The 54,398-nt window shown below is 71.8% G+C and carries 61 protein-coding genes (1 of these 61 running past the window's edge); 28 read left to right on the top strand and 33 right to left on the bottom strand.

Features of this window, described 5'->3' with window-relative positions:
- The 5 genes from cbiE to LB823_RS11080 form a co-directional block, all read left to right on the top strand.
- A protein-coding gene (gene cbiE, locus LB823_RS11100; protein ID WP_224647151.1) for a precorrin-6y C5,15-methyltransferase (decarboxylating) subunit CbiE crosses the window boundary here: on the top strand, positions 1 to 1,051 show its 3' portion. 89 nt of this gene lie to the left of the window's left edge; the window shows 1,051 of its 1,140 coding nt (coding positions 90-1,140); its start codon lies beyond the left edge, outside the window; its stop codon occupies positions 1,049 to 1,051.
- Complete coding sequence (gene cobM, locus LB823_RS11095) at positions 1,048 to 1,806, top strand: precorrin-4 C(11)-methyltransferase (RefSeq protein ID WP_224647150.1); 759 nt, start codon at positions 1,048 to 1,050, stop codon at positions 1,804 to 1,806. Before cbiE ends, cobM begins: the two co-directional genes overlap by 4 nt.
- The gene (locus tag LB823_RS11090) at positions 1,806 to 2,549 is read left to right on the top strand and encodes a cobalt-precorrin-6A reductase (protein WP_224647149.1); all 744 of its coding nucleotides are present in this window, start codon (positions 1,806 to 1,808) and stop codon (positions 2,547 to 2,549) included. The genes cobM and LB823_RS11090 overlap by 1 nt, the downstream gene beginning before the upstream one ends.
- 126 nt (positions 2,550 to 2,675) lie before the next feature.
- The gene (locus tag LB823_RS11085; RefSeq protein ID WP_224647148.1) at positions 2,676 to 3,005 is read left to right on the top strand and encodes a nuclear transport factor 2 family protein; all 330 of its coding nucleotides are present in this window, start codon (positions 2,676 to 2,678) and stop codon (positions 3,003 to 3,005) included.
- A gap of 5 nt (positions 3,006 to 3,010) precedes the next feature.
- Positions 3,011 to 3,277 (top strand): hypothetical protein, encoded by a 267-nt coding sequence (locus LB823_RS11080; RefSeq protein ID WP_224647147.1) that lies wholly within the window; start codon positions 3,011 to 3,013, stop codon positions 3,275 to 3,277.
- Here LB823_RS11080 and LB823_RS11075 read toward each other — a convergent pair.
- On the bottom strand, positions 3,258 to 3,629 hold the full coding sequence (locus LB823_RS11075; protein ID WP_224647146.1) for a MerR family transcriptional regulator: 372 nt from the start codon (positions 3,627 to 3,629) through the stop codon (positions 3,258 to 3,260). The genes LB823_RS11080 and LB823_RS11075 overlap by 20 nt on opposite strands.
- 9 nt (positions 3,630 to 3,638) lie before the next feature.
- Here LB823_RS11075 and LB823_RS11070 point away from each other — a divergent pair, with 9 nt between their 5' ends.
- Together LB823_RS11070 and LB823_RS11065 are read left to right on the top strand one after the other, a co-directional pair.
- Complete coding sequence (locus LB823_RS11070) at positions 3,639 to 4,439, top strand: alpha/beta fold hydrolase (RefSeq protein WP_224647145.1); 801 nt, start codon at positions 3,639 to 3,641, stop codon at positions 4,437 to 4,439.
- An 18-nt stretch (positions 4,440 to 4,457) separates the two neighbouring features.
- Complete coding sequence (locus LB823_RS11065; RefSeq protein ID WP_224647143.1) at positions 4,458 to 5,045, top strand: cysteine hydrolase; 588 nt, start codon at positions 4,458 to 4,460, stop codon at positions 5,043 to 5,045.
- A 16-nt stretch (positions 5,046 to 5,061) separates the two neighbouring features.
- Here the strand turns inward: LB823_RS11065 and LB823_RS11060 are convergent, their stop codons facing one another.
- The 9 genes from LB823_RS11060 to LB823_RS11015 all read right to left on the bottom strand — a co-directional run bounded on the left by LB823_RS11060 (position 5,062) and on the right by LB823_RS11015 (position 13,225).
- Positions 5,062 to 5,493, bottom strand: a complete 432-nt coding sequence (locus LB823_RS11060; RefSeq protein WP_224647142.1) for a PPOX class F420-dependent oxidoreductase — start codon at positions 5,491 to 5,493, stop codon at positions 5,062 to 5,064.
- Between the two features lie 54 nt (positions 5,494 to 5,547).
- Positions 5,548 to 6,756, bottom strand: a complete 1,209-nt coding sequence (locus LB823_RS11055; protein ID WP_224647141.1) for an MFS transporter — start codon at positions 6,754 to 6,756, stop codon at positions 5,548 to 5,550.
- Positions 6,756 to 7,664, bottom strand: a complete 909-nt coding sequence (locus LB823_RS11050; protein WP_224647139.1) for an alpha/beta hydrolase — start codon at positions 7,662 to 7,664, stop codon at positions 6,756 to 6,758. Before LB823_RS11050 ends, LB823_RS11055 begins: the two co-directional genes overlap by 1 nt.
- 89 nt (positions 7,665 to 7,753) lie before the next feature.
- Positions 7,754 to 8,599: a helix-turn-helix domain-containing protein gene (locus LB823_RS11045; RefSeq protein ID WP_224647137.1), complete on the bottom strand. Its 846-nt coding sequence runs from the start codon at positions 8,597 to 8,599 to the stop codon at positions 7,754 to 7,756.
- A 79-nt stretch (positions 8,600 to 8,678) separates the two neighbouring features.
- Positions 8,679 to 8,969 (bottom strand): DUF1330 domain-containing protein, encoded by a 291-nt coding sequence (locus tag LB823_RS11040; RefSeq protein ID WP_224647135.1) that lies wholly within the window; start codon positions 8,967 to 8,969, stop codon positions 8,679 to 8,681.
- Between the two features lie 16 nt (positions 8,970 to 8,985).
- Positions 8,986 to 10,458 (bottom strand): precorrin-2 C(20)-methyltransferase, encoded by a 1,473-nt coding sequence (locus LB823_RS11035; RefSeq protein ID WP_224647133.1) that lies wholly within the window; start codon positions 10,456 to 10,458, stop codon positions 8,986 to 8,988.
- The gene (locus tag LB823_RS11030) at positions 10,455 to 11,090 is read right to left on the bottom strand and encodes a precorrin-8X methylmutase (RefSeq protein ID WP_224647131.1); all 636 of its coding nucleotides are present in this window, start codon (positions 11,088 to 11,090) and stop codon (positions 10,455 to 10,457) included. Before LB823_RS11030 ends, LB823_RS11035 begins: the two co-directional genes overlap by 4 nt.
- Positions 11,091 to 11,099: 9 nt before the next feature.
- Positions 11,100 to 12,161 carry a precorrin-3B synthase gene (locus LB823_RS11025; protein WP_374201311.1) on the bottom strand — a complete coding sequence of 354 codons (1,062 nt, stop codon included), beginning with the start codon at positions 12,159 to 12,161 and terminating at the stop codon, positions 11,100 to 11,102.
- Positions 12,161 to 13,225 (bottom strand): beta-ketoacyl-ACP synthase 3, encoded by a 1,065-nt coding sequence (locus tag LB823_RS11015; RefSeq protein WP_224647129.1) that lies wholly within the window; start codon positions 13,223 to 13,225, stop codon positions 12,161 to 12,163. Before LB823_RS11015 ends, LB823_RS11025 begins: the two co-directional genes overlap by 1 nt.
- Positions 13,226 to 13,393: 168 nt before the next feature.
- Here LB823_RS11015 and LB823_RS11010 point away from each other — a divergent pair, with 168 nt between their 5' ends.
- Positions 13,394 to 14,011 (top strand): TetR/AcrR family transcriptional regulator, encoded by a 618-nt coding sequence (locus tag LB823_RS11010; RefSeq protein ID WP_224647128.1) that lies wholly within the window; start codon positions 13,394 to 13,396, stop codon positions 14,009 to 14,011.
- Complete coding sequence (locus LB823_RS11005) at positions 14,008 to 14,490, top strand: MaoC family dehydratase N-terminal domain-containing protein (RefSeq protein ID WP_224647126.1); 483 nt, start codon at positions 14,008 to 14,010, stop codon at positions 14,488 to 14,490. Before LB823_RS11010 ends, LB823_RS11005 begins: the two co-directional genes overlap by 4 nt.
- Positions 14,491 to 14,496: 6 nt before the next feature.
- Here LB823_RS11005 and LB823_RS11000 read toward each other — a convergent pair whose 3' ends face one another.
- Genes LB823_RS11000 through LB823_RS10990 form a run of 3 tightly spaced genes read right to left on the bottom strand, consistent with a single transcriptional unit; the run spans position 14,497 to position 17,353 of the window.
- The gene (locus tag LB823_RS11000) at positions 14,497 to 15,135 is read right to left on the bottom strand and encodes an LUD domain-containing protein (protein ID WP_224647125.1); all 639 of its coding nucleotides are present in this window, start codon (positions 15,133 to 15,135) and stop codon (positions 14,497 to 14,499) included.
- Complete coding sequence (locus LB823_RS10995) at positions 15,132 to 16,568, bottom strand: LutB/LldF family L-lactate oxidation iron-sulfur protein (protein WP_224647191.1); 1,437 nt, start codon at positions 16,566 to 16,568, stop codon at positions 15,132 to 15,134. The genes LB823_RS11000 and LB823_RS10995 overlap by 4 nt, the downstream gene beginning before the upstream one ends.
- A gap of 44 nt (positions 16,569 to 16,612) precedes the next feature.
- Positions 16,613 to 17,353 (bottom strand): (Fe-S)-binding protein, encoded by a 741-nt coding sequence (locus LB823_RS10990; RefSeq protein ID WP_224647123.1) that lies wholly within the window; start codon positions 17,351 to 17,353, stop codon positions 16,613 to 16,615.
- 107 nt (positions 17,354 to 17,460) lie between these two features.
- Here LB823_RS10990 and LB823_RS10985 point away from each other — a divergent pair, with 107 nt between their 5' ends.
- From LB823_RS10985 to LB823_RS10960, 6 genes are all read left to right on the top strand, one after another.
- Complete coding sequence (locus LB823_RS10985; protein WP_224647121.1) at positions 17,461 to 18,207, top strand: FadR/GntR family transcriptional regulator; 747 nt, start codon at positions 17,461 to 17,463, stop codon at positions 18,205 to 18,207.
- Positions 18,208 to 18,232: 25 nt separating this feature from the next.
- Positions 18,233 to 21,805 carry a cobaltochelatase subunit CobN gene (gene cobN, locus LB823_RS10980; RefSeq protein ID WP_224647119.1) on the top strand — a complete coding sequence of 1,191 codons (3,573 nt, stop codon included), beginning with the start codon at positions 18,233 to 18,235 and terminating at the stop codon, positions 21,803 to 21,805.
- A 112-nt stretch (positions 21,806 to 21,917) separates the two neighbouring features.
- Positions 21,918 to 22,445, top strand: coding sequence for an FxsA family protein (locus LB823_RS10975; protein ID WP_224647118.1), 528 nt, complete (start codon positions 21,918 to 21,920; stop codon positions 22,443 to 22,445).
- A gap of 18 nt (positions 22,446 to 22,463) precedes the next feature.
- On the top strand, positions 22,464 to 24,026 hold the full coding sequence (locus tag LB823_RS10970) for an amidohydrolase (protein ID WP_224647116.1): 1,563 nt from the start codon (positions 22,464 to 22,466) through the stop codon (positions 24,024 to 24,026).
- Complete coding sequence (lnt, locus tag LB823_RS10965; protein WP_224647115.1) at positions 24,023 to 25,558, top strand: apolipoprotein N-acyltransferase; 1,536 nt, start codon at positions 24,023 to 24,025, stop codon at positions 25,556 to 25,558. The genes LB823_RS10970 and lnt overlap by 4 nt, the downstream gene beginning before the upstream one ends.
- Complete coding sequence (locus LB823_RS10960) at positions 25,555 to 26,313, top strand: polyprenol monophosphomannose synthase (protein ID WP_224647114.1); 759 nt, start codon at positions 25,555 to 25,557, stop codon at positions 26,311 to 26,313. Before lnt ends, LB823_RS10960 begins: the two co-directional genes overlap by 4 nt.
- A gap of 68 nt (positions 26,314 to 26,381) precedes the next feature.
- Here the strand turns inward: LB823_RS10960 and LB823_RS10955 are convergent, their stop codons facing one another.
- On the bottom strand, positions 26,382 to 26,717 hold the full coding sequence (locus LB823_RS10955) for an RNA polymerase-binding protein RbpA (RefSeq protein ID WP_068534369.1): 336 nt from the start codon (positions 26,715 to 26,717) through the stop codon (positions 26,382 to 26,384).
- Positions 26,718 to 26,782: 65 nt separating this feature from the next.
- Between LB823_RS10955 and LB823_RS10950 the strand changes: the two genes are divergently transcribed.
- From LB823_RS10950 to LB823_RS10935, 4 genes are read left to right on the top strand one after another with little or no spacing between them, the layout of a single operon-like run.
- Complete coding sequence (locus tag LB823_RS10950; protein ID WP_224647113.1) at positions 26,783 to 27,118, top strand: hypothetical protein; 336 nt, start codon at positions 26,783 to 26,785, stop codon at positions 27,116 to 27,118.
- Between the two features lie 29 nt (positions 27,119 to 27,147).
- Positions 27,148 to 27,960 carry a hypothetical protein gene (locus tag LB823_RS10945; protein ID WP_224647111.1) on the top strand — a complete coding sequence of 271 codons (813 nt, stop codon included), beginning with the start codon at positions 27,148 to 27,150 and terminating at the stop codon, positions 27,958 to 27,960.
- Complete coding sequence (locus LB823_RS24045) at positions 27,942 to 28,568, top strand: CPBP family intramembrane glutamic endopeptidase (RefSeq protein ID WP_224647110.1); 627 nt, start codon at positions 27,942 to 27,944, stop codon at positions 28,566 to 28,568. Before LB823_RS10945 ends, LB823_RS24045 begins: the two co-directional genes overlap by 19 nt.
- A 38-nt stretch (positions 28,569 to 28,606) precedes the next feature.
- Positions 28,607 to 29,278: a L,D-transpeptidase gene (locus LB823_RS10935; protein WP_224647108.1), complete on the top strand. Its 672-nt coding sequence runs from the start codon at positions 28,607 to 28,609 to the stop codon at positions 29,276 to 29,278.
- Positions 29,279 to 29,369: 91 nt separating this feature from the next.
- Here LB823_RS10935 and LB823_RS10930 read toward each other — a convergent pair whose 3' ends face one another.
- Positions 29,370 to 30,854: an NAD(P)/FAD-dependent oxidoreductase gene (locus LB823_RS10930; RefSeq protein WP_224647106.1), complete on the bottom strand. Its 1,485-nt coding sequence runs from the start codon at positions 30,852 to 30,854 to the stop codon at positions 29,370 to 29,372.
- Between the two features lie 121 nt (positions 30,855 to 30,975).
- Positions 30,976 to 31,455: a Rieske (2Fe-2S) protein gene (locus LB823_RS10925; protein WP_224647189.1), complete on the bottom strand. Its 480-nt coding sequence runs from the start codon at positions 31,453 to 31,455 to the stop codon at positions 30,976 to 30,978.
- A 29-nt stretch (positions 31,456 to 31,484) separates the two neighbouring features.
- Here LB823_RS10925 and LB823_RS10920 point away from each other — a divergent pair, with 29 nt between their 5' ends.
- Positions 31,485 to 31,970, top strand: coding sequence for a DUF2231 domain-containing protein (locus LB823_RS10920; protein ID WP_224647104.1), 486 nt, complete (start codon positions 31,485 to 31,487; stop codon positions 31,968 to 31,970).
- 30 nt (positions 31,971 to 32,000) lie between these two features.
- Here the strand turns inward: LB823_RS10920 and LB823_RS10915 are convergent, their stop codons facing one another.
- Both LB823_RS10915 and LB823_RS10910 read right to left on the bottom strand, forming a co-directional pair.
- Positions 32,001 to 32,519, bottom strand: a complete 519-nt coding sequence (locus LB823_RS10915; RefSeq protein WP_224647102.1) for a gamma carbonic anhydrase family protein — start codon at positions 32,517 to 32,519, stop codon at positions 32,001 to 32,003.
- A gap of 11 nt (positions 32,520 to 32,530) precedes the next feature.
- A complete protein-coding gene (locus tag LB823_RS10910; RefSeq protein WP_224647101.1) occupies positions 32,531 to 33,253 on the bottom strand; it encodes a VIT family protein in 723 nt (240 codons plus the stop codon).
- A gap of 27 nt (positions 33,254 to 33,280) precedes the next feature.
- Between LB823_RS10910 and LB823_RS10905 the strand changes: the two genes are divergently transcribed.
- The gene (locus LB823_RS10905) at positions 33,281 to 34,438 is read left to right on the top strand and encodes an iron-containing alcohol dehydrogenase (RefSeq protein WP_224647100.1); all 1,158 of its coding nucleotides are present in this window, start codon (positions 33,281 to 33,283) and stop codon (positions 34,436 to 34,438) included.
- On the opposite strand, the gene LB823_RS10900 is transcribed toward LB823_RS10905, so the two are convergent.
- From LB823_RS10900 to LB823_RS10885, 4 genes are all read right to left on the bottom strand, one after another.
- On the bottom strand, positions 34,435 to 35,823 hold the full coding sequence (locus tag LB823_RS10900) for a hypothetical protein (protein WP_224647099.1): 1,389 nt from the start codon (positions 35,821 to 35,823) through the stop codon (positions 34,435 to 34,437). The genes LB823_RS10905 and LB823_RS10900 overlap by 4 nt on opposite strands.
- 182 nt (positions 35,824 to 36,005) lie before the next feature.
- A complete protein-coding gene (locus LB823_RS10895; protein ID WP_224647097.1) occupies positions 36,006 to 36,641 on the bottom strand; it encodes a DUF305 domain-containing protein in 636 nt (211 codons plus the stop codon).
- A gap of 82 nt (positions 36,642 to 36,723) precedes the next feature.
- Positions 36,724 to 37,128 (bottom strand): DUF6153 family protein, encoded by a 405-nt coding sequence (locus tag LB823_RS10890; protein ID WP_224647188.1) that lies wholly within the window; start codon positions 37,126 to 37,128, stop codon positions 36,724 to 36,726.
- Between the two features lie 39 nt (positions 37,129 to 37,167).
- Positions 37,168 to 37,845, bottom strand: a complete 678-nt coding sequence (locus tag LB823_RS10885) for a FadR/GntR family transcriptional regulator (protein ID WP_224647096.1) — start codon at positions 37,843 to 37,845, stop codon at positions 37,168 to 37,170.
- Between the two features lie 84 nt (positions 37,846 to 37,929).
- Between LB823_RS10885 and LB823_RS10880 the strand changes: the two genes are divergently transcribed.
- On the top strand, positions 37,930 to 39,168 hold the full coding sequence (locus tag LB823_RS10880) for a CynX/NimT family MFS transporter (protein ID WP_224647094.1): 1,239 nt from the start codon (positions 37,930 to 37,932) through the stop codon (positions 39,166 to 39,168).
- 1 nt (position 39,169) lies between these two features.
- Here LB823_RS10880 and LB823_RS10875 read toward each other — a convergent pair whose 3' ends face one another.
- The 7 genes from LB823_RS10875 to LB823_RS10845 form a co-directional block, all read right to left on the bottom strand.
- Entirely contained in the window at positions 39,170 to 39,757 is a 588-nt protein-coding gene (locus LB823_RS10875) for a vitamin K epoxide reductase family protein (RefSeq protein ID WP_224647092.1), read from the bottom strand.
- Positions 39,758 to 39,817: 60 nt separating this feature from the next.
- Positions 39,818 to 42,184, bottom strand: coding sequence for an excinuclease ABC subunit UvrA (locus LB823_RS10870; RefSeq protein WP_224647091.1), 2,367 nt, complete (start codon positions 42,182 to 42,184; stop codon positions 39,818 to 39,820).
- A 126-nt stretch (positions 42,185 to 42,310) separates the two neighbouring features.
- Complete coding sequence (locus LB823_RS10865; RefSeq protein ID WP_224647089.1) at positions 42,311 to 42,799, bottom strand: hypothetical protein; 489 nt, start codon at positions 42,797 to 42,799, stop codon at positions 42,311 to 42,313.
- A gap of 1,396 nt (positions 42,800 to 44,195) precedes the next feature.
- Positions 44,196 to 44,645 (bottom strand): low molecular weight phosphatase family protein, encoded by a 450-nt coding sequence (locus LB823_RS10860; RefSeq protein WP_224647088.1) that lies wholly within the window; start codon positions 44,643 to 44,645, stop codon positions 44,196 to 44,198.
- Entirely contained in the window at positions 44,645 to 45,760 is a 1,116-nt protein-coding gene (gene arsB / locus LB823_RS10855; RefSeq protein WP_224647087.1) for an ACR3 family arsenite efflux transporter, read from the bottom strand. The genes LB823_RS10860 and arsB overlap by 1 nt, the downstream gene beginning before the upstream one ends.
- Positions 45,757 to 46,131 (bottom strand): metalloregulator ArsR/SmtB family transcription factor, encoded by a 375-nt coding sequence (locus LB823_RS10850; protein ID WP_224647086.1) that lies wholly within the window; start codon positions 46,129 to 46,131, stop codon positions 45,757 to 45,759. Before LB823_RS10850 ends, arsB begins: the two co-directional genes overlap by 4 nt.
- Positions 46,132 to 46,177: 46 nt before the next feature.
- Entirely contained in the window at positions 46,178 to 46,636 is a 459-nt protein-coding gene (locus LB823_RS10845; RefSeq protein WP_224647085.1) for an ArsI/CadI family heavy metal resistance metalloenzyme, read from the bottom strand.
- A gap of 95 nt (positions 46,637 to 46,731) precedes the next feature.
- Between LB823_RS10845 and LB823_RS10840 the strand changes: the two genes are divergently transcribed.
- Together LB823_RS10840 and LB823_RS10835 are read left to right on the top strand one after the other, a co-directional pair.
- The gene (locus tag LB823_RS10840; RefSeq protein WP_224647084.1) at positions 46,732 to 47,085 is read left to right on the top strand and encodes an Rv2640c family ArsR-like transcriptional regulator; all 354 of its coding nucleotides are present in this window, start codon (positions 46,732 to 46,734) and stop codon (positions 47,083 to 47,085) included.
- Positions 47,086 to 47,137: 52 nt separating this feature from the next.
- Positions 47,138 to 47,701, top strand: coding sequence for a dihydrofolate reductase family protein (locus LB823_RS10835; protein ID WP_224647083.1), 564 nt, complete (start codon positions 47,138 to 47,140; stop codon positions 47,699 to 47,701).
- Here LB823_RS10835 and LB823_RS10830 read toward each other — a convergent pair.
- Positions 47,680 to 48,273 carry a TetR/AcrR family transcriptional regulator gene (locus LB823_RS10830; protein WP_224647082.1) on the bottom strand — a complete coding sequence of 198 codons (594 nt, stop codon included), beginning with the start codon at positions 48,271 to 48,273 and terminating at the stop codon, positions 47,680 to 47,682. The genes LB823_RS10835 and LB823_RS10830 overlap by 22 nt on opposite strands.
- A 66-nt stretch (positions 48,274 to 48,339) precedes the next feature.
- On the opposite strand from LB823_RS10830, the gene LB823_RS10825 reads away from it, so the two are divergent.
- Both LB823_RS10825 and LB823_RS10820 read left to right on the top strand, forming a co-directional pair.
- A complete protein-coding gene (locus LB823_RS10825; protein ID WP_224647081.1) occupies positions 48,340 to 49,839 on the top strand; it encodes an NAD(P)/FAD-dependent oxidoreductase in 1,500 nt (499 codons plus the stop codon).
- Positions 49,840 to 49,865: 26 nt separating this feature from the next.
- Complete coding sequence (locus LB823_RS10820; RefSeq protein ID WP_224647080.1) at positions 49,866 to 50,735, top strand: short-chain dehydrogenase/reductase; 870 nt, start codon at positions 49,866 to 49,868, stop codon at positions 50,733 to 50,735.
- 22 nt (positions 50,736 to 50,757) lie between these two features.
- Here LB823_RS10820 and LB823_RS10815 read toward each other — a convergent pair whose 3' ends face one another.
- A complete protein-coding gene (locus LB823_RS10815) occupies positions 50,758 to 51,027 on the bottom strand; it encodes a Rho termination factor N-terminal domain-containing protein (protein WP_224647078.1) in 270 nt (89 codons plus the stop codon).
- Between the two features lie 71 nt (positions 51,028 to 51,098).
- Between LB823_RS10815 and LB823_RS10810 the strand changes: the two genes are divergently transcribed.
- On the top strand, positions 51,099 to 51,851 hold the full coding sequence (locus tag LB823_RS10810) for a DUF998 domain-containing protein (protein ID WP_224647077.1): 753 nt from the start codon (positions 51,099 to 51,101) through the stop codon (positions 51,849 to 51,851).
- A 49-nt stretch (positions 51,852 to 51,900) separates the two neighbouring features.
- Positions 51,901 to 52,557 (top strand): MBL fold metallo-hydrolase, encoded by a 657-nt coding sequence (locus LB823_RS10805; RefSeq protein WP_224647076.1) that lies wholly within the window; start codon positions 51,901 to 51,903, stop codon positions 52,555 to 52,557.
- 21 nt (positions 52,558 to 52,578) lie between these two features.
- Here LB823_RS10805 and LB823_RS10800 read toward each other — a convergent pair whose 3' ends face one another.
- A complete protein-coding gene (locus LB823_RS10800) occupies positions 52,579 to 53,280 on the bottom strand; it encodes an LGFP repeat-containing protein (RefSeq protein ID WP_224647075.1) in 702 nt (233 codons plus the stop codon).
- Positions 53,281 to 53,380: 100 nt separating this feature from the next.
- A partial coding sequence (locus LB823_RS10795) for a biotin-dependent carboxyltransferase family protein (RefSeq protein ID WP_308011439.1) occupies positions 53,381 to 54,398 on the bottom strand: 1,018 nt, incomplete at its 5' end.

Raw genomic sequence — 54,398 nt, 5'->3', positions numbered from 1 at the left:
CCACGGCGCGCCCCGGCAGCTCGAGTTCCTGCCGAAGGAGCTGGCCGAGAGGGCCGCGCGGCCGTGGCCCTCGCCGCTGCTGCCCGCGATCAACGACCTCGCCGACGGGGTGCACGTGCTGGCCAGCGGCGACCCGATGTTCTACGGGGTCGGCGCGACCATCGCGCGGCGCCGTCCCGAGCTCGACCTGCACGTGATCCCGCACCTGTCGTCGTTCGCGCTGGCCTGCGCCCGCCTGCGCTGGCCGGCAGAGGAGGTCACGGTCGTCTCCACGGTGGCGCGGGACCCGTCGCCGGTCGTCCGCGCCGTCCGCGACGGGCGGCGGACCCTCGTCCTCAGCGAGTCCGGCACCACGCCGGCGCTCCTCGCGGAACTGCTGCGCGACGCCGGCCTCGCCGCGACGACGACGGTCCTGGAGCAGCTCGGCGGCCCCCGTGAGAAGGTCCGCCCGTTCCGGAAGAACCTGCGCATCGACGACCTCAACGTGGTCGCGCTCGAACCGGCCGGTCCGGCGGGGGAGTTCGCCTTCGAGCACGACGGCCAGATCACCAAGGCCGATGTCCGCGCCATGACGGTGGCGGCCCTGCGCCCGACGCCCGGCTGGATCTGGGACTTCGGCGCGGGCTCGGGTTCCGTCGGGATCACCTGGGCGCTGCAGGGCGGCGGCTCCGTCGTCGCCGTCGAGCGGCGTGCGGACCGGGCCGAGCGGGTGGCGCGCAACGCGGCCCGGGCCGGCGTGACCGTCGAGGTGGTCGTCGGCGACACGGCGGACCTCACCGCGGACCTGCCGATGCCCGACGCGATCTTCGTCGGCGGCGGCCTCACCGAGACCCTCGCCGCGGCGTGCGTCGGGGTGCTGCCCGCGGGCGGGCGGCTCGTGGCGAACACCGTCACCGTCGAGGGCCAGGCCCTGGCCGCGGCGCTGCGGGCCCGGTACGGCGGCGAGCTGCGCAGCTGCACCGTCGCGGACCTCGCGCCCCTGGGTGGGGGCACCGCGTGGCAGCCTCGCCGGCCGATCGTGCAATGGGTGTTCGTGAAAGGTGATGCGTGACCGTCTACTTCATCGGAGCCGGTCCCGGCGCCCCGGACCTGCTGACGCTGCGCGGCGCGGAGCTGCTCGCGCGCTGCCCCGTCTGCCTGTACGCGGGATCGCTCGTGCCGCAGCAGATGCTGGACCGGTGCCCGCCCGATGCGAAGCTCGTGGACACGGCGCGGATGCCGCTGCCGGACATCGTCGACGAGCTGGTCGCGGCGCATGAGGCGGGTCTCGACGTGGCGCGCCTGCACTCGGGCGACATCTCGCTGTACTCCGCGTTCACGGAGCAGGCCCGCCGGCTCGACGCGGCCGGCGTGCCGTACGAGATCGTCCCCGGCGTGCCCGCCTTCGCCGCCGCCTCCGCCGCGCTCGGCCGGGAGCTGACGGTGCCCGGCGTCGGCCAGTCGCTGCTCATCACCCGTGTCTCGACGCTCTCGACGGACATGCCCGCGGGGGAGGACCTCGCCTCGCTGGCCCGCACCGGGGTGACGCTGGCCCTGCACCTCGCCGCGCACCGTGCGCAGGCGCTGACCGAGGACCTGCTGCCGCACTACGGCTCCGATTGCCCCGTGGCGGTCGTGGCCTTCGCCAGCCGCGAGGACGAGCGGATCGTCCGCTGCCGGCTCGCGGAGCTTCCGGAGCGCCTCGCGGCGGAGGGGATCACGAAGACCGCGGTGATCTTCGTCGGCAAGGTGTTGGACGCGGAGGCCTTCGAGGAGAGCTACCTGTACTCGGCGCGCCGCCTGCGCGCCCCGGGGGCGAGCCACTGATGCCGCGCGTGCTGGTCCTCGGCGGGACCGCCGAGGCCCGCGAACTGGCCCGCCTCCTGCACGAGGACCCGCGGTTCACGGTGCTCAGCTCGCTGGCCGGCCGAGTGGCGAATCCGCGCCTACCGGTGGGGGAGACGCGGATCGGCGGGTTCGGCGGACCGTCGGGCCTGGCGGCGTTCCTCGCGGAGGACGGCGTGGACGTGCTCGTGGACGCGACGCATCCGTTCGCGGCGACGATCTCCCGCAACGCCGCCCTCGCGGCGGAGGCGGCGGCGGTGCCGGTGCTCGCGCTGGTCCGCCCGGAGTGGACGCCGGTCGCGGGCGACCACTGGACCCGGGTGCCGACGGTGGCCGCCGCGGCGGAAGCCCTGTCGCGCCGAGGCGGCGGACGCGCCATGCTCACGACCGGCCGCCAGGACGTCGGCGAGTTCGCGGCGCTCGAGGACTGGTGGTTCCTGATCCGCGTGGTCGACGCGCCGTCGGGCGCCCTGCCGCCGCGGCACGAGCTGCTCCGCGACCGCGGCCCGTACACGGAGGACTCCGAGCGGGCGCTGCTGCGCGCGAACGGGATCGATGTGCTCGTGACCAAGAACAGCGGCGGGGACCTGGTTTCGGCCAAGCTGGCCGCGGCGCGGGAGCTCGGGATCGACGTGGTCGTGGTCGACCGGCCCGAGCGACCCGCGGGGGTGCCCGCGGTGCCGACGGCGGCCGCAGCCTACGCCCGCCTCGTCGGGGAGGCCTGACACCGCCCGACGTACAAGCAGGACTTGTGGATCGGACCGGTATTCGAGCGGCACAGCCGCACTCGCGCCCCTACGATGGCGACTGTGGGGCTGCAAGCCCACGGACGCTACGACGAGGAGACGCGCATGACGAACATCGAGATCCCCAGCCCGGTCAAGGAGTTCATCGATTCCGTGAACGCCGGTGACGAGGCGGCCTTCCTCGACGCCTTCACCGCCGACGGCTACATCGACGACTGGGGCCGCGTTTTCGGCGATCGCGCCGCGATGCAGGGGTGGAGCGCGAAGGAGTTCATCGGCGCGAAGGGCGTGCTGACGCCGGAGAAGGTCACCGTCGACGGCGACACCGTGACCGTGGTGGGCGACTGGCGCAGCACCCACGCCAACGGGCTCAGCGAGTTCACCTTCGCCGTCGCCGGGGAACGCCTGGCGTCCATGACGATCCGCGAGGGCTGACCACCGTGCGGACGATCGTCATCGTCACCCTCGGAATCGTGTTGGCGTTGATCTTCCTCGCCGTCGGCAGGAAGGTCGGCACCGTCGGCCCGCAGCGGGCGGCGATCGCCTTCGTCGTGCTCTGGACGCTGGCGATGATCGGCAACCTGGCCGTCGGCGTCTCCCACGGCTACACCGTGGCCGAGGAGTTCCCGATCCTGCTGGTCAATGTCCTCCCCGGCGCCGTCGTGGCCCTGGTGGGGGCGCGCCTGCTCACCCGAGAAGCGCGCTGACGGCGGAGCGTCTGCGCGCCAGCTCGCCGAGGTCCGCATCGATGCGGGACAGGGTGGCGCGCATCGCGGCCTCGATCGCGGGGCACAGGTCGACGGTCCGCTCGTTCCGGGCGCACGGGAGGATCACCCGGATGGCGTCGGTGTCGAAGCCGGCGTCGAGGAGGCCGCGGATCCGGCGCACCTGCGAGGCCGCGTTCCCGTCGTAGACGCGGTAGCCGGCGGGGGTGCGCTCCGCGGCCAGGAGGCCCTTCTCCTCGTAGTACCGCAGGGACCGCGCGCTCGCGCCTGTGACCTCGGACAACTCGCCGATCAGCATCTCGCCCTTGACCTTCACACCAGCGTCAACCCGCACACTGCACGCATGTATTCCGATCGTGCCGCCCAGATCCTGTCCGCTTCCTCATCCGCCGTCGTCGACCGCGGCGCCGGCCCCGTCGTCGCGCTCGCCCACGGCGCGGGCGGCGGGGTGCTCGAGAACTTCGCCGCGCTGGTCGACCGCGCGCCCGACCTGCGGTTCGTTGGACCGTCGTGGCCCGGATCGGGCGGTACCCCGCTCGGCGCAGCGCCGCTCGCCCTCGAGGACCTCGCCGATCGCGTCGTGGCGGCCGCCGTGAGCCGCGGCGCCGAGCGCTTCCCCGTCGTCGGGCTCTCCCTCGGGGCGGCCGTGGCGGTCACGGCCGCGCACCGCCACCCCGAGCACGTCTCGGCGCTGGTGCTGACGGTCGGCGTCGCCCGATCCGACTTCCGGGTACGGACGGTCACGGAAACGATCGGCGCGCTCGCTGCGGCCGGCGCCCACGACGCGCTCGCGGCGTACGTGCTGTCCGTCGCGTCCTCGGACGCGACGCTGCGTGCGCTTCCGCCGGCGACGCTCGAGGAGACACGGATCGCGGTCCGCGACACCATGCCGGAGGGGATGTCCGCGCAGATCGATCTCGCCGGGCGCGTGGACGTCACCGATCTCCTGCCCGGCCTCGCGGTCCCCACCCTGGTCGTCGTCGCGGGCGGCGACCGGCTGGTGCCCGCCGACATCGCCCGGGAGTTCAGCGCGATCCCCGGGGCGCGCGTCGTCGACTACGTCGGGGCCGGGCACATCTTCACGCCGTCCGAGGCCGAGGAGTGGGCCGTCGAGGTCACCGAGTTCCTGCGGGCGGTGGACTGAGCGCGGCATGATCGAGGTATGACAGCTGCTGTCCTGGCCCTGCATTGGCAGGTGAACGTGATCGAGCCGGAGGGCTTCTTCGGTCCGATGCTGGCGGAACCGGTCGAGGAGTCCGGCGTCGTGGACCGAGCCGCGGCCTTCCACGACGCGGCGCTCGCGGCGGGCGTGCCGGTGATCTTCACCCGGTTCACCGTGCCCGAGGGTGAGGGGGACCTCGTGCGGAACACCGCGTTCATGCAGGCGGTCGGCGACGCGCAGGAGTCGTTCCGCCCGGACGCCGACGGCGCGCGGATCATCGCCGCGATGGCCGACCAGCCGACCGCGATCTACGACAACCAACGACTCTCGGGGCTCGCGGGGCCGGCGACGGAATGGCTCGCGGAGCACGGGATCGACACGATTTACCTGACGGGCGTCGCGACCAACCTCACGGTCGAGCAGACCGCGCGGCACGGCACCGATCTCGGCCTCGTCGTGCACGTGGTCGAGGACTGCGTCGCCGCGGCGGATCCGGACGTGCACGCGGCATCGCTCGCGAACCTGGATCTCGCGACCGCGGGCCGCGTGACGGCCGTGGAGGCCATCGCCCGCTTCGGCGTCGCCTGAGGCCCGACGCGGACGCTCAGCGCAGCTTGGCGCCGTACGCGTGCGTGATCTGCAGGACCAGCAGCACCCGGCGGTCCGCGACCATCACCTCGCGGTACTCGCGCCAGTCGGGATGCTCGCCGGCGCCGGTGCGGTAGTAGTCGACGAGCGCGTCCACCTCGGCACCATCGGGATCCGTCGACGGGCCGATGAGCGTCGCGGTGCCCTCGGCGGTGGCCCAGGTGTAGCCATCGGCGCTCGTGAACTCGATCGCGGCCCGCGGATCGCGGCGCAGATTCGCCTCCTTCGCGCGGCCCGCGGTCATGGACACGAGGATCCGGTCGGCGTCCACGTCGTACACCGTGGTGACGGGGGAGAGCTGCGGCATGCCACTGGCCCGGAGCGTCGCGAGGACGCCGATCCGGCTGGCGGCGATCAGGGTGCGGGGGTCGAACTCGGTCGAGGCCATGCACCGTCCAACGCCTCGCCGGCCCCCGCTGTTCCGGGGACCGGCGAGCAGGGCTCAGACCGCCGCACTGTCGACCCGCACACCGGGACGAGGAGCGCGGCGCCGTCGCTCGGCGGCGATGCTCGCGGCGGCCAGCAGGGCGCCCGCACCGCTCAGGGCGACGCCGATCCACACCGGCGACGTGGGGCCGCCTCCGAGGCTGATCCCCGTGCCGCCGAGTTGTGCACCCACCGCGTTGCCCAGGTTGAACGCCGCGATGTTGGCCGACGAGGCGATGAGCGTCGCGGTGCCGGCGTTCCGCAGCACGCGCAGTTGCAGGGCGGGCACCGTCGCGAAGCCGACGAGGCCCATGACGGCGAGCGCGACCGCGACGAGCGGCTGCGAGCCCGCGAGCACCGCGACCGCCGCGATGGCGAGGGGCAGGAGCACGGCGAACGTGAGCAACGCGCGGTCCGCGTCCCGGTCGGCGGCACGACCGCCCACGAGGTTGCCGGCGAACAGGCCAAGACCGAACAGCACCAGGAGCCAGGGGATCGCGGCGGCGCCGAAGCCGGTCACGGACCGCAGCAGCGGCTCGATGTACGTGAAGGCGCCGAACAGCCCGCCGAAGACGAGAGCCGTGACAGCGCAGGCGATCCAGACGGACGGGCGCAACAGCACCGACAGTTGGGTCCGCACCGAGGTCGTCTCGGCGGGCACGCTCGGCACCAGGACGGCGATCGCCGCCATGGCCACGAGCCCGATCACGGCGACCGCGACGAACGTGGCCCGCCACCCGAATCGGTGACCGAGCGCGGTACCGGCGGGGACGCCGAGCACGTTGGCGACGGTGAGCCCGGCGAACATCAGCGCGATCGCCGACGCCTGGCGGTCGGGCGTGACCAGCCGCGCCGCGAGCACGGCGCCGATCCCGAAGAAGCCGCCGTGGCACAGCGCCGCGAGGATCCGACCCGCCATCACCAGCTCGTAGGTGGGGCCGGCCGCGGAGAGGGCATTCCCCGCGACGAAGAGGGCGAGCAGGATCAGGAGCGCGGTCTTCGGCGGCCGCGACACCAGGGCGAGCGTCACGGTGAAGGCGCCGAACACGACGCCGAGCGCGTAGCCGGTGACCAGTCCGCCGGCGACGGGGATGCTCACGCCCAGGTCGCTCGCGACGTCGGAGAGCAGGCCGGTGATGGAGAACTCCGTCAGCCCGATCCCGAAGCCGCCCATGGCGAGTGCGAGCAGTCCGGGGTGCAGGCGACGGTGCGAGGTGGCGGTCATCATCGGGCTCCGTTCAGGGTCGCGCGCAGCCAGACGGCCAGGTCGCGCTGGAGGTCGGTGGCGGCGTCGAGCACGGCGTCCATCCAGTAGAAGCCGTGCAGGGTGCCGGGATAATCGCGGTAGTCGACGGCACCGCCCGCTGCCCGGAGAGCCTCCGCGTACTGCCGGCCGTGGCCGCGCAGAACGTCGAACTCCGCCGTCGCGACGAAGGCCGGTGGGAGTCCGGTGAGATCGTGCGCGTTCAGGGGCGCCGCGCCGGTCGGCACGTCGCCGTCGGGAAGGTATTGGCTCCAGAACCATTCCATGTCGGCGGGCGACAGGCTCACCTCGTCCGCGGCGAGGTCGTCGTACCCACCGGGCCGCAGCGGCGGGTAGAGGACCGCGTGGGCGGCGATCGGCGGTCCGCCCCGATCCCGGACGCGCTGCACGAGCGCGGCGGTGATCGTCCCACCGGCGCTGTCGCCGATAACCGCGATCCGCTCCGGATCCACGTCGAGCGCGCCGGAGGCGATCCACTCGAGCACGGCCGCGGCGTCGTCGATCGCCGCAGGATAGGGGTTCTCGGGCGCCTTCCGGTAGTCGACGGTGACGACGGTGAAGCCCGTGGCGAGCGCCAGGAGCCGCGCGGGTTCGTCGCTGACCTCGATGTCGGCGATCACGAAGCCGCTTCCGTGCAGCATGAGGATCACAGGTCCGCCGGGCGGGCCGTCGCGGTACACGCGCACGGGCAGAGACGATCCCGGGCCGATCACGTAGGTGTGCCGGACGTGGTCGACGTCGGGTGCGCGGCGTTGCAGGTCGAGGTAGCCGCGTCCCGCTCGGCGGGCCTCGGCGACGGTGCCGGCGTGGACGGGCGCGGCGCCGGCGATGGCGGCGAGGTGGGCGGCGGCCTGGGGGTGCAGGGGCATGACGGGTCCGTTCTTCGGGCAGCGGGGATCGCCAGTGGTCGCCGCGGTTCGGCGACCCTGGTGGAGGAGGGTTGGGGCTGGGGTGCGGCTCAGTCGGCCACGCGGTGCCGCAGCAGCGTCAGGGCGTCGTCGTCCGGGCTGCCGGGCGCGGCGCTGAATGCGATCATGCGGGCACCGTCGGACTCGGGGAGGTGGAGCATCTGGTAACAGAGGTCGAGCCGGCCCACCCACGGATGGTGAAACCGCTTGACGCCGCTGGTGCACAGCTCGACGGCCTGCAGTGCCCACAGCCGGGCGAAGTCGCGGTCGAGCACCAGCTCGCCGAGCAGGCCGCGGAGGGCCGCGTCGTCGGGGAACTGGGCGGCGACCCAGCGGAGCGACGCGACGGCCAGCTCGGCCTCCAGTTCCCAATCGACGAAGAGCGACCGGACCTCCGGATCGAGGAAGGTCTGCCGCACCTTGTTCGGCGGCGGATCGGCGTGCAGGTCCTCGTACGGGACGTGCGGGGCCAGAACGGCGTTGCCGAGGCGGTTCCACGCCAGGATGTCCTGATTGAGCGAGAGCACCACGGCGGGCGTCTCCATCGCGTCGACGAGTTGGCGCACGCCGACGAATCCGGCGCCGTGCCGATCGATCGGCGCCGCGCCCTCGCCCGACGGACGAGCCAGCTCGAGGAGGTGCAGGCGCTCGACCTCGCTCAGCTGCAGGGCGCGGGCGAGTGCGCTCAGGACCTCGCCGGAGGGATTTCCCGCGGCGCCCTGCTCCAGGCGGGTCAGGTAGTTGACCGAGACCCCGGCGAGCTCGGCGAGCTCCTCGCGGCGCAGGCCCGGGACCCGCCGTCGGCCGTAGCTGGGGAGGCCGAGAGCGTCGGCGTCCACCGCGGCGCGCCGGGAGCGGAGGAAGGACGCCAGGGTCGGGGCGGTCTCATCGATCATGTCCCCGAGTCTGGTCCACTACGCGCGCGGTTGCCTGCCCCTGTGAGGGGCAGGCTCCGCGGCGGCGGGTCAGCGCAGGTCAGGAGCCTTCACAGATGCGGATCTCGCGGACGGCACCGTCACCGAGGGCGGCGAGGGCCTCCTGGTAGGCGGGGGAGTCGTGCGTGGCGACGGCCTGCTCGAGGCTGTCGAACTCGATGACCGTGGTGCGCTCGATCTTCCCCGCCTCGTAGGCGACGGCGGCCTGGCCGCGGACGATGAAGCGCCCGCCGCCGTCGGTGATCGCGGGCCCGCCGATGGCCGCGTACGCCGCCATCTTCTCGGGGTCCTTGATCTCCTGGTAGAACGCGATCCAATACGCCTTCGCCATCATCCGTCTCCTTCTGTCAGTACTTACGGGGAGTGTGCACGATCCGACCGCCGGAGCGTTCGGTGACCTCGGTGCGCGAGGACCCGACGATGAGGAGGCAGCGCATGTCCACCTGCTCGGGTTCGAACGCGCCGAGGGTGGTCACCGTCAGCGTCTCCTCGGGCGAGCCGACGGCGCGTCCGACGATGACGACGGTCTCGGGGGAGCGCACCTCGAGCAGCACGTCGCGCATCCGTACGAGCTGCTCGCGGCGCGTCCTCGACGCCGGGTTGTACACGGCCAGCGCGAGGTCCGCCGCGGCGACGGCGCGCAGCCGCTGCTCGATGACCTCCCAGGGCTTGAGGTAGTCCGAGAGCGAGAGCACCGCGTAGTCGTGGCCGAGGGGCGCGCCCACGCGGCTCGCGACGGCGTTCGCCGCCGTCATACCCGGCAGCACGCGGACGGGGACGTCGTGGAAGGCCGGATCGGCGGCCACCTCCGCGACGGCGGAGGCCATCGCGAACACGCCGGGATCGCCGGAGCTCACCACGGCGACGCGGGCACCGCCGGCCGCGAGCTCCAGGGCGTGCCGGGCACGGTCGGCCTCCACGCGGTTGTCGGAGGCGTGCACGCGCTGGCCCGGCCGCGGGCGCACCCGGGCGGTGTAGGTCTGATATCCGACGATGTCCGTCGCCTCGGACAGCTCGTGCCGGACCTCCGGCGTGGTCCACGCCTCGTCGCCGGGGCCGAGACCGACGACCACGACCTCGCCGCCCGACGGTGCCGTGGGCGCGTTGATCCGGCCGGGCACGAGCACCGTCGCGAAGTAGGGCACGTCCTCGGCGCTCACATCGTCGACCGCGAGCACCCGCTCGTCCGCGCGGCTGGCCCGCTCGACGTACCAGGCCGCGCCGTCCCTATCGGCGTCCTGCAAGGCGCCGCGAACGGTCGGGAAGGTCCTGCCCAGCTTCATGATCGCGGCGGCGTCCGTGTCGGCGAGGCGGCGGCGCAGCTCGGACTCGGGGAGCGTGCCGGGCAGCACGGTGAGCACCTCGTCGGCCTCGACCAGCGGCACACCGGTGGCGGCGGCCGCGGCGCTCACGGACGTGACGCCCGGGACCACGACGCACTCGAACCGATCACGCAGCCGCTTGTGCATGTGCATGTAGGAGCTGTAGAACATCGGGTCGCCCTCGGCGAGCAGCACGACGTTGCGCCCCGCGGTCAGGTGCTCGGCGAGCTCCTCCGCGGCGCCGGCGTAGAAGTCGTCGAGCGCGCCGCGGTAGCCGCCGGGGTGATCGGTCGTCTCGGTGGTCACCGGGTACATCAACCGGATCTCCGCCTGGCCCTCGCGCAGGTACGGCGCGGCGCACGCACGCGCGTTCGAGCGGCCGTGCCGCGCACTGTGATAGGCCACCACATCGGCCTCGGCGATGAGGCGCGCGGCCTTGACCGTGACCAGCTCCGGATCGCCAGGACCCACGCCGACGCCGTACAGGATCCCCGTCACAGCTCCTCCTCCCGCGCCAGCGCGTTGAGCGCCGCCGCCGTGATCGCGCTGCCGCCGCGGCGGCCCAGCACGGTGATGTACTCGACGCCCAGCCCCGCCGCCTCCGCGACGAGCGCGTCCTTCGACTCGGCGGCGCCGATGAAGCCGACCGGGATCCCCACGACGACCGCGGGTTTCGGCGCGCCCGCCGCGAGCAGGTCGAGCAGGTGGAACAGGGCCGTCGGCGCGTTGCCGATCGCGACGACAGCGCCCGCCATGCGTTCGCCCCACAGCTGCAGGGCCGCGGCGCTGCGCGTGTTCCCGATCTCGGCGGCCAGCGCGGGCACGCGCGGATCGCGCAGCTGGCACAGCACCTCGTTGTCCTCGGGCAGGCGGGCGCGGGTGACGCCGTGCACCACCATGTTCGCGTCCGCGAGGATGGGCGCCCCGGCGCGCAGCGCGGAGCGTCCGGCCGCGACGGCGCCGGCGGAGATGCGGATGTCGCGATCCAGATCGACCTGGCCGGCGGCGTGGATCATGCGGACCGCCACCGTCTCCGCGTCGGCGGCGAGGGCGGCGAGGTCCGCCTCGGCGCGGATCGTGGCGAACGATCGCCGGTAGATCTCGGCGCCGTCGGTGAGGTAGTCGTGCACCCGGGAAGTCTATTCGCCGGGCTCGCCGGTCACGACCACCCGTCGGTGTTCGCCCGACGGTGCGCCGCAGCCGCGCTCGCACGCGACCACGTGGACCCGCTCGTCGTCGGCGATGTCGTCGGCGATGTCCGCCGCGTGCGCGAGCGAATCGCCGTGCGCGCGGGCGCATCCGTGATCGCCGACGCACGCGCTCACCCGCAGGAGCGGCGCGTTCGCGTCGAAGATCAGGCCCATCGGCGCGAGGACCCGCACCACGGTCTCCGCAACGCCCTCGTCGAGGCCGTGCACGTGTACCGTCCGCCACGGCGTGATCGTGATCGGGTGGTCCACGGCGGCGACGAACTGCGCGGTGCGCGGGTCGAGCCGGCCCAGCGGAACGCCCATCCCGAGCGTCACCGAGCCGTCGGGCCGGTCGAACCAGCCGACGGGAGGCGGCGTGGGGGGCGCGGGCACGGAACGGGGCCCGGTGGTGCGCCCGCCGAGCGCGGCGGCGATGCGGTCGGCACCGTCGGGCAGGTCGTGCACGCGCCATTCGTCGCCGCGCAGGTCGAGGAACGCCTGCGCGGCGTCGAGCAGCGCGTCGACGGTGCCGGGCAGGTCGGTCGGCCGCCCGGCGAGGTGGAGCACGCCGCCGCGCGACTCGGCGTCCGCGGCGAGCGCCGCGACGTCGCCGGCGCCGTCGTCGAGGGCGAACAGGAACCGACCCGGGAGCTCGGCGAGGGCGGCGCGCGCCACGAGCGCCCGGTCGAGCGCCGCGGCGGTCTCCCGGAGCTCGCCGGCCTGCGGCGAGGCGACGATGTTGCGCACGCGCTCGTGTGTCGGCGAGGGCAACAGTCCCGCGTCGGCGAGAAGCCCGCCAGCGGCGTCGAGGTCGGCGACGCCGCGCAGCTGGACGTTGCCGCGCGAGGTCAGCTCGATCGGCTCGTCACCGGCGAGTTCCGCGAGGGCGACGAGCTGAGCGGGTTCGAGCGCTCCGCCGGGCAGCCGGACCCGGACCAGGGCACCGTCGGCCGCGGCGTGCGGTCGCAGGACCCCCGGGCAGGCGTCGGGTTGCTTCGGCTGCAGGACGATCAGTCCTCGAAGTGGACCGGCGGCAGGGTGATGACGTGGCCGGCGTAGGCCAGGCCGGAGCCGAAGGCCATGACGAGCGCGGTCTGGCCGGGCTTCGCCTTGCCGGTGCGCAGGAGCTCCTCGACGGCGAGCGGGATCGACGCCGCGGAGGTGTTGCCGGTGGTCACGATGTCCTCGGCGACCACGCAGTCGTCGCGCAACTCGAGCGCCTTGATGAGCACCTGGGTGATCCGCAGGTTGGCCTGGTGCGGCACGAAGACGTCGATGTCCTTCGAGGTGAGGCCGGCGAGCTTGAGCGCCTCCTGGCACGCGGGGAGCAGCGCGGTCGCGGCCCAGCGGAAGACCTTGCGGCCCTCCATGCGCAGGAACGGGCGGACGGGCGCCTCGGTCGTGGTGTCGTCCCGGAAGGCGTGGACCTCGTCGAAGTACGTGCCGAAGTCCTTGTCCTGGAAGATCGCGGTGGTGAAGTCGCCGTCGGCGCCCCACGACACCTGGGAGACGCCCACCTCCTCGGACGGTCCGAGCACGGCCGCGCCGGCACCGTCGGCGAAGATGAACGCGCAGGTGCGGTCCTCGGGCGAGATGAGATCGGAGAGGCGCTCGACGCCCACGACCACGACGTACTTCGCGGTGCCGGCCCGGATCAGGTCGGTGCCGACGGCGGCGGCGGTGGTGAAGCCGGAGCAGCCGGCGGTGATGTCGAACGCGGGGACGCCGACGCGGCCCAGCTCCTTGGCGATCTGCGGCGCGAGCGAGGGGCCCAGCTCCAGGCGGGTGTTCGTCGCGGAGATGACGCAGTCGACCAGCTGGGGATCGATGCCCGCGGCCGTGATCGCGCGCTCGGCGGCCTTCACCGACATCGACAGGATCGTCTCGTCGTCCTCGGCGAAGTGCCGCGACTCGATGCCCGAGCGGGTCTTGATCCACTCGTCGCTCGAGTCGATCTTGTCGACGATCTCGGAGTTGGGCACCACGCGCCGCGGTCGGTACGCGCCGATCCCGAGGTAGCTGACGTTCGACTGCTCAGCGGGGGCGGGAGGGGCGATCCGGGCGGGGGCGGTCATGCGTGAGGTACTCCGTTCGAGGGGTGGCGCGGATGAACCATTCGGTTCATCGACCCGTCATTGGTAACATGAACCGAGCGGTTCAAACAAGCGCCGCCACGCCGCGTGGCGGACTCCACTTCGGTGGACGTCCGCTGTTTCCGAAGAGTCGAGGAGGGTCCGGCCACGATGCCCACCGCCCCGAAGCCGCGCCCCCGCCCCCGCGTGCGACTGGTCAACACCGCGCTCAACCTGGTCGGACGCCACGGCTTCGCCGACGCCGGCCTCGCCGAACTCACCGCGCAGTCGCAGGCCTCCAAGAACTCGCTGTACCAGTACTTCCCCGGCGGCAAGGCCGAGCTCGTGGAGGCGTCCACGTCGCTCGCGGGCCGCCGCCTGCTCCGGTACATCGACGCCGCGACCAGCAAGGGCGAGCCCCACGAGTGGATCGGCCGGTTCATCGAGCTGTGGAAGCGGGTGCTGGTCCGCTCCGAGTTCCAGGTCGGGTGTCCGCTCCTGGCGGCCGCCCTGGCCGACGGCGCGCCCCGCGTGCAGGACGCCGCCACCGCCGCGTACACCGAGTGCGAGCGGCGGTTCGCCTCCGCGCTGGTCGATTACGGCGTCGAGGAGCGCGGCGCGCTCGTCTTCGCCTCCGTCTTCATGAGCTCGATCGAGGGCGCGGTCGCCCGGGCGCGCGCCGCCCGCGACATCTATCCGCTCACCGACGTCTACCACTCGATGATGGCCCTGCTCGACCTGACGATGGCGGCTCCCGACGTGGTGCGGGGCGCTACAGTCGCCGAATGACCGACGGCGACTACACCCACTGGCTGGACGACTGCTATTCCGTCGATTCCGAGGGACTGCGGTCGTACGGCCGGGCCACCCGCTCGCCGCACGTCCCGTACGCGAGCAGCCGGATCATCCCGCGGGACACGCCCGTCCCGCCGCTCATCGTGGCGGATCCGGTGTTCAAGGTGGCCGCGCGGCTGCTGGCGGAACAGATCGAGCAGTTCAACGTCGGCCGGCTGCTGCACGTCTCCCAGACGGTCCGCCAGGTGACGCCGATCCGGATCGGCGACGTCGCGTCGCTGGGAGCCCGGATCTCCGACCGCGTGACGCGAGCCGGGATCGACCTGTTCACCGTGGACTGCGTCGTGCGCGTCGGCGGCGAGACCCGGATCGAGACGTCGAGCGTCGTCGCCTATGCCGGCGGCGACGAGGCGAACACCGACCTCGTCGACGCGGCCGCTCCCGGCATCGTCATGCACGACGCCGTGCTCTGAACGCGCTCACTCGACGACGATCACCCGCAGGTTCCGGGGGCCGTGCACGCCCTCCACGCGGTCCAGCTCGATGTCGCTCGTCGCGCTGGGCCCGCTGATCCAGGTGAGCGGGCGGACGTCCGCGCCGGAGTCCCGCAGCCGCGCGACGACCGCGGGGACGTCGTCGACGATCCGGTCGGCGTGGACGATGCAGACGTGCACGTCTGGCACCAGGGTGACGGCCCGGCGCCCCTGGCCCGGGCCGTGGTCGAGCACGATCGTCCCGGTGTTGGCGATCCCGACGGTGGCGGTGGTCACCACGGCAGCGGCGGCGTCGAGCCGGTACGGCGAGAGGCGGTCGTCGTCGAGCCAGGGGAGCGGCCCGGGGACGAGGTCGCGGACGACCTCGTCGCCGAGCACCCCCGCCGCATCGTCGACGGGCCCGAGCAGCTCGCGCACCGTCGCGCCGAGATCGGGGGCGGCGCACCGTCGGACCTGGGCGCGGTAGTCGGCGACTCGTTCCGCGAACCGGTCGACCACGTCGAGATCGCCGGTCCCGACGGGCCGGCCGTACGTCCAGGGGACCGGGGTCTCGGCGGCGTCGCGGTCGCCGACGTCGGCGAGCGCGGCCCGGACCCGGCCGAGGATCTCCTCGCGTGCGGTCATCGCCCGTCGCCTCCCTCGTGTTCGCGTGCCCACCACTGCCGGAAGGTCTCCGTCGGCGGGACGGGGGTGTCGCGCTCGGCGCTCCAGCCGCGCATCGGACCCGGGAGGTTGCCGAACGTCGTGCGACGGCGGAAGATCCGGCCACCGAGGGTCGCCACTCGTTGCGCCGCGCCGAGCCTGCCGGCGCTGCCGAACATCCACGCCGCACCCTTCATCGCGGCGGCCTCGGGCTTGGGGACGCCGCCGCGCGCCTCGTCGACCACCCGGGTCCGCAGGTGGACCAGCAGGTCCGGGATGGGGATCTTCACGGGGCAGGCGTCGAAGCAGGCGCCGCAGAGCGTGGAGGCGTAGGGCAGCGAGGCGTCGACCGCGGACGACGTGCCGCGCAGCTGCGGCGTCAGGATCGCGCCGATGGGGCCGGGATAGACGGAGCCGTAGCTGTGGCCGCCGACCCGCTCGTACACGGGGCAGACGTTCAGGCACGCGGAGCAGCGGATGCAGCGCAGGGCGGAGCGGCCCACCTCGTCGGCGAGGACGTCGGTGCGATGGTTGTCGAGCAGCACGATGTGCACGACCTCCGGCCCGTCGCCGTCGCCGGAGGGCCCGGTCCAGATCGAGGTGTACGGGTTCTCGCGCTCGCCCGTGCTGGAGCGGGGGAGCACCTGCAGGAACACCTCGAGGTCGTCGAAGGTCGGCAGGATCTTCTCGATGCCCACCACCGAGATGAGGGTCTTCGGCAGCGTGAGGCACATGCGGCCGTTGCCCTCGGACTCCACCACTACGAGGCCGCCGGTCTCGGCGATCGCGAAGTTCGCTCCGCTCACGCCGACTTCGGCGCGGAGGAACTTCTCCCGCAGGTGCAGGCGCGCGGCCTCGGCGAGCCGGGCGGGCTCGTCGGTGAGGTCGTCCGGGGCGGGGCGGCCGACCTCCTTCATCCGGCGCCGGAAGATGTCGCGCACCTCGGTGCGGTTGCGGTGGATCGCGGGCACCAGGATGTGGCTCGGCCAGTCCTCGCCGAGCTGCACGATGAGCTCCGCGAGGTCGGTCTCCCAGGCGTCGATCCCGGCGGCCGCGAGGGCCTCGTTGAGCTCGATCTCCTGGGTGGCCATGGACTTCACCTTCACCACCTCCTTCGCGCCGGCGGCGCGCACCAGGTCGACGACGATCCGGTTCGCCTCCTCGGCGTCGCGGGCCCAGTGCACGACCGCGCCCGCGGCGGTGGCGTTGGCCTCGAACTGTTCGAGGAAGTGGTCGAGGTGGCGCAGGGTGCGGTTCTTGATCGCCTCGGCCGCGTCGCGCAGCTGCTCCCAGTCGTCGAGCTCGCCGACGACGGAGGCCCGCTTGCCCCGAATGACCTTCGTGGCGTGCGCCAGGTTGCGGCGCAGCGTGGTGTCGGCCAGCGCCTCCCGGGCGGCGTCCGGGAACGTCGGCATGCCGACGAACGTGCCGGTCACGCCGACGTGCGGATGTCCGGTGGTCACCGCGGGGCCCCTTCCGTGGACGCCAGGATCTCGGCGAGGTGGACGGTGCGCGTGCGGTCGCCGGTGCGGGACATGAGCCCGCCGATGTGCGCGAGGCAGGAGTTGTCGCCGGCGACGAGGTACTCGGCGCCGGTGTCCCGGACGCGTCCGGTCTTGTCCAGGCCCATCGCCACGGAGACGTCGGCGTTCTTCATGGCGAAGGTGCCGCCGAAGCCGCAGCACTGGTCGGCGTCGGGGAGCTCCACGAGGTCGATGCCGCGGACCGCGCGGAGCAGGCGCAGCGGGCGGTTGCCGACGCGGAGCATGCGCAGCGAGTGGCACGTGGGGTGGTACGTCACGCGGTGCGGAAAGTAGGCGCCCACGTCGGTCACGCCGAGGACGTCCACGAGGAACTCGCTGAGCTCGTGAACCCGGGGCGTCAGCTCGTCGACGGCGGTCCGGAGCCCGCGGTCGCCGGCGCGGTCCGCGAGGCCCGCGTGCTGGTGCCGCACGGACCCGACGCACGAGCCCGACGGGGCGACGACGGCGTCGTAACCGGCGAAGACGTCGACGAAGCGCCGGACGCCGGGGATCGCTTCGTCGGCGTACCCGGTGTTGGTGAACATCTGGCCGCAGCACGTCTGGGCCTGCGGGAACTCGACGTCGACGCCGAGGCGCTCCAGCAGCCGGACCACCGCCTTCGGCGTCTCGGGCCACATCGTGTCGTTGAAGCACGTGGCGAACAACGCGACTTTCACGAGGCCTCCGTCCGGTCGATGTCGTGTGGTCTGACCACAGGATCGAAGGTAGGGTGACGGAGACCACATGTCAACCGACGCGCGCTCCTCGTGGAAGGCTGAGGGACATGACGTTCGACCCACCGGACTGGCGGCCCGTCGCTCGCACCCGCACGTACCACCTGGTCATCAGCGCGATCGAGGAGCAGATCCTGGCGGGCTCGCTCCGCGTCGGTGACGCGCTGCCCGCCGAGCGCGACCTGGCGGCGCGGCTGGAGGTGAGCCGGCCGGCGGTCCGGGAGGCGTTGCGCGTGCTGGAGGCGCAGGGCGTCGTCACGTCCGGCACCGGCAGCGGGCCCCGCGCGGGCACCTTCGTCAGCGCCGTGCCCGCCGATTCCCTCTCCCACTTCCTGCGCCTGCACATGGCCCTCAGCAACTTCGAGTTCCCCGAGGTCGTCGAAGCGCGCGTCCTCCTCGAGCGGTCCTCGGTCTCGCTCGCGGCCCGCGACGCCGAGACCGCGGCGCTGGCGCCGGTCCGCGCCGCGCTCGCCGCGATGGATGCCGCCGGCGACGACCGCGCCGCCTTCAACGACGCCGACACCGATTTCCACACCGCGATCGCCGAGGCCTGCGGGAACCGCCTCGTCACGACGGTGACGGTCGCCATCCGCAGCGCCCTCCGCCCGGGGATCCTCGCCGCGTTCGAGGAGATCGACGACTGGCCGGCGCTCACCGCGGTCCTGCAGGAGGAGCACCGGGCGATCCTGGCCGCGATCGAGGCGGGGGACTCCGCCCGCGCCGCCGAGCTCACGGAGGCGCACATCCGCGGCGCGTACGGTCGCCTGCCCGGACTGCACTCGGGCACGATCGTCTGAATCGGCGCCCACTAGGGTTGGTGAGGTGATCCTTCTCCTCTCCACCTCGGACACCGACCTCCTCAGCGCGAAGGCCAGCGGCGCCGACTACCGCTGGGCCAACCCCGCGCGGATCAGCGTGGAGCTCGACCTCCCCGGCCTGCTCGACGGCGCCGACATCGTGCTGGTGCGCATCCTCGGCGGCCGCCGCTACTGGGAGAGCGGCCTCGACGCGCTGGCGGCCAGCGGGAAGCCGGTCGTCGTGGTCTCGGGGGAGCAGGCGCCCGACGCCGACCTCATGGAGGCCTCGACGGTGGCCGCCGGCGTCGCCACCCAGGCGCACGCCTATCTCGCCGAGGGTGGCCCCGACAATCTGGCGCAGCTGTACCACTTCCTCTCGGATACGGTGCTGCTCACCGGCGACGGCTTCGAGCCCCCCGTCGCGGCGCCGCAGTGGGGGATCGTGGACCGGCCTGCGGCGGCGCAGGACGGCCCGCGGATCGGCGTGCTGTACTACCGCGCCCAGCACCTCGCGGGCAACACCGCCTACATCGACGCGCTCGCCACGGCGATCGAAGCGCGCGGCGCCGTGGCGGTGCCGATCTTCTGCGCCTCGCTGCGCACCGCCGACGACGCCCTCTTCGCCGAGCTCGGCACGCTCGACTCCCTGGTCGTCACGGTGCTCGCCGCGGGCGGCGTCAACGCCGCCGGTGCCGCGGCCGGCGGCGACGACGAGTCCTGGGACGTGGGCCGCCTCGCCGCGCTCGACATCCCGATCCTGCAGGCCCTGGCGCTCACCACCTCCCGCGAGCAGTGGGAGGGCAGCGACGACGGCCTCAGCCCGCTCGACGTGGCGACACAGGTCGCGATCCCGGAGTTCGACGGCCGGATCATCACCGTGCCCTTCTCCTTCAAGGAGATCGGCGACGACGGGCTGCCCGCGTACGTCCCGGACGCCGAGCGCGCCGACCGGGTCGCGGGCCTCGCGCTGCGGCACGCGCGGCTGCGCTCCATACCGAACGCGGACAAGAAGATCGCGCTCATGCTCTCCGCGTACCCCACCAAGCACGCCCGCATCGGCAACGCCGTCGGCCTGGATACGCCGCAGTCGGCGCTGGAGCTGATCCGTCGCCTCGCGGACGCGGGCTACGACGTCGGCGCACCGTCGGACATCCCGGGGCTCGAGGCCGACGACTCCGACGCCTTCATCCACGCCGTCATCGCCCGCGGCGGCCAGGACCCGGACTGGCTCTCCGACGAGCGGCTCGACGGGAGCGAGGTCACCGTCGACCCCGCGACCTACCGCGCCTGGTTCGCGACGCTCCCGCAGGACCTGCGCGACGCGGTGACCGAGCACTGGGGCGAGGCGCCCGGATCCCTCTTCACCACCGGCTCGGGCGACATCGCGATCGCCGCGCTGCGGTTCGGGAACCTCACCGTCATGGTGCAGCCGCCGCGCGGCTTCGGTGAGAACCCCGTCGCGATCTACCACGACCCGGACCTGCCGCCCAGCCACCACTACCTGGCGAGCTACCGCTGGCTCGCCGACCGCGAGCACGGCTTCGGCGCCGACGCGGTCATCCACCTCGGCAAGCACGGCAACCTGGAGTGGCTGCCCGGCAAGACGCTCGGCATGTCCGCCTCGTGCGGCACGGACGCCGCGCTCGGCGACCTCCCGCTGATCTACCCGTTCCTGGTCAACGACCCGGGCGAGGGCACGCAGGCCAAGCGCCGCGCGCACGCCGTGCTCGTCGACCACCTCATCCCGCCGATGGCGCGCGCGGAGAGCTACGGCGACATCGCGCGGCTGGAGCAGCACCTCGACGAGTACGCCAACGTGCAGAGCCTGGACCCGGCGAAGCTGCCGATGATCCGGCAGCAGATCTGGACGCTGCTGCAGGCGGCGAAGCTCGATCACGACCTCGGCCTGGAGAACCAGCCCGACGAGGACGCCTTCGACGACATGATCCTGCACGTCGACGGCTGGCTGTGCGAGATCAAGGACGTCCAGATCCGCGACGGCCTGCACATCCTGGGGGCGGCACCGTCGGGCGACGCGGAGACCGACCTCGTGCTCGCCATGCTCCGGGCCAAGCAGATGTGGGCGGGCTCCGTGCACACGCCGGGCCTGCGCGAGGCCCTGGGCCTGGAGGAGGACGGCACCGCGTCGAAAGCGAAGACGGACGAGTTCGAGGCCCGCGCCCGCGAACTCGTCGTCGCCGCCGCGGCCGCCGACTGGGCACCGTCGGCGATGCCGGGCCTCACGGACGACCCGGCCGTGGCCAAGATCCTCGACTTCGCGGCGACCGAGGTCGTGCCCCGACTGCGCCGCACCGGCGACGAGCTCGACCACGTGCTGCGCGCGCTCGCCGGCGGCTTCGTGCCCGCGGGCCCGTCGGGCTCGCCGCTGCGCGGGCTGATCAACGTGCTGCCGACCGGCCGCAACTTCTACTCCGTGGACCCGAAGGCGGTGCCCTCGCGGCTCGCCTGGGCGACGGGGCAGGAGCTGGCCGCCTCGCTGGTCTCGCGATACCGAGACGAGCACGGCGAGTACCCGAAGTCGGTGGGGCTGTCGGTGTGGGGCACGTCGGCCATGCGTACCGCCGGCGACGACATCGCCGAGGTGCTGGCGCTGCTCGGCGTCACGCCCGTGTGGGACGAGCAGTCCCGGCGCGTGTCCGGCCTCGAGGTCATCGGACTGGAGGAGCTCGGCCGCCCGCGCATCGACGTCACCGTCCGCATCTCCGGCTTCTTCCGCGACGCCTTCCCGCACGTCGTGGCGATGCTCGACGACGCCGTGCAGCTGGTGGCGCAGCTCGACGAGCCGGACGACTCCAACTTCGTCGCCGCGCACACCCGCGCCGCGCTCGCGGACCACGGCGATCCCCGTCGGGCCACCACGCGGGTGTTCGGCTCCAAGCCCGGCACCTACGGCGCCGGCCTGTTGCAGCTCATCGACTCGAAGAACTGGCGCAGCGACGCCGACCTCGCGGAGGTCTACACGGCCTGGGGCGGCTACGCCTACGGCCGCGGGCTCGACGGTGCGCCGGCCGCCGACGACATGCGCGCCGCATACCGGCGGATCAATGTCGCCGCGAAGAACATCGACACCCGCGAGCACGACATCGCCGACTCGGACGACTACTTCCAGTACCACGGCGGCATGGTCGCGACGGTCCGTCACCTCACCGGTTCGGACCCCGAGGCCTACGTCGGCGACTCGACCCGGCCGGACGCGGTGCGGACGCGCACGCTGAGCGAGGAGACGAACCGCGTCTTCCGCGCCCGCGTCGTGAACCCGCGGTGGATGGCGGCGATGCGCCGGCACGGCTACAAGGGCGCCTTCGAGATGGCCGCGACGGTCGACTACCTCTTCGGCTTCGACGCCACCGCCGGCGTGATGGCCGACTGGATGTACGAGAAGCTCACCGAGAACTACGTCCTCGATCCCGAGAACCGGAAGTTCATGGAGGAGTCCAACCCGTGGGCGCTGCACGGCATCGCCGAGCGGCTCCTCGAGGCCTCGCAGCGCGAGCTGTGGAAGTCCCCGGACCCCGAGCTCCTCGCCGCCCTCCAGCAGGCCTACCTCGACACCGAAGGCGACCTCGAGGACCGCTGATCCCCGATTGAACGTCGTTTTGGAGAACGCCACCTGCGGGTTTCCTCTCCAGAACGTCGTTCAATTGCGAGGGGGCCGGGAACCATTCGCCCGGTTCGCCCGTTGTACCGGTATGAAGCTCTTCGCGTTCCTGACCTACATCGTCGTGGAGATCGCGGCGTTCGCCGGGCTGGTGTCCTGGCTCGGCTTCGGCTGGGCCGTGCTGGCCATGATCGGCGCCACCGTGCTCGGCGTGCTCATGCTGCGCCGCACCGCCGCGGGCGTGCTCCGCGACCTCGGGCAGGCCCTCGACGGGCAGCGGTCCGCGGGCCCCGCGCTGATGGACACCGCGATCCTCGCGGCCGCCGTCTTCCTGCTCGCGGTGCCGGGCGTGGTGAGCACCGCGCTCGGCCTGCTGCTGCTGGTCAAGCCGGTCCGCGCGGTGGTCCGGCCCGCGGTCGCGTACGTCGGCGCCAAGCGCGTCGCGTCCTTCGTCGAGGAGTCCGGCCTGGTCACGGTCCTCGCCGGCCAGCCGCGCGGCTACGGCACCGTCGTCGACGGTGACGTGGTCACCGACCAGCGCACGCCGGCCGAGCCCGTGGTCGACTTCGGCGGCCCGGGACCGCGCCCGGGGTACCGCGAGTTGCCGCCCGCCCCGTAGTTGGCAGACTGGTCCTTCGTGACCACCGAACTGCTCGTCGGCGGGCGGATCTACACGCCCACGTCCACCACCGCCACTGCGATCGCCGTCGAGAACGGGGTGATCGGCTGGATCGGGGAGGATCGCGCGGCGCGGGCCCTGCACCCGGACGCGCAGGTCACCGACCTCGCCGGCGCCTTCGTCGCGCCCGCCTTCGTCGACACCCACGTGCACGTGACCGCGACGGGCCTCGCGCTCACCGGCCCCGACCTCACCGGCGGGCTCGACGCCGTCCGCGCGGCGCTCTCCGGCGCCTCCGGCGACACCGTGATCGCCCGCGGATGGGACGACACCACCTGGGAACGCCCGCTGCAGCGCACCGACCTCGACGAGCACCGCGTGATCTACGCGGCCCGCATCGACGAGCACTCCGCGCAGGCCAGCACCGCGCTGCGCGCCCTCGTGCCCGGCCTGGACGGCCTCGCCGGCTTCTCGCCCGACGGTCCGCTCACCGCCGCCGCGCACCACGCCGTCCGCGCGGCCGCCACCGACGCTCTCACCGACGCGCAGATCACCGCCGCCCAGACCGCCGCCCTCGACGCCGCCGCGGCTGCCGGCATCGCCGCCGTCCACGAGTGCGGCGGGCCCGACATCGCGGGGGAGCGCGACTTCACTCTCCTCGGCGCCCTCGAGCACGGCGTCCACGTGCGCCGCTACTGGGGCGAGGCCGCCCGCGACGCCGACCACGCCCGCGCGATCATCTACCGCACCGGGGCGGACGGCCTGGCCGGCGACCTCTTCGTCGACGGATCGCTCGGCAGCCGCACCGCCCTGCTGCACGCGCCGTATGCGGACGTACCGTCGACCGGCGTCGCCTACCTCGACCAGGACGCCGTCACCGCGCACGTCCTGGCCTGCACCCGAGCCCGGATCCAGGCAGGCTTCCACGCCATCGGCGACGCGGCGGTCGCCCGGGTGGTCGCCGCGTTCGCGGCGGCCGTCGACGCCTTCGGCGGGCCGCGGGTCGCCTCCTGCGGGCACCGGATCGAGCACGCGGAGATGGTCACGCCGGACGAGGCCGCGAAGCTGGGCGACTGGGGCGTCAACGCCTCGATGCAGCCGCAGTTCGACGCCCTGTGGGGCGGCCCCGACGGGATGTACGCGCGCCGCCTCGGCGCGGAGCGCGCCGCGACCCTCAACGACTTCGCCCTGCTCGCGAAGAACGCCGTGCCGCTCGCCTTCTCCTCGGACTCGCCCGTCACCCCGCTCGATCCCTGGGCCACCCTGCGTGCCGCGACGCAGCACCACACGCCGGGCAGCGCTGTCTCGCCCCGCGCCGCGTTCGCCGCCGCCACCCGCGGCGCCTGGCGCGCCGGGGGAGTCCGCGACGGCGTCGCCGGGACCCTGGTCCCCGGCGCGCCCGCGACGTTCGCGGTATGGGACGCCGACGAGCTGGTGGTCCGCGCACCGTCGGACGCCGTGCAGCGCTGGTCGACCGACCCCCGCGCCGGCGTCGCGCCGCTGCCCGACCTCGCGCCCGGCGCCCGCCTGCCGCGCTGCCTGCGCACCGTGGTCGACGGCCGGACGGTGTTCGCGGCGTGACACTCCTGGTCCGCGGGGGAGCCGCGCTGCTCGCCGGCGTCGCGCTGTTCTTCGCCTTCCCGCCCGCGGGCCTGTGGTGGCTCGCCCCGGTCGGCGTCGCGGCGCTCGTCGCCGTGCTCGCCACCCGCGAGCGCCCGACACTCCGCGGCGGCTTCGGGTACGGCCTCCTCGCCGGTCTGGGCCTGTTCATCCCGCTGCTCAAGTGGATCGACTCCATGGTGGGCGCACTTCCGTGGATCGGCCTCGGGATCACCTGCGCCCTCTACTACGGCGCCTTCGGGCTGATCGCGACGCGCGTGGCCCGCGCCCCCGGCGGCCCCGTGTGGGTCGCGGCGGCGTTCGCCGTGACCGAGTGGGCCCGCGCCTCCTTCCCCTTCGGCGGCTTCCCGTGGGGCCGGCTCGCCTTCAGCCAGGCCGACGGTCCGCTGCTCGCCCTCGCTCGGTACATCGGCGCGCCGGGCCTGTCGTTCGTGGTGGCACTGCTCGGCGCGGCCCTCGCCGCCGCGGGCGTCGCGGCGTACCGTCGCGCGGACCGTCGGACGTTCCTGCTGCCCGCGGCCGCGGCCGCCCTCGTCGCGATCGGCGCGGCGGCGGCGTGGCCGGCCGTCGGCGCGCCGTCGGCGGGGCGCGAGGTGACCATCGCCGCGATCCAGGGGAACGTGCCGGAGCAGCGCTGGGACGTCGCGACCCAGCGGGAGGCCGTGCTCACCAACCACCTGACCGAGACGCACCGACTCGCGACCGAGGTCCGGGAGGGCCGGCAGAAACAGCCCGACGTGGTGATCTGGCCGGAGAACTCCTCGGACGTCTCCCCGGAACGCGACCCGGACGTCGCGGCCCGGATCCGCGCGGCGGCCGCCGACGTGGGCGCCCCCATCCTGGTCGGCACCGTGCACTACGACGGCACCGGCCGCTACTACAACAGCATGATCCTCATCGACGCGAGCGGCCCGCTGGAGCGGCACGACAAGGCGATCCTGCAGCCCTTCGGCGAAACCATGCCGATGAGGGACTTCTTCCGCCTGTTCAGCGACTACGTCGACCTCGCGAACGATTTCACCCCGGGCAGCGGGCCGGGCGTGGTGCGCCCGAACGGCGTCCCGCTCGGCGTCGCCACCTGCTACGAGGTGGCCTTCGACCGGGCGCTGCGCGGCTCCGTCGAGAACGGCGCGCAGGTGCTCACCGTGCCCACCAACAACGCCACCTTCGGCCGCACCGGGATGACCTACCAGCAGCTCGGCATGTCCCGCGTCCGGGCCGTCGAGCTGGACCGCGACGTGGTGGTCGCGGCCACCACCGGGGTGAGCGCCCTGGTGCGCCCCGACGGCGAGGTGACCCGGCAGACGAGCATCTGGACCAACGACCACCTCGTCGAGACGATCCGCCTGCGCGACGGCCTCACCCCTGCCGCGCGACTGGGGGATTGGGGCGAGGTGGCACTGCTCGTGGCCACCCTCTGCGGAATCGCGATGGCGATAAGGCACGATGGAGGTCTGTTTCAGCCCCGCCCACGGACCGAGGAACCTGCATGAGTGAGACGTCAGCGCCGTCGTCGAAGACGCTGGTGATCATCCCCACGTACAACGAGCTGGAGAACCTGCCGCTCATCGTGGGCCGGCTGCACCGCGCGCAGCCCGGTGTCGACGTGCTCGTGGTCGACGACAACAGCCCCGACGGGACCGGCGACCTCGCCGACTCGTTGGCGGCCGAGGATCCCCGGATCCACGTGCTGCACCGGGCCGAGAAGAACGGCCTCGGCGGCGCCTACATCGCGGGCTTCAAGTGGGCCCTGGAGCGCGACTACCGCGTCATCGTCGAGATGGACGCCGACGGCTCGCACGCCCCGGAGCAGCTCGAGCGGCACCTCGCCGCGGTCGACGCCGGCGCCGACCTGGTGATCGGCTCGCGGTACGTCTTCGGCGGCAAGACGGTGAACTGGCCGCTCTCGCGCCAGCTGATCTCCCGCGGCGGCAACGTGTACAGCCAGGTCATGCTGGGCACCCGTATCCGCGACATCACCGGCGGCTACAAGGCCTTCCGCCGCGAGACCCTGGAGGGCCTCGGCCTCGACGAGGTCGAGTCGCTGGGCTACAGCTTCCAGATCGACCTGACCTGGCGCGCCGTGCAGGCCGGCTTCACCGTGGTCGAGGTGCCCATCACCTTCACCGAGCGGGTGATCGGCGACTCGAAGATGAGCGGCTCGATCTTCAAGGAGGCGGCCACCCTGGTGCCGAAGTGGGGCTTCCGGGCCCGCAAGCGCAAGCTGCAGAAGCTGCGCGGCAAGTAGGACCGCAGGAACGCCGAAGGGCCCCGGATCACTCCGGGGCCCTTCGCGTTCGTCGGACGTACCTCGCGTTACTTACCGCGCCGCGCCTTGAGCAGGTCCAGCCGCTCCTTGAGGAGCTCCTCGAGCTCGCCCTCGGACCGCCGCTCGAGCAGCATGTCCCAGTGCGTGCGCGGCGGCTTCGCCTTCTTCTCCTCGGGTGCGACCCCGTCGATCAGGGTGCCCTCGAGCCCGTTCTTGCACAGCCAGGTGCCGGGGAGCTCGGCGTCGTCCGCGAACGGGACGTCGAACTCCTCACCGTTGTCCGTGCGGTACCGCGCCACCCGGCGCGGAGCGAGGTCGTGGTCCCGATCCGTCTCATAGCTCACCGCGCCAAGGCGGCTGCCCCGTAGAACTCGATCTGCCATGCTTCTCCCAACCTCATGCCTACGCCGAACATTCCCAGTCTACCCGGTTCACTAGACTGCGGCCCATGACCACCGCTCGCCGTCGCAGGTCCGCCGCATGTGCGTGGTGCGGGCGCGAGGTGGTCTCCGAGGGGCCGGGCCGCACCCGCAAGTACTGCCGCCGGTCCTGCCGGCAGCGCGCCTACGAGTCCCGCAACGCCCTCGCCGGTACCTCGTTGCCTCCGGATTCCGTGGTCCTCACCGCGGACGAGGCCGAGTCGGTCGGGGAGCGTATGTTCGAGGTGAGATGCGCCGCGGAGGACGTGCGGACCGCCATCGCCGAGGGCGCCGAGCCGGCCGAACTCGCCGAGCTCGCGGACCGGCTCGTCGAGACCGCGCGCGCCGCAGAACGCCTGCGCTGACCACGCGCCGAACCACGAGAGGGAAGTCGATGACCCACGCCCGGACGCGGTTCGCCGCAGTGCTCCTCGCGATGCTGCTCGCCGTCGCGTCGTGCGCGTCGGACAAGCCCACCCCGGTGATCTCGCAGGAGCCCGCGCCGCCCGCGCCCGCGGCGCTGCCCGCGGACTGGAACGAGTCGACGGTCCAGGTGCCCGTGAGCGCGGGCGCCGCCGTCTACGTCTCGCCGCGCAATCCGCAGCGACTGCGCGCCGCGCTGATCCTCGCCGGGTCCGACCGGGCCGGGCAGATCGCCGCGCGCGAGCTCTCGGTGATGCTCGCCCAGCACGGCGTGGCCTCGCTGCGGTTCGACGGCGCACCGTCGGACGCCCCGGACTACGCGGCCCAGCTGGACCGCGCGGGGAAGGGCCTCACGGCGCTCGCCGAGCGGTCCGGCCTGGGCGACGACCGGCTGCTGGCCGTCGGGCACGGTGCGTCGGCGGCCCTGACGCTCGCGCTGGGCACCGGCGCCACCGGACGCGCTGCCGTGCCGATGGCCCTCATCGAGCCCGTGCTGACCGGCCTGCCCGCGGGGACGCCCGACGTACTGCGCACCGCGATGACCCTGCCGCCGCAGAAGCACAACATCGTCACCTGCTCGGACGCGGACGTCGCGGTCGACTGCTCCGCCACGCAGGACCTCGCCGACGTGATGACCGGCACCCACGCGAACTACGTGCGGCTGCGCGGCGTGAGCCACGCCCTGCAGGAGGACGCCTCCCGCGATCCGGCGCGCTACGGAAGCGACCTGCCCTTCTCCGCCACGCTGTTCCGCTCGCTCGGCTCGTGGGTGACGATGCAGTGACCCGGGCTCGGCGGGGAGCACCCGCGCTGGCGGCGGGCGCCGCGGTGGCGTGGTCCAACGCGGCGCTGCCGCGCCTCGCGGACCGGTTCGGCTGGAACCGGGACGCCCGCTCGGCGGCGACGCTCGCCTTCTGCGCCGCGGACGCCGCCCTCGCCCGGTCGCACGTCCCGACGGCGGCCGGCGTCGTCGCCGGGGGAGCGCTCGCCGGGGCGGGTCTGGCCCTCGTCCGGCCCGTGCGGCGGGAGGCACCGTCGAACCGGGCGAAGTGGGTCCTCGTGGACATCCCGCTGGGCACCGCGCTGCCGGAGGAACTGCTCTTCCGCGGGTCGCTGACGCCGGCGCTGGAGGCCGCCTACGGCCGACGGGCGGGCGCCGTGGCGGGGCCGCTGACGTTCGGTTTGTGGCACGTCGGCGCAGCGCACAGCGCTCACGACCCCGTCCTTCCGACAATCGGCGTCACCGCGGGCTTCGGGGCCCTGATGGACGCCCTCGCGCGACGAACCGGCAGGTGGTGGCCCTGCTTCGTGGTCCATTGGATGCTGAACGCGAGCGGTGTGATCCTCAGCTCAGGTTCAGGGATTTCTTCACCTGAGGCCCTGGACCCGTAGAATCGTGCGCAAAGCTTGATACCGCAGGAGGAACAACGATGACTGACCGGAACCTCGGTCCCACCGGCGTCGACCGGCGCGGCTTCGCACGCCTGGGCGCGGGCGCCGCAGCGGCGATCGTCGCCGCGACGGCCTCCGCGGCCGTCGCGGGCGCAGCGCCCACCACCCCGTCGCGCCCGACCACCCCGCGCCCGGCCACGCCGCGGCCCACCGGCCCGTCCACGCCCTCGGGCGCCACCGAGACGAGCACGACCGTCGCGGCCTCGCCGGAGCCTCCCGTCGCGACCAAGACCGGCTGGGTCGCCCTCGCGGACGACAACACCAAGCAGATCACCGTGTGGCACGACGGCGAGGTCGTCAAGACCATGCCGACGTCCTTCGGCACCAACAAGCACCCCACGCCGAACGGCACGTACTACACCATGGAGAAGAAGCGCGACATGTACATGGACTCGTCCACGTACGGCGTGCCGGTCGACTCGCCGGAGGGCTACCGCACCTACGTCGAGTACGCCACGCGCATGTCCTGGAGCGGCATCTTCGTGCACGCCGCCCCGTGGTCGGTGAACCAGCAGGGCGTCTCCAACGTGAGCCACGGCTGCCTCAACGTGAGCACGGCCAACGGCAAGTACTTCTACGACAACTTCCCGATCGGCTCGCCGATCGTGGTGCGCAACACCGTCGGCGGCACCTACGTGCAGGGCTCGTAGGCCCCTTCCCGGAGGGCCTCCCGGCCCGCACACGACGAATGAACCCGCCCCCTCTGGAGGGGGCGGGTTCTCTCGGTTCCGGGTCAGGCGATCAGACGCCGGCCTTCGACGCCGCCGCGACGGTGCCGAACTTCAGCTCGGGGGCGTCGACGCGCGAGCGCTGGTAGTCCAGCGAGTCCAGCACGAAGTTGTGCCGGATCATCCACGGCTGCTCCGTGGCGGCCTTGGGCATCGCGTCGGGCGACCGCTGCACGTAGCCCGAGCTCAGGTCGAGCGCGGGGTGCTCGGTCAGCACCTTGCCGCCGACCTGCGGCTCGACGTGCGTGTAGCCCTTGACCACCATGTGGTTGAGCAGGCGCGCGATGCCGCGGGCCGAGATGTCGGCGCGCAGCGTCCACGAGTTGTTGGTGTAGCCGATGATGAACGCGAAGTTCGGCACGCCCTCGAGCATGTAGCCGTTGTACGCGAACTTGTCGTTGGGCTTGATCGGGGCGCCGTCGACGTTGACCTCGACGCCGCCGAAGGCCAGCAGCTGCAGGCCGGTCGCGGTGATCACGATGTCGGCCTCGAGCTCGCGGCCCGAGGTCAGGCGGATGCCCTTCTCGGTGAAGGTCTCGATGGTGTCGGTGACCACCTCGGCCTTGCCGTCCTTGATCGTCTTGAACAGGTCGCCGTTCGGGACGACGCAGAGGCGCTGGTCCCAGGGCTCGTACTTCGGCTTGAAGTGGACGTCCACGTCGTAGCCCTCGGGCAGCATGGCCTGGTTGAGCTTGCGCAGGAACTTGCGCGAGGTCTTCGGGAACGACCGTGCGAGGACGTACTGGCCGACGTTGATCACGGCGTTCACGTTGCGCGTGATGTTGTGCGAGACGGTCGCCGGGAGCACCTTCGCGCCGAACATCGTCAGCGGGTCGGCGTTGGGGACCGGCAGCACGTACGTGGGGGAGCGCTGCAGCATGGTGATGTGCTCGACGTCGTCGGCCATCGACGGGATCAGGGTGATGGCGGTGGCGCCGGACCCGATGACCACGACCTTCTTGTCCTTGTAGTCGAGGTCCTCGGGCCAGTGCTGCGGGTGCACGATCTGGCCCTGGAACCGGTCCACGCCGGGGAAGGGCGGCTCGTAGCCCGCCTCGTAGTTGTAGTAGCCGGTGCACGCCACGAGGAAGCGCGACTGGTACACGACCTGCTCGCCGTCGCGCTCCGCCGTGACGGACCACAGGTCGGTACGCGAGTCGAAGTCGACGGTGCCGACCTTGGTGTTGAAGCTGATGTTCTTGGTGATGCCGAACTTCGCGGCGGCCTCTTCGATGTAGGCCTTGATCTCCGGGCCGCTGGCGAGGCGGTTGGTGCCCTTCCACGGGAGGAAGGGGTAGCTGAGGCTGAAGATGTCGGAATCGGAGCGGATACCGGGGTACTTGAACAGGTCCCAGGTGCCGCCCATCTCGGCGCGCTGCTCGAGAACGGCGTAGCTGAAGTGCGGGACCTCGTTCGACACGCGGTAGGCGGTGTCGATGCCGGCGAGACCGGCGCCCACGATGAGCACGTCCTTGTAGATCGCCTCGGGATTGGCCACGGGAGTCTCCTCGTCGAAGTGGTGACGGTCCCGGCGGTGGCTGCCTACTGAGACCAATTCAATAACGTTCCCGCCATGCTACAACGCGGTAGCTTGCGGGTCTACGTCTATCACCCCGGCGTCACCCGACGACGAGGTTCTCCCCGTCGCGGCGCACGGGGACCGAGGCCAGCGCCGTTTTCGCGGGCCCGCCCTCGACCGCGCCCGTGCCGCCGTTGAACTTGCTCCCGTGCGCCGGGCACTGCAGGGACAGGCCGTCCTGCGCCGCCACGGTCACGCCCTGATGGGTGCACGCGGCGTCGAAGGCGACGAACGCTCCGTCGGTGGGCTGGGCGACCACGTAGGGCTTCGCGCCCGCGATCACCACGGCGCTCCCGACGGGCACCTGGGCAACGGGGATCCGGGCGCCGCCGCCCGGCGCCGTGCCGCCGCCGGAGGTGCCGTTCGACGAGGTGTCGTTCGCTGGAGTGGAGCCCGACGAGGAGTCGTCGGTCTTCGAGGTCGTTCCACAGGCCACCGCGACGGGCAGGATCGCGATACCGGGAAGGGCCGCGAGCACCGCGCGCCGCGTGGGGCAGAAGGTTGGCTGAGTTGTCTGCATCACAGGGTCCACTCTGCCAGCATTGATGCGTGCTCACCGAGATCGCGGGAATTCCGAGTCATCCGCTGTTGGTCCATGCCGCGGTGGTCCTGTTGCCACTCGCCGCGCTGGCCCTCGTCGTCGCCGCGTGGTGGCCCTCGGCCCGCGCCCGGTTGGGCGTCGGATTGCCCGTGTTGGCGCTGGTCGCGGCGCTGGCGTGCTACCTCGCGAAGGAGTCGGGGGAGAAGCTGGAGCAGCGCCCGTCGATGGAGGGGATGCGCGAGCAGATCGCGGGCCACGAGACCCAGGGGACGGCCACGTTCCTGTGGTCGCTGGCGTTGCTCGTCGTCGCGGTCCTGGTGTGGGCCGGGTCCAGCCCGGCGGTCGCCTCCCGCGCCTCCGGGGCGACGGTGCTGTCCGGTCGCGCGGGGTCCGTCGTGTTGGGCGTGCTGTCGACGGTCGCCGCCGCCGCGTGCATCTGGGGCGTGATCGCCGCCGGGCACTCCGGCGCGACGATGGTGTGGTCCGGACTCTGAGTCGCCCGGCCTCGGCCCGACGGGTCCGAGCTACGCCGGTCCGGTCTGCGTCGCGTGGGCCTGCGTGAGGAACTGGTAGCCGGCCGCGTTCGCGGTGATCCCGGCGCGCTCGTCCTCGGACAGCTCGCGCCGCACCTTGGCGGGCACCCCCGCGACCATCGAGCCGGGCGGCACCTCCATCCCCTGGGGGACCAGCGCGTTGGCGGCGATCAGGCTGCCGGCGCCGATCACCGCGCCGTTGAGCACGACCGCGCCCATCCCGATGAGCACGTCGTCGCCGACGGTGCAGCCGTGCACCACGGCGTTGTGTCCGATGGACACCCGCTCGCCGACGGTCAGCGGGAAGCCCGGGTCGGCGTGCATCGCCACGCCGTCCTGGACGTTGCTGTTCTCGCCGATGACGATGGGCGTCGTGTCGCCGCGGACCACGGCGCTGTAGAACACCCCGACGCCCGGCCCGAGCTCCACGTCGCCCACGACGGTGGCGGTCTCGGCCACCCACGCCGTCTCGGCGATGCGGGGCGTCTTGTCTGCGAACCGAGCGATCACTCGCGGCCTCCTCAGGCGATTCCAGTGGTGCCGAGGAGCTTACCCACGGCGTAGGTGACGGCCATCGCGATGAGGCCGCCGATCACGACGCGAGCCGTCGCGCGCCGGACGTCCGCGTCGCCCAGCCGCGCGGAGACGTAGCCGGTGAGCGCGAGCCCCACCAGCACGGCCAGCACGATGGCGAGGATCCGCTGCCCCTCGATGAGCGAGGCCAGGATCGGGATGCTCGCGCCCACGCTGAACGAGACGGCCGAGGACAACGCCGCCGCGACCGGACTTGTGAGGTTCTCCTCGTCGATGCCGAGCTCGGCGTCGAGGTGCGCCTGCAGCGGGTCGTTCGCCGTGAGCTCCTCGGCGACGAGGCGCGCCGTCGTGGGGGAGAGCCCCTTCTGCCGGTAGATCTGCTCCAGCTCGGCGAACTCGTCGTCGGGCATCTCCTTGAGCTCGGCCTTCTCCTTGGCGATGAGCGCGACCTCGGTGTCGCGCTGCGTGCTCACCGAGACGTACTCGCCGAGCGCCATCGACACCGCACCCGCGGTGAGGCCCGCGATGCCCGCGGTGAGGATCGCCGAGGACTCGCCGGTGGCCGCGGCCACGCCGATGACGATGCCCGCCGTCGAGATCAGCCCGTCGTTCGCGCCGAGCACGCCCGCCCGCAGCCAGTTGAGACGGTCCCCGATCGCGGCGTGGTGCGGCTCGAATTCGTGTGTGCCTTCACCGATCTGCTCAGCCATGGGAAGGAGTCTAGGTACGTTCGTGGCATGACTGCAGCGCAGATAGGACTTCCCCGTCGGCTCGCGGTCGGAGGGGGCGCACTCGCCGACTCCGGCCGCCTGGTCCGGGACCTCGGCTTCTCCCGACCGGTGGTCGTGACGGACGCCTTCCTCTCCGCGCAGGGCACCGTCGCGCGGCTGGTCGCGGCCCTGACCGACGCCGGCTGCGAGGTGTCGGTTTTCGACCGCACGGTGCCCGACCCGACCACCGATTCGCTCGCGCCCGGCCTCGCCGTTGTCCGCGAGCACGGCGCGGACTGCGTCATCGGACTCGGCGGCGGCAGCCCCCTGGACACGGCGAAGGCCCTCGCGGTGCTCGCCGCGGGCGGCGGCACGATGCGGGACTACAAGGCCCCGACGGTCACCGTCGGGCCCGCGCTCCCGGTGATCGCGATCCCGACGACGGCCGGCAGCGGCAGCGAGGCCACGCAGTTCAGCATCATCACCGACAGCGCCAGCGACGAGAAGATGCTCTGCCCGGGGCCGGCGTTCCTGCCGGTCGCGGCGATCGTCGACTACGAGCTCACCCTGTCGATGCCCGCGCGGCTCACGGCGGACACCGGCGTGGACGCCCTCACCCACGCGATCGAGGCGTACGTCAGCCGCAAGGCGAATCCGTTCGCCGACGGCTTCGCCCTCACCGCGATCTCGACGATCTCCGCCAACATCCGGGCCGTCTACGCCGACGGTGCCGACCGCCCGGCCCGCGAGGCGATGATGCTCGCCGCCACGCAGGCCGGTGTCGCCTTCTCGAACAGCTCGGTCGCGCTCGTGCACGGCATGAGCCGGCCGATCGGGGCGCATTTCCATGTGGCGCACGGACTGTCGAACGCGATGCTGCTGCCCGCGGTGATGCGCTTCTCCGTCGGCGCGGCGCCGGCCCGCTACGCGGACTGCGCCCGGGCGTACGGGCTGGCGGGCGACTCCGACCAGGCCCTCGCACAGGCGCTCGTCGGCGAGATCGAGCAGCTCTGCGCCAACCTGGCGGTGCCCACGCCGCGCGCGTACGGCATCGACAAGGCGCGGTGGGACGAGCTGGCCCCACTCATGGCGGAGCAGGCCCTGGCGTCGGGCTCGCCCGGCAACAACCCGCGCGTCCCCGACGCCGCCGAGATCGTCGCCCTGTACGACGAGGTCTACGGCTAGGCGGCGGTCTCCGCCGCGGCGCTCGTGGCCTGCTCGGTCGCGTCGGGCTCGGAGACCTCGGGCGCCGGGGTCTCCGACGGTGCGACCTCGGTGGACGGGGCCTCGGGCGCGGGGGTCTCGGCCGGCGGGTCCGAGGGGGTCGACGGGACCGAGCCACCGGTGACCGGCTCCGGCGTCGCGCCCGGCTCGGTCGGGGGAGTCGACGGTGCGGGCACCGCGGCCGTCGCCTGCTCCGTCGGCGCCACCGGCTCGACCGCGGGCGTCGTCATGAGCTCGCTGCTCGCGACCAGCTCGGCGACGGTGACCGCGTCGGGCCGTGCGGCGCCGTGCCGTGCGGGCGACGCGGCCCGGTCGTCCGGCGAGGAGACGGGCAGTCCGGGAATCAGGCCGGAGTCACCGGGCTCGGGCACCGGAATCAGTGCGTTCAGGAGCTGGTCGAACTCCTTCGGCACGTCGATGCCGTTGCGGCGCAGCATCCAACCCCACGGATTCTCGCCCGTGTCGATCGACACCCACGTCGTGTTGTCCTCGGTCCACGTCCGCTTGACGGTGCCGTTCGCGTAGGTCTCGACGGTGACGGTGTTGCCGTTGCGGGTCTCGGTGCGGGTGCCGACGGGCGTCTCGGGAGTTGATCCCGGCGTGAAGGCCTCGCCGGTGGTCGGGGAGTAGCGGCCGATGTTCTCCGCGGTGTAAACGGTGCCGTGCATCAGGAAGCCCGGCGGGAAGTAGAACGCGGCGATCAGGGGGTTGACGCCCATCCCGCAGCCGAAATCGCCCTTGACGCAGATGCTGACCACCGTCGCGCCGGACGCGCCGTCGTTGCGGACGGGGCCGTTGTGGAGACCCGGGATCCCCGCGGGAATCAGGTTCCACGCACCGGAGCGGATGAAGCTCGGGCTGCCCTGCTCGATGACGGTGATTCCCGCGGACCCGCCGGACGGCAGCGGGTGATCCTTTCCGTACCGCAGCACCGCGAGGCCCACGACGTCGGCGCCCTGGGAGATCGTGTAGATCACGACCTCCTCGTTCGGGTCCTGCTTCGCCGCGGTGATCGCGTCGACGGTGGCCGCCGCGCCGATGTCGTTCGACTGCGCGTAGGTGTGCTTGCCGTCGCTGCTGAGGGCGAAGCCGGGGAAGCCGATGCCGAAGACGGCGGGGTGCTGGACGAAGACCGGCGCGGGGCCGGTGTAGTCGCGCCCGATCCGGGCCCACTGGTCCTTGCCGGTCGGATCGCTGGCCCCGCCGACGACGATGATCGTCTTGGCCGCGACCTGCGCGAGGAAATCCGCACCGCCGCCGGTGAGGGCGAGCACGCCCGCGAGACCTGTTCCCGCCGCCGCGAGTGCGATCGGCCGGGGCTTGCGGAGGGCATGCCTCGCTGTCATCAGTTGCTCGCTTTCTCGAAGCAATGACGTGGGTCGTCGGTGCGCTGCTGATTGTGCCCGAAAATCGTTCCGGTGGAATGATTTCGTCGGATCTCACGGGAGGGCGACAGCGGCCCCGCCGTCCAGCGCGACGGCCGCCGCCCGCTGATCGCGGGCGACGGCCGTGACGACGCCGCTGTCGGCTATGCCAGGAGCTTCTCCATGCGGGCGATCTCCGCCTGCTGGCCGCTCTTGATCTGCTCGGCGAGCTTCCGGTTCTCCGGATTGACGCCCTTCGCGAGCTCGGTGTCGGCCATGGCGATGGCGCCCTTGTGGTGGGCGATCATCATCGTGAGCCACTCGCGGTCGAACTCGGCGCCGCGGAGGGTGCCGAGCCTCTCCATCTGCGCGGGCGTCATCATCCCGTCCATGGCGTGCTCCATGGTGGCGTTGGGGGCGGGCTTGCCCCACTGCGCGAGCAGGCGGGTGAAAGCGTCCATCTCGGGCTGCTGCGCGCCCTGGACCTCGGCGGCGAGCTCGACGACCTCCGGGCGTGCCCCCTTGCCCTCGACGAGCTTGGCCATCTCGACGGCCTGGGCGTGGTGCGGGTACATCATCGTGGCGAAGTCGACGTCGGCGTCGTTGAACTGCGCGGTGACCGCACTGCTCGACGGGGCCGACGAGCCCATGCTGTGGCCGGCGTGGTCGGCGGCGCCGGTGGCGGTGGTGCTCGACGCGGCGGTCTCGGTCGACGCGCCGGTGGTGCACGCGCCGATCAGGGACGCACCGACGGCGACGGCGGACAGCATGGTGGCGATACGGATACGTGAAACGGTCATGGTTGTTCCCTCTACGGGTCTCGGAGTCTTCTGATGGGTCGGCTCAGCGCGCCGCGGCCGGGCGGCCGCGCGCGGGCGTCGATCAGACTCGGAGAACGCAGAGTTGGGCGAGGTCGAAGACCGTCCAGGACGGCGGACCGCGCGCGACGGCGGCGTGATCCGCCGGAGTGGCGCGGGCGGCACCGTCGGCGAGGGGGAGGACCGCGACGAGCGGTGGCGCGCCGACGGTCTTGTGCACGACGACGGTGCCGACGCAGTCGTGCGACTCGTGGTCGTGGACCGCATCGACGGTCTGCTTCTGCACCGAGGTGCCGTGATCGGCCCGGTCCATCGTGGTGCGCTCAGTCGCGGAATCGCGGGGCGCGCCGTGGTGCGTCGTCGACGCGGACGCCGCGGGCATCGACATGGGAGGCATGCCGAGGTGCATCAGGAGGACGGCGAGCGCGAGGAGCACGGCCGTGGTGGCCGCCGTCCATCCGCTCCGCATCGTCCGCACGGCCCGAATAATACCCCAGTGGGGTATTGGTCAGCGTTCGCGGAGCCGCACCTCGGCGAGGAGCTCGCGGGCGGCGGCGCGGGCGGCCGACGCATCGCCGGCGGCCACGGCGTCGATGACCGCGATGTGCGCGCACTCGTACGACGTGGCGAATCCGACGGGGAACTCCTGGAGGTGCTCCTGCAGGACGGGCACCAGCGAGTCGTAGAACTCGAGGTAGATCGTGTTGTGACTGGCGGCGACCACGCCGCGGTGCATCGCGAGATCCGCCGCGATGGCCTCCCGCTCGGCGCCGGATGCGACCTGCTCGGGCGCCCAGAGCCGGTTCCGGGCCTCGAGGAGGCGGCGCAGCTCGGTGACGTCGTCGTCGTCGCGGCGCTCCGCGGCGAGCCCGGCCGCGGTCACCTCGAGCGCCTCGCGAAGCTCGAGCAGGTCGGTGTCGCGCGCGGCGGAGAAGTAGTCACCCAGCGTGGAGGTGGCGCAGGCGGAGAGTACGTACGTGCCCGACCCCTGGCGCCGCTCCAGCATGCCGGCGTGCACGAGCGCCTGCACCGCCTCGCGAACGGTGTTGCGCGCCGTGCCGGTGAGCTCGCGGAGCTCGGTCTCCGTGGGTATGCGCCCGCCCACGGGCCATCGTCCGCTGGCGATCTCGCCGCGGAGCTGTTCTGTGACCTGCGCTATCAAGGTCTGCCTGCGTACCGGTTGCATCACAGTCATCCTATCCGGACGGAAACCGTCTTGCCGTCATACATCCATTCATCCTATGATTTGTGTCGACCGTAAGGAGGGCGAATGACCAGCATCGCGACCGAGCCGCAGGAGGCCGACCAGACCATGGTGCGATCCGTGAAGCAGGGGCGGCTGCTCGTACTGCTCGCGATCGTGCTGTTCGCGCTGACGCTGCGGACCGCGGTCACATCGCTCACGCCGCTGCTCACGCGGATCAGCGAGGACCTCCACTTCGGCGCGACGATCATCGGCGTCTTCGGCATGCTGCCCACCGCGATGTTCGCCGCGGCGGGCATCGTGACGCCGTTCCTGACGAGCCGGATCGGCCTCGAGCGCACGACGCTGGTGGCCGTCGTCGCGACCGCGATCGGCATCGGCGTGCGCTCCCTGATGGGCGGCACGCTCGGCCTGCTGGCGTTCTCGTGCCTCGCGCTGATCGGCATGGGCATCGGCAACGTCGTGCTGCCGCCCCTGGTCAAGCGCTACTTCTCGGACAACGTCGCCGTGCTCAGCACCGCGTACCTCACCTGCGTCCAGCTCGGCACGATGGTGCCCGCGCTCACCGCGGTCCCGGTCGCGGACGCCTACGGCTGGCGCGTCTCGCTCGCGATCTGGGCGATCATCCCGATCGCCGCGTTCCTGCCCTGGCTCGGCATCGTCCTGGCCCGGCGCGGCCACGACGTGGAGGACGTGACCGGGGAGGCACCGTCGGAGCCGACGGGCCGGATCTGGCGCTCCCCGCTGGCCTGGGGCGCGGCCGCGATGTTCGGCATGACCTCGCTGAACACCTACGCGATGTTCACCTGGATCCCGACGATCCTCTCGGACTCCGGCGGCAGTGCCGCGCTCGGCGGCAACATGGTCGCGCTGTTCTCCGGCGTCGGCTTCCTGGCGACGCTGATCGTGCCCGGCCTCTGCACCCGGATGGTGAACCCGTTCCCGCTGGTGATCGTGTTCCTCGGCTGCTTCGTCGTGGGCTTCCTGGGCCTGCTGTTCGCGCCGATGACCCTGACCTGGGTCTGGGTGATCGCGCTGGGGCTCGGCCCGACGACCTTCCCGATGGCGCTGACGCTGGTCAACCTGCGCACCCGCACGGGCGCCGGATCGGCCGCACTGTCCGGCTTCATGCAGGGCGTGGGCTACCTCGCGGCGTGCGCCGGCCCGCTCGGCTTCGGCCTGCTGCACGAGGCGACGCACGGCTGGACCGCGCCGTTCATGATGCTGTTCGCCTGCCTCGTGGTGCTCGGCCTCGGCGCCTACCAGGCGTGCAAGCCGCGCATGCTCGAGGACACCTGGAACTGATTTAGAACTTGCTGCTCCAGTAGTCCCAGAACTGCACCGCGATCAGCGTGAGCACGACGATGTACCAGAGCAGCACCAGGGCGGCGAGCCCCTGCTTGACCTGCTGGGTGGCCTTCGGGCCGAGCGCGGCGGCCACGGCGGTCGCGAGCACGATGGGCATGATCGTCCAGACGAGCATGCACCACAGGCACAGCGCGTGGATCACGAACAGGCTCGAGTAGATCAGGAAGATCACCAGAGCGACGCCGGCGGCGGCGCCGATCGCGAGCCCGGTCCAGAACCACCGGGGGAGTTCGACGCCGCCCGCGGCGAGCACGCCTGCGACGATCACCACCGAGAACGCCGCGATGCCGATCAGCGGGTTGGGGAAGCCGAACACCGATCCCTGCCAGGACTGCATCACCGAGCCGCACGAGATCGTCGGGTCGAAGCTGCATCCGGGGACGAAGTTCGGGTCCTCGAGCAGCTTGATCTTGTCGATGGTCAGCATCGCCGAGGCCAACAGCCCCAGCACGCCGGTCACGAGCAGCAGGATTCCGGTGGTACGACGGTTCTCGGTGGCCGGTGCGGCAGTCTCGATGGTGGACACGCCAGCGATCGTATGCGAACGCGCTGTGGACTCGCTGTCAGCGGACCGCCGACGGGGACGTCAGCCCCCGATGTACGTGGCCAGATGCTCTCCCGTCAGGGACGAACGTCCCGCCACCAGGTCCGACGGGGTCCCCTCGAAGACGACCCGGCCACCGTCGTGCCCGGCACCCGGGCCGATGTCGATGATCCAGTCGCCGTGGGCCATCACTGCCTGATGATGCTCGATCACGATGACCGACTTGCCCCCGTCGACGAGGCGGTCGAGCAGGCCGAGGAGTTGTTCGACGTCGGCGAGATGGAGGCCCGTGGTGGGCTCGTCGAGGACGAGGACGCCGCCCTTGTCGCCCATGTGCGTCGCGAGCTTGAGCCGCTGGCGCTCGCCGCCCGACAGCGTGGTGAGCGGCTGTCCGAGCCCGACGTAGCCCAGCCCCACGTCGTCGAGGTGGCCGAGGATCTTGTGCGCGGCCGGGATCTTCGCCTCGCCGGTGCCGAAGAACTCGAGCGCCTCGGCGACGGGCATGCTGAGCACCTCGCTGATGTTCTTCCCGCCGAAGTGGTACTCGAGCACGGCGGCCTGGAACCGTCGCCCCTCGCACTCCTCACAGGTGGTGGAGACGCCGGCCATGATGCCGAGGTCGGTGTAGATGACGCCCGCGCCGTTGCAGGCGGGGCAGGCACCCTCGGAATTGGCGCTGAACAGGGCCGGCTTGACACCGTTGGCCTTGGCGAAGGCCTTGCGGATGTGGTCCAGCAGGCCGGTGTACGTGGCGGGGTTGCTACGCCGGCTGCCCTTGATCGGGGTCTGGTCGACGGTGACGACGCCCTCCCGCGGGCTGATCGAGCCGTGGATGAGCGAGCTCTTGCCCGAGCCCGCGACGCCGGTGACCACGACGAGCACGCCGAGCGGCACGTCGACGTCGACCTCCTGCAGGTTGTGCTCGGTCGCGCCGCGCACCTCGAGCACGCCCGACGGTGACCGCACGCCGTCCTTGAGGCGGGCCCGGTCGTCGAGGTGCCGCCCGGTGAGCGTGTCAGCGGCGCGCAGGCCGTCGACGGTGCCCTCGAAGACGATCTCGCCGCCCGCGGTGCCGGCCCTCGGACCGAGGTCGACGACGTGGTCGGCGATCGCGATGGCCTCGGGCTTGTGCTCGACGACGAGGACGGTGTTGCCCTTGTCGCGCAGGCGCAGCAGCAGGCCGTTCATGCGCGCGATGTCGTGCGGGTGCAGGCCGATGGTGGGCTCGTCGAAGACGTAGGTGATGTCGGTGAGCGAGCTGTTGAGGTGCCGGATCATCTTGGTGCGCTGGGCCTCGCCACCCGAGAGCGTCCCCGCGGGGCGGTCCAGGGACAGGTAGCCGAGGCCGATCTCGACGAAGGAGTCGAGGGTCTGCTGGAGGTTCTCGATCAGCGGCGCCACCGATGGATCATCGACGGTGCGGATCCACTCGGCGAGTTCGTTGATCTGCATCGCGCAGCAGTCGGCGATGGACGTGCCGCCGATCTTCGAGGACCGCGCGAGCTCCGAGAGCCGGGTGCCGTCGCACTCGGGACAGGTGCTGAACGCGACGGCGCGCTCGACGAAAGCGCGGATGTGCGGCTGCATCGCCTCGACGTCCTTCGACAGGAACGACTTCTGGATCTTGGGGATGATGCCCTCGTACGTGAGGTTGATCCCCTCGACCTTGATCTTGGTCGGCTCCTTGTAGAGCAGGTCGTTCAGTTCGCGCTTGGTGTACTTCGCGATGGGCTTGGCGGTGTCGAAGAAGCCGCTGCCGCGGTAGATGCGGCCCTGCCAACCGTCCATGCTGTAGCCGGGAATGGTGAACGGGCCGTCGTCGAGGGACTTGCTGTCGTCGTAGAGGGCGGTGAGGTCGATGTCCGTGACGCTGCCCCGGCCCTCGCACCGCGGACACATGCCGCCCGTGATGCTGAAGCTGACCTTCTCCTTGACCTCGCGGCCGCCCTTGTCGTGCTTGACGGCGCCGGCGCCGCTGACCGAGGCGACGTTGAAGGAGTAGGCCTGCGGGGAGCCGATGTGCGGGTCGCCGAGCCGGCTGAACAGGATCCGCAGCATGGCGTTGGCATCGGTGGCGGTGCCCACCGTGGAGCGCGGGTCGGAGCCCATGCGCTCCTGTCCGACGATGATCGCGGTGGTCAGGCCGTCGAGGACGTCGACGTCGGGCCGCGCGAGCGTCGGCATGAACCCCTGCACGAAAGCGCTGTAGGTCTCGTTGATCAGCCGCTGCGACTCCGCGGCGATGGTGCTGAAGACGAGTGAGCTCTTGCCGGATCCGGAGACGCCCGTGAACACCGTCAGCCGGCGCTTGGGGAGTTCGATGCTGACGTCCTTGAGATTGTTCTCGCGCGCCCCGTGGACGCGGATCCTCTCGTGGCTGTCGGCGGCGTGCGGGACGGACTGCGGCATGGACGCTCCTGATGACCTCGTACGGCAACCGCACCAGCGTACCGGCGTATCGGCGCGGGACCCCGTCGAAGAGAAGAGCCGAGCACCCCTTGCAGGTGTGCTCGGCTCAGCGGACGGGGGAGTATGTCACTCGTTGTACTGGGAGAGCGAGACCTCGCCCCACTTGTAGCGGTTGCCCGGGGTGAGGGTGGCGCGACCGAAGCCCTCGAGGTCCTCGAAGCCGCTCCAGTTGTCCCCACCGTCGGTGAGGCCGAAGGCGTAGACGTCGGTACCCAGCAGGTGCTGCACGCCCACGGTGTAGCCCTCGACGTTGGTGACCAGCATCGGCATGCGATGCATGTCGACCATGAGGTCGTTGTCCTCGGGGTTGAACGAGATCAGCTTCTCGCCGGAGCTGGAGAGCTGCCACTTGATCTTGTCGGCGGGGCCGTCCTTCGTGGAGAAGTCCAGCAGCTCCGCGAGGCGGAGCGCACAGTCGGCGCTGTAGGTCGCGATCAGCGAACCGGTCTGGCGCACCCGGCCTTCACGCTCGACTCGCTGTGCGCGCTGCTCCTCGTCGTGCTTGCGGACGAGTTCTTGAGCGCGCTTGAGGACGGAGAGGTCATCATTGGTCATGGTGTTAACAATAGCGTTATCCGACCACCGATGGTTACTGTTCCCCGCAGGAGACCGCGTGTCGTCGGCAGATTCTCCTGTGAGCCGGTGTCGACCGCCGATGGGGTGCCGCATGCGGGTCGCCGCGGCATGCGCGAATCGGTTACCGGCCGTGGCGATCTGACGGAAGTTCACGAGCGAGCCGCGGTGCGCGGCGCGCCGGGCCGCCCGAGGATCCGGCGCATTGTCGATCATGTCAATCAAATCGATCATGCGTGAAATTGAATCTATGGCCATCTGGCGCGTATCGGAACTGGCCAGCGCGGAGGTCGGACGGTCGAGACTGAGGCCGGGGAGGCGGAACTGCACGGTCTCTTCAAGGGAAACATCTCCCCGCGGAGCGGCCACGACTTCCTCATGGCTATGCCTACCCATAATTCCTCCTTGCCCACACGAACGAATTCCCCATTCGTCCGCGGTTCAACGTGCGCCACAAGACTAGGAGAGAAGGGCTTGCTATTGCAATAGGCACGGTCGAGTGTCCATTTCCGCCATTGTTGAGAAGTTCTCGGAGCGACGCCGAACGAAGGCTCGAACCCGACGCGGGCCCGCTGCACGTATTTACGTCACAGTGACGTAATCGCGTGTGGCGCCGGTGCGTCGCTGGGCCGGGGTAATAGAGAGTGACGCCGCGGCATCACCGGGTGCGCCGTCGCGAGCTCGAGGCGAGCGACGGGCGACGACAGCCAGAGGCCAGCCCGGGATCACCGCAGCCGACACCGGCGCCACGTCGCTAAGACGGCAGTCGGCCAACGAAGCCAATGGGACGAGCTCGCGGCATGTGAGCGGACGATGGGTCCAGTCGTCCAGATAAGGCGCGGGCCGACACACGTAGCGTGTGGACGAGCTCACCATTGCCGGTGGACCCGCGCCGGCGCGCAACGGATCGAATCGTCGGGCGCTTGGCTGAACCACCCCGATTCGCCGATAATCTACATTATGACATTACGAGCGTTGGTATTACGCCGTCGAGCGTTGAGGCCTCACTGCCTGCCGCCATCCCCCAGGCTGGTGCGAAACAGGTCACGCAGCAGTGCGATCTCCGCACCGTGGTGAATCAGTTCCCGCTGGGTGTGGAGCACGACCGCCAGCGTGGACCACTCGGCGAACATGTCACCCGGCGGTCCCGCAGGAGCCGCGAGACCGCCGAGTCCGAGTTCCTCGACCCCGCAGATCCAAGCCCCGTACGCACCGTCGAGCCGGTCCAGCGCACGCGCAACTGCCGGGCCCAGTGAACCTCGATCTGCGCACGGATCTCTGCATTCCAATCGATTGCCACGCGTGCGATCCTGACCCGAGGCACGGGGTGACGGCAACGGAATTCCGGAACGCCCCGTCCACTCGCCGTCCGCTCGACCTACGGACGATCGAACGGACCCCCGCCGGGCTCCAGGAGTTCGGCCCACAGAGCCTCGACCCGGGCGGCGATGTCGTCGCGGACCAGGCGCATCCGCTCGATGCCGTCGATGCCCCGCTCGGAAGGCTCGTCGGTATCCCACGTGACCAGACGTACCCCCGCGGGCGGTTCAACGGTCGCCTCGCGACCGAGGATGACCACCAGATCCACGCGCGCGAGCACTACTGGATCGATGGGCTTCGGCGTCTCGCCGGTGATGTCGACGCCGACCTCGGCCAGGGATTCGGCGGACAGGCCGTTGACCGCGCTGCCCGGCTCCGTCCCCGCCGAGTGGACTTCGACGGCATCGCTCGCGGTCTTGCGCATCAGTCCGGCGGCCATCTGGGACTTGCCACCGTTCTTCACGCACACGAACAGCACGCTCGGCGTGTTGGTGTCGTTGTCGGGCATCAGTTCACACTCCTGGACTGGTCGACTGCGGTCCCGCCGGCCGGCGGACTCGGGGGGAATCGCCTCCGGAGCGCCAGGGAGACGTACACGAGCCCGACGAGCACCGGGACCTCGATGAGCGGCCCGACGACGCCGGCCAGCGCCTGGCCGGAGGTCGCGCCGTAGGTGGCGATCGCGACGGCGATCGCGAGCTCGAAGTTGTTGCCCGCCGCGGTGAAGGCCAGCGTGGTGGTGCGCTCGTAGCCGAGCCCCATTGCGGCGCCGAGCAGGTACCCGCCGCCCCACATCACGGCGAAGTACACCAGGAGCGGCAGCGCGATCCGCGCGACGTCCCACGGGCGGGAAGTGATCTGCTCCCCCTGCAGCGCGAACAGGACGACGATCGTGAACAGCAGCCCGTAGAGCGCCCACGGCCCGATCCTGGGCAGGAACGTCGATTCGTACCAGTCGCGGCCCTTGGCCTTCTCCCCGATCCGGCGCGACAGGTAGCCCGCGAGCAGCGGGATGCCGAGGAAGATCAGCACCGACTTCGCGATCTGCCAGGGCGAGGTACTGATCGTCGTCTGCTCCAGGCCGAGCCAGCCGGGCAGGATCGACAGGTAGAACCAGCCGAGAACCGCGAACATGATCACCTGGAACACCGAGTTCAGCGCGACGAGCACCGCCGCCGCCTCCCGATCGCCGCACGCCAGGTCGTTCCAGATGATCACCATCGCGATGCAGCGCGCCAGACCGACGATGATCAGCCCGGTGCGGTACTCGGGCAGGTCGGGCAGGAAGATCCACGCGAGGGCGAACATCAGCGCAGGTCCGAGGACCCAGTTCAACAGCAACGAACCGAGCAGCAGCTTGCGGTCGCCGGTCACGGTGTCGAGGCGGTCGTAGCGGACCTTCGCCAGCACCGGGTACATCATGATCAGCAGCCCGAGTGCGATCGGCAGGGAAACACCGTCGACCTGGATCTTCTCCAGCGCGGTGTTCAGGCCCGGGATCATCCGGCCGAGCAGCAGGCCGACGACCATGGCGACGCCGATCCACACCGGCAGGAATCGGTCGAGGGTGGAGAGCTTGCCGACGACCGGCTGGTGCCCGACGGTCGGCGCGGTACCCGTCACGCGAGCGCCTCGACCGGGGCACCGGACCCGGTGGACTGCAGAGCGCCGGCGAGCGACGACAGGACCTCCGGGACGACCCGGTAGTACACCCACGAGCCACGGCGCTCGGATCCCACCAGGCCCGCGGTCTTGAGGACCTTGAGGTGATGCGAGATCGTCGGTTGCGAGACGTCCACCGCCGGCGAGATGTCGCACACGCACGCCTCGCCACCCTCATGGCTGGCGATCAGGCTGAACAGGCGCAGCCGTATCGGGTCGGCCAGGGCTTTGAACACCGTCGCGAGGTCGGCGGACTGCCCCTCCGACAGTGGCTCACGGACCAGCGGCGAGCACCGCACGGTCACGTCGGCGAGCGGAAGTGGATTCGACACACATCGATATTGACAGATATCGATTCCAGAGACAATCCTCGAACGATCAGCAGCAGTTCGACGACGCCGGAGCACAGCAGGCCGCCGTCGGCGTGCCGGCCGCCGGCGCCACCTCCGGAACCGGGGCGCCGTCGAAGGTCTCGGCGTCGGCGAGGACCGTGTAGACCTCCCAGCGCTCGGCGTCGGGGGCCGTGACCCAGACCTTGTCCTGGGTGGCGAAACAACAGGTCGCGCCGATCTCCTCCTCGGTGAACAGCTGCCCCTCGGTGAGACGCGCGATCTCCGCGTGCACCTTCTCACTGGAATCGACCTCGATACCGAGATGATTGATGCTGCCGCCCTGTCCGGGGTTCTCCAGCAGCACCAGCTTGAGCGGCGGCTCGGCGATGGCGAAGTTGGCGTAGCCGGGCTTGACCTTCGCCGGTCCGGTGCTGAACAGCGTGGTGTAGAACGCGATCGACTGATCGAGGTCGTCGACGTTGAGGGCGAGCTGGACGCGGGACATGAGAACCTCCGATAATTCGACATACATCTAACTGTTGCGCGTTCAGTTCTAGACGACCCTTTGACATATGTCAACGAGTAGGTAGATTAGGGCGTATGCCCAAGACGCTCCCCGTGGTCGACATCAGCACCCCCATCTGCTGCGCCCCGCTGGCCGCCGGGGCGATGGACGCCGATGCGGCGCTCGAGCTGGCTCTGCGCCTCAAGGCACTCGCCGACCCCGCGCGGATCCAATTGATCTCGATCCTCATGGGCGCCCGTCCGGGCGCCGTGAGCACGGGCGACCTCGCCGACCTCGTGAACCTGTCTCCGGCGACCGTCAGCCACCACCTCGGCCAACTCAAGAAGGCCGGGCTGGTCAGCTCGGAACGTCGCGGCATCAACGTCTTTCACCGTGCGGAAGCCGGAGCGCTCGAGGCCCTCCGCGGCGTCCTCGCTACCTGCTGCTAGCCCGTCGACTCGCCACGCGGACACACGGCCCACGACGATACGGAGGCGGCACATGGCCGAATTGATCTATCCGACGAACGTCTCGCTCGACGGCTACATCGAGGACGCGGACGGCCGCTTCGACTGGCTACCCGGCGACGACGACGTCTTCGCCGCGCACACCGAGCTGATGCGGTCCGCCGGCACGCTGCTCTACGGGCGGCGCCTCTACGAGATGATGGCGGTCTGGGAGACCGATCCCGCGCTCGCCGGACGGTCCCCCGCGGCGGCCGCGTTCGCTACGGCCTGGCAGGCGCCGGCCAAGTTCGTCTACTCGACGAGCCTGACGGCACCGTCGACCGCGAACACCCGGATCGAGCGGGCCTTCGATGCCGAGCAGGTGCGCGCGCTGAAGGCCGCCGCCGACCGTGACCTCCTCATCGGCGGCGCCGACCTCGCCGCCCAGGCGTTCGCGGCCGGCCTGATCGACGAGGTGCAGCTGTACGTCCTGCCGATCGTCGTGGGCGGCGGCAAGCCCGGACTCCCCACCGGGATGCGCGTCGGCCTGGATCTGCTCGACCAGCGGCGCTTCGACAGCGGCGTCGTCCTCCTCCGCTATTCCCCCAGCAGCCGCTGAACGAAGACCGCCACGACGTCCGTCGACACCGACGGATCGGTCGCGCGCTGCATGCCGAGCCCGAGGATCAGGCTGAACAGCCCGAGAGCCAAGGTCTCGGCGTCCACCGGGAGCTCCAACCCGTGCGCGGCCTCCAGCTCTTTGACCAGCGTCGCGGTCGCCGCGCGGATGCGCTCGTAGCGCGACGCCGTCGCCGCCATCTGGCCACCGTCCTCCGCATTGGTCGCGGCGACCGCCATCTCGAGCCGGAACCACGCCCGGTCCCCCACGATCGTCCGCCCCCACGCGTCGACGGAGGCGATCACCGCGGCGAGCCCGTCGGCCCGCGCGGCCTCGGCCAGCGCCAGAACCCGGTCGGTCTCGCGCTCGTACAGCGCGTCGATCACTGCACTCCCCAGCGCGACCTTGCCCGCGAAGTTCGAGTACACCGCGCCCCGGGTGAACCCGGCGTGGGCCGCGACCGCCTCCAGCGAGGTCGCCGTGAACCCGTCGCGGAGGAACAGTTCGGTCGCCGACGCCACGATCAGCTCGCGCGTCCGGACCTGAGCCTCCGCTCTCGACAATCGTTGCATCCGGCCATCCTATCGGGATACAGTCCGTATTCGAATACTGACTGTATCTGAAATGAGGCGTCCGACGTGCCCGATGCACCGCTCCCCCTCGCTCCGCACCACGAGGTCGTCATCGTCGGCGCCGGGTTCTCCGGCCTCGGCACCGCGATCGCCCTGACCCGGGCGGGATTCGACGACGTGCTCCTCGTCGACGATGCCGCGGGTCCCGGCGGCACGTGGCACTGGAACACCTACCCCGGCGTCGCCGTCGACATCCCGTCGTTCAGCTACCAGTTCTCCTTCGCGCAGCGCTCGACGTGGTCGCGCAGCTACGCGCCCGGACGGGAACTGCGCGCCTACGCCGAGCAGATCGTCGACGAGTACGACCTCGCGCCGCGCCTCCGGTTCGGCACGCGCGTCCATGCCGCGTCCTTCGACGAGGCGACCGCTCGCTGGACGATCGCGACCAGCACGGGCGAGATCACGGCCCGCTGGCTGATCCACGCGGGCGGCCCGCTGAGCCAGCCGAAGCTCCCCGAGATCGACGGCATCGACTCCTTCGAGGGCGAGACGATGCACACGAGCCGGTGGAACCACGACGTCACGACGGCGGGCAAGCGTGTCGGCATCATCGGCACCGGTGCCACCGCCGTGCAGGTCATTCCCGAGATCGCCCCCGCGACCGAGCGACTCACCGTCTTCCAGCGCACCCCGATCTGGTGCCTCCCCAAGCCCGACTTCCCGCTCGGCCGCGTCGGCCGCACCGGCCTGGCCGCGATCCCCGGCGTCCGGCAGGCGGCCCGGCTCGCCAGCCAAGCGTTCGTGGAGGCCACCTTCCCCGTACTCGCCCACTTCCACAAGTGGATCCCCGGCACCGACGTCCTCGAGGTCGCGGCGCGCAACTACATCCGGACGCAGGTCTCCGATCCCGCGACGCGCGAGAAGCTCACGCCCACCTACGCGCTCGGCTGCAAGCGGCCGAGCTTCCACAACTCGTACCTCTCGACCTTCAACCGCGAGAACGTCGTGCTCGAGACCACGTCGATCGAGGCCGTCACGCCAGCCGGGATCCGCACCGCCGACGGCGTGGAGCACCCGCTCGACGTGCTCATCCTCGCGACCGGCTTCAAGGTCACCGACCGCGACGCGCTCCCGACGTACCGGCTGACCGCCGCCGACGGCACCGACCTCGCCGAGCACTGGGAAGAGGGACGATTCCACTCGTACCAGGGCGTCGCGACGGCGGGCTTCCCGAACTTCTTCACCGTCTTCGGGCCCTACGGGTACAACGGATCCTCGTTCTTCACCCTGGTCGAGAACAGCGCCGCGCACATCGTCCGGGTGCTCGAAGAGGCCCGGCGCCGCGCCGCGACCACCGCCGAGGTCACGACGGCCGCCCAGGAGTCGTACATGAACTCGATCCTGGCCCGCGGACCGCTGCAGGTGTTCTCGAATCCCAGCTGCGCGGGCGCCAACAGCTACTACTTCACCAAGCAGGGCGACGTCCCGTTCCGGGCCTCCACGACCGTCGAGGCGGCGTGGCACAGTCGCCGCTTCCCCCTCACCGACTACGCCTTCGCGGGCTGACGAACCACCACCAAGGAGAACCGCACATGAACCTCGACCTCGCCGGCCGGACCGTCGTCATCACCGGAGCCGCGCGCGGCATCGGCCTCGGGACCGCGAAAGCCGCCGCGGCGCGCGGCGCCCGGGTCGCCGTGCTCGACCTCCGACAGGAGGACGTCGACGCCGCCGCCGCTGAGATCGGCGACGGCGCGATCGGCCTCGCGGCCGACGTCACCGACCGCGCCGGGCTCGCCGACGCGTTCACGGCCGTCGCCGATCGCTTCGGCGCGATCGACGTGGTGGTCGCGAACGCGGGCATCGCACCGCGCGGGGCGACGGTGCAGGGCATGGCCCCCGAGGAGTTCGACCGGGTGCTCGCCGTCAACCTGCACGGCGTCTACAACACGGTGCTGGCCGCGATGCCGCACGTCCTGAAGACCGGCGGACACCTCCTGCTCACGTCCTCGGTGTACGCCTTCGTCAACGGCGTCGGCGTCTCCCCCTACGCGGTGGCGAAGGCCGGCGTCGAGCAGCTCGGGCGCGCGCTGCGCGTCGAGCTCGCGCCCTACGGCGCGACGGCCGGCGTCGTCTACTACGGCTTCGTCGACACCCACATGGTCAAGGTCGGATTCGACGAGGATCCGCTCGCCTCCGCGGTGACCGACCTGCTGCCCTCGTTCCTGACCGCCCGGATCACGCCGGAGCAGGCCGGGGAGAGTACCGTCCGCGGAATCGAGCGCCGGGCCGCGCGAACGATCGCGCCCGCCCGCTGGACCGGCTACAGCCTCCTGCGCGGGCTCATCAACCCCGTCCTCGACGTGATCACCGCCCATCATCGCCCGGTCGTCGAGCTGGTCCTCGCGCTCGACGTCCGATCGCGCGCCGGCCGGGCGGCGGAGCCCGCGACGGCCGAGTGATCGGCGCTGAGGGCCGCGGCTCTCAGTGGTCGCGCAGGTCTGCGATCAGGGACGCCTTGCGCTTCGACGAGTAGCCCGAGAGGCCGAGCTCCTTCGCCCTCGCCCTGAGTTCCTCGACGGTCCACTCCTCGTAGGGGCGAGAGCGACCGCCGGCGGCGCCGACCGCGGACCGACCCCGGTTCGCGGCGGCGTTCGCGATCCGCGCCGCCTTCTCCTTCGAGTCCCCCTTGTCGCGGAGCTCTTCGTACAGTTCACCGTCCTTCACGGACGGCCCCGGGTTCTTCTTCGCCATGCTTCCGACCGTACGCCGCGAGCGAGATGCACACCACAGCGTGCAGCGCCGAGTTCGCGTAGACATACTGAATGCAGCTAACGATCGAAGCACTCCCTCAGGCCCGGCCGGTCGACGCGCTGAGCACACGGCGCACCGTGCTGGCCGGAGCACTACTGACCGCCACGCTGATCTACTTCCTCGCCGAGCTGATCGTCGCGCGACAGTGGGCCCGCCCGTACAGCTGGTCCCACAACATGATCAGCGACCTGGGCGTTCCCGAGTGCCTCGGCGACCTCAGCCGCGACGGCGGCCTGGCGGTCTCGGACCGCTTCGTCTGCTCGCCCTGGCACCCGCTCATGAACATCACGTTCGTGGCGGTCGGCGCGCTCGGAATCGCGGCCGCGATCGCACTGGGCCCGCTCCTCCCCCGCCGCTGGGACACCGCCGCCGTCGCCCTCGCGACGGTCAACGGCGTCGCACTGGCATGCGTGGGCCTCTTCCCCGGGAGCGCGGGCGAGTTCCCGGGCGGGCCGCAGTCGCGCATCATCGTCCATCCGATCGCGGCGTACGTCGAGCACGTGACCGGGATGGCGCTGATGACGCTCGCCGCACTCCTGCTGCTCCGTTCGCGCGCCCGGGTCGCCGCGATCACAGTCGCCTGCATCGCGGTCTCCGGGCTGGCCGCCCTGATCATCCCGTGGGCGAACCCCCTCGGCGCGGGCGGCACGGAGCGGGCGGCGATCGACCCGTTCCTGTGGTGGCGCTGCGCCCTGGGGATCGCCCTGCTCATGACCGCGTGGCGGGCGCTCCTACGCCCGACGCCGGAACCGGCCTTGACCTGAATCATTATTGAGGTCCTAGCGTCGAAGACACCCGACGAGAGGACATCCGATGCTCACCACGATCCGGCCCGACCTGCTCGAGACCCCGACCTACTCCCCGTTCCCGGGACTCACGACCCACGCCTACCTCTGGACGCCCCGGACCGGCGGGAACGTCCTGTTCTACTCCCCCGGCGACGACGCCGACTTCGGAGACATCGCCGAGCGCGGCGGCGTCGCCCACCAGTACCTCAGCCACCAGGACGAGGCGGGCCCGATGCTGGGCGCGATCGCCGAGCGCTTCGGCGTCGTCCTGCACGCGCCGGAGCGGGACCTCGACGGCATCGCCGAGCACGCCACCCCGGGCGTCCTCCTCGCCGAGCGGACCGTCGACGCGAACGGCGTCGAGATCATCCCGACCCCCGGGCACACGCCCGGGAGCACGTCCTTCGTCGTCACCGGGTCCGACGGTGCGCGCTACCTGTTCACCGGCGACACCCTGTACCGGGGCGCGGACGGGCGGTGGAACGCCGGTTACATCCCCGGCATGAGCGACGGGGAGCAGTTGCTCGCCAGCCTGGAGGTGCTCGGCGGCCTCGAACCCGACCTCGTCGTCTCCAGCGCCTTCGCGGGCGGATCCGGGACGCGCGCCGTCGATCCCGCGACGTGGCGGCGCACCGTCGCCGAGACGGCCGAGCGGCTCGCGACCGGCGTCCTGGCCCGCTGAGCACGTCGGCGCCGGCGCCTCCTACAGCCCGGCCGGGACCACCTTGCCGTTGACGGTGACCTCGACCTTCTTGGTCTGGGTGTTGAAGGTGATCTTCCCGTGTTCGAAAGTGGTCTGCTTGACCGCGCCCGACGTGGTCTCGTCGCTGGTCACGGCGCCCAGCGGCCCCGCGGAACCGTTCGCCCCGCTCGGGGAGGGCGTGCCGTCCGGGCCGCGCTCGATGTTCCACGCGTCCCGGATCCGGCCCCAGGTGATGTATGCGGGGGTGCCGGCGGCGGCGTTCTTCGCGGTGATGACGCCGCCCTTGAACTGCTGGAAGATCACGCCGCTGTCGCGGGTCCCGGCGTTGTGATCGCCCGTCAGGACCACGCCCAGCGCGGTGCGCTGCGCCTGCGTCGCGGCCGAGTACTTCGCGGCGATCGGGCCGGTCAGCGTCACCTCGCTGCCGTCGGCCCCCTTGACCTTCACCGCGCCGGGCTGAGCCTTCGCCGAGGAGCCGGCCACAGTGGAGGCGCGGGACGCCGCGGCGGAGGACGACGCCGCGGACGGCCCTGTCGACGCCCCGCCGGACGCCGCCGCTGCGGACGTCGTCGACGCCACCGCCGCCGAGGTGGCGGCCACGTCCTCGCTCGGGCCGCTGTTCCCGCACCCCGCAGCGATCAGGGTTGCGGCCGCGAGGCCTGCGACGACGCCGATGGTCCGTCGAGCTGCGTTTTTCCTCATGGGTCCTTCCGGTGGTGCTCCGAGTCGACCGAGCGGTGCTTCCGGAACCGCTCGTGACCCGACGTAACCACATCCCGGCGCTGCGGACCGGCGCTTTCACTCACCCATCGGACGTCGCGTCCGTCGCCGCGAACCGCACCGACGATCCGAGCGGCAGCTGCGCGAGCCGGTCCAGGTGGTGCTCCGCCACGACGGCGAGTACCGGATAGCCGCCGGTCGTCGGGTGGTCGACGACGAAGACGACCGGCTCGCCGGACGGAGGGACCTGGATCGCGCCGGGCACGAGCGCCTGACTCTGCACCTCGCCGTCGGCGCGCGCGAGCGGTGTACCGGCGAGCCGGACGCCAACACGGTCGCTCTGCGGCGTGACCTCCCACGACTCGTCGAGAAGGTGCGCCCAGGCGCCGTCGGGGAACAGGTCCGCGTCGGGCCCGGGAACAACGTCGAGCACCGTCGGGCTGCTCCCGTCCGGGAGGGTGGGCAGCGCTTCGGGCTCCCCGACGACGGTGCGCGGCGCGCGGCCGACGGGCAGCACGTCGCCGGCGGCGACCGGCGCGGGCCCGAGGTGCGCGAGGACGTCCGTGCTGCGGCTGCCGAGTACCGCGGGGACGTCGACACCGCCCCGCACGGCGACGACGACGCGCAGGCCCGCCGTCACCGGGCCGACCTCGAGGAGGTCACCGTCGTCGAGAGCGAAGGGACGACCGCGCTCGACGGTGCGCCATCGCCCGTCCGGCGATTCGACGACGAGAGCGGCCTCAGCGCCGGTCACGGCGACCACCTGTTCCCCCGCGGCGACGAGTTCCATCCCGCCCCCGGCGTTCTCGATCCCCGCGGCCCCGGCGGGGTTGCCCACGAGCCGATTGGCCTGCCGCAGCGCACCGCGATCCGCGGCGCCCGACCGGGTGACGCCGATCGCGGCGCGCCCCGGCCGCCCGAGGTCCTCGACGAGGCTCTGCAGCCCCGTCTCCCGCACGACGAGCCCCCGGCCCGCGCGCGGCGCGGGCGGGCGCGGCGGCGTCCCCACCGGGACCTCGATGCGCGCGCGGATCGCGGTGAACCGCACGCGCGCGCCCGGGACGAGCAGGGCGGGCGGGTCGCGGTCGAGGGACCAGAGC

It is taken from the genome of Tsukamurella sp. M9C (assembly GCF_020169415.1).
Classification (GTDB): domain Bacteria; phylum Actinomycetota; class Actinomycetes; order Mycobacteriales; family Mycobacteriaceae; genus Tsukamurella.
This window is presented reverse-complemented; position numbering and strand designations above follow the sequence as displayed.

Bases quoted from the DNA above. Each gene is read 5' to 3' on its own strand.
- LB823_RS10870 (WP_224647091.1), bottom strand. From the start codon at position 42,184: ATGCCGCAGTCCGTCCCGCACGCCGCCGACAGCCACGAGAGGATCCGC.
- LB823_RS10945 (WP_224647111.1), top strand. From the start codon at position 27,148: ATGACCCACGCCCGGACGCGGTTCGCCGCAGTGCTCCTCGCGATGCTG.
- LB823_RS10840 (WP_224647084.1), top strand. From the start codon at position 46,732: ATGCCCAAGACGCTCCCCGTGGTCGACATCAGCACCCCCATCTGCTGC.
- LB823_RS10880 (WP_224647094.1), top strand. From the start codon at position 37,930: ATGACCAGCATCGCGACCGAGCCGCAGGAGGCCGACCAGACCATGGTG.
- LB823_RS10885 (WP_224647096.1), bottom strand. From the start codon at position 37,845: ATGCAACCGGTACGCAGGCAGACCTTGATAGCGCAGGTCACAGAACAG.
- LB823_RS11040 (WP_224647135.1), bottom strand. From the start codon at position 8,969: ATGGCGAAGGCGTATTGGATCGCGTTCTACCAGGAGATCAAGGACCCC.
- LB823_RS10830 (WP_224647082.1), bottom strand. From the start codon at position 48,273: ATGCAACGATTGTCGAGAGCGGAGGCTCAGGTCCGGACGCGCGAGCTG.
- LB823_RS11005 (WP_224647126.1), top strand. From the start codon at position 14,008: ATGACCGACGGCGACTACACCCACTGGCTGGACGACTGCTATTCCGTC.
- LB823_RS10835 (WP_224647083.1), top strand. From the start codon at position 47,138: ATGGCCGAATTGATCTATCCGACGAACGTCTCGCTCGACGGCTACATC.
- LB823_RS10995 (WP_224647191.1), bottom strand. From the start codon at position 16,568: ATGCCGACGTTCCCGGACGCCGCCCGGGAGGCGCTGGCCGACACCACG.
- LB823_RS11050 (WP_224647139.1), bottom strand. From the start codon at position 7,664: ATGCCCCTGCACCCCCAGGCCGCCGCCCACCTCGCCGCCATCGCCGGC.
- LB823_RS11085 (WP_224647148.1), top strand. From the start codon at position 2,676: ATGACGAACATCGAGATCCCCAGCCCGGTCAAGGAGTTCATCGATTCC.
- LB823_RS10955 (WP_068534369.1), bottom strand. From the start codon at position 26,717: ATGGCAGATCGAGTTCTACGGGGCAGCCGCCTTGGCGCGGTGAGCTAT.
- LB823_RS10895 (WP_224647097.1), bottom strand. From the start codon at position 36,641: ATGACCGTTTCACGTATCCGTATCGCCACCATGCTGTCCGCCGTCGCC.
- LB823_RS11055 (WP_224647141.1), bottom strand. From the start codon at position 6,756: ATGACCGCCACCTCGCACCGTCGCCTGCACCCCGGACTGCTCGCACTC.
- LB823_RS10900 (WP_224647099.1), bottom strand. From the start codon at position 35,823: ATGACAGCGAGGCATGCCCTCCGCAAGCCCCGGCCGATCGCACTCGCG.
- LB823_RS11090 (WP_224647149.1), top strand. From the start codon at position 1,806: ATGCCGCGCGTGCTGGTCCTCGGCGGGACCGCCGAGGCCCGCGAACTG.
- LB823_RS10950 (WP_224647113.1), top strand. From the start codon at position 26,783: ATGACCACCGCTCGCCGTCGCAGGTCCGCCGCATGTGCGTGGTGCGGG.
- LB823_RS10890 (WP_224647188.1), bottom strand. From the start codon at position 37,128: ATGCGGAGCGGATGGACGGCGGCCACCACGGCCGTGCTCCTCGCGCTC.
- LB823_RS10975 (WP_224647118.1), top strand. From the start codon at position 21,918: ATGAAGCTCTTCGCGTTCCTGACCTACATCGTCGTGGAGATCGCGGCG.
- LB823_RS10960 (WP_224647114.1), top strand. From the start codon at position 25,555: ATGAGTGAGACGTCAGCGCCGTCGTCGAAGACGCTGGTGATCATCCCC.
- LB823_RS10800 (WP_224647075.1), bottom strand. From the start codon at position 53,280: ATGAGGAAAAACGCAGCTCGACGGACCATCGGCGTCGTCGCAGGCCTC.
- LB823_RS10810 (WP_224647077.1), top strand. From the start codon at position 51,099: ATGCAGCTAACGATCGAAGCACTCCCTCAGGCCCGGCCGGTCGACGCG.
- LB823_RS11000 (WP_224647125.1), bottom strand. From the start codon at position 15,135: ATGACCGCACGCGAGGAGATCCTCGGCCGGGTCCGGGCCGCGCTCGCC.
- LB823_RS11015 (WP_224647129.1), bottom strand. From the start codon at position 13,225: ATGACCGCCCCCGCCCGGATCGCCCCTCCCGCCCCCGCTGAGCAGTCG.
- LB823_RS11060 (WP_224647142.1), bottom strand. From the start codon at position 5,493: ATGGCCTCGACCGAGTTCGACCCCCGCACCCTGATCGCCGCCAGCCGG.
- LB823_RS11045 (WP_224647137.1), bottom strand. From the start codon at position 8,599: ATGATCGATGAGACCGCCCCGACCCTGGCGTCCTTCCTCCGCTCCCGG.
- LB823_RS10845 (WP_224647085.1), bottom strand. From the start codon at position 46,636: ATGTCCCGCGTCCAGCTCGCCCTCAACGTCGACGACCTCGATCAGTCG.
- LB823_RS10820 (WP_224647080.1), top strand. From the start codon at position 49,866: ATGAACCTCGACCTCGCCGGCCGGACCGTCGTCATCACCGGAGCCGCG.
- LB823_RS10910 (WP_224647101.1), bottom strand. From the start codon at position 33,253: ATGGCTGAGCAGATCGGTGAAGGCACACACGAATTCGAGCCGCACCAC.
- LB823_RS10805 (WP_224647076.1), top strand. From the start codon at position 51,901: ATGCTCACCACGATCCGGCCCGACCTGCTCGAGACCCCGACCTACTCC.
- LB823_RS10985 (WP_224647121.1), top strand. From the start codon at position 17,461: ATGACGTTCGACCCACCGGACTGGCGGCCCGTCGCTCGCACCCGCACG.
- LB823_RS10860 (WP_224647088.1), bottom strand. From the start codon at position 44,645: ATGCCCGACAACGACACCAACACGCCGAGCGTGCTGTTCGTGTGCGTG.
- LB823_RS11065 (WP_224647143.1), top strand. From the start codon at position 4,458: ATGACAGCTGCTGTCCTGGCCCTGCATTGGCAGGTGAACGTGATCGAG.
- LB823_RS10905 (WP_224647100.1), top strand. From the start codon at position 33,281: ATGACTGCAGCGCAGATAGGACTTCCCCGTCGGCTCGCGGTCGGAGGG.
- LB823_RS10815 (WP_224647078.1), bottom strand. From the start codon at position 51,027: ATGGCGAAGAAGAACCCGGGGCCGTCCGTGAAGGACGGTGAACTGTAC.
- LB823_RS10925 (WP_224647189.1), bottom strand. From the start codon at position 31,455: ATGCAGACAACTCAGCCAACCTTCTGCCCCACGCGGCGCGCGGTGCTC.
- LB823_RS10865 (WP_224647089.1), bottom strand. From the start codon at position 42,799: ATGACCAATGATGACCTCTCCGTCCTCAAGCGCGCTCAAGAACTCGTC.
- LB823_RS11070 (WP_224647145.1), top strand. From the start codon at position 3,639: ATGTATTCCGATCGTGCCGCCCAGATCCTGTCCGCTTCCTCATCCGCC.
- LB823_RS10935 (WP_224647108.1), top strand. From the start codon at position 28,607: ATGACTGACCGGAACCTCGGTCCCACCGGCGTCGACCGGCGCGGCTTC.
- LB823_RS11010 (WP_224647128.1), top strand. From the start codon at position 13,394: ATGCCCACCGCCCCGAAGCCGCGCCCCCGCCCCCGCGTGCGACTGGTC.